General features: G+C 59.6%; 53 protein-coding genes (2 of these 53 only partly in view). 28 read left to right on the forward strand and 25 right to left on the reverse strand.

The genetic code is table 11. The features are described 5' to 3' along the window. The 9 genes from ACYZTR_RS15890 to ACYZTR_RS15930 form a co-directional block, all read right to left on the reverse strand. Nucleotides 1-1,618, reverse strand: the 5' portion of a protein-coding gene (locus tag ACYZTR_RS15890; RefSeq protein ID WP_461972337.1) for a PAS domain-containing hybrid sensor histidine kinase/response regulator. 110 nt of this gene lie to the left of the window's left edge; the window shows 1,618 of its 1,728 coding nt (coding positions 1-1,618); it begins with the start codon at nt 1,616-1,618; its stop codon lies beyond the left edge, outside the window. Continuing rightward, on the reverse strand, nt 1,602-2,765 hold the full coding sequence (gene ercA, locus ACYZTR_RS15895; protein ID WP_461972339.1) for an alcohol dehydrogenase-like regulatory protein ErcA: 1,164 nt from the start codon (nt 2,763-2,765) through the stop codon (nt 1,602-1,604). Before ercA ends, ACYZTR_RS15890 begins: the two co-directional genes overlap by 17 nt. 90 nt (nt 2,766-2,855) lie before the next feature. Next, nucleotides 2,856-3,998 (reverse strand): pyrroloquinoline quinone biosynthesis protein PqqE, encoded by a 1,143-nt coding sequence (gene pqqE / locus ACYZTR_RS15900; protein WP_461972341.1) that lies wholly within the window; start codon nt 3,996-3,998, stop codon nt 2,856-2,858. Continuing rightward, nucleotides 3,976-4,248 carry a pyrroloquinoline quinone biosynthesis peptide chaperone PqqD gene (pqqD, locus tag ACYZTR_RS15905; protein ID WP_461972343.1) on the reverse strand — a complete coding sequence of 91 codons (273 nt, stop codon included), beginning with the start codon at nt 4,246-4,248 and terminating at the stop codon, nt 3,976-3,978. The genes pqqE and pqqD overlap by 23 nt, the downstream gene beginning before the upstream one ends. After that, nucleotides 4,245-4,997: a pyrroloquinoline-quinone synthase PqqC gene (gene pqqC, locus ACYZTR_RS15910; protein ID WP_461972345.1), complete on the reverse strand. Its 753-nt coding sequence runs from the start codon at nt 4,995-4,997 to the stop codon at nt 4,245-4,247. Before pqqC ends, pqqD begins: the two co-directional genes overlap by 4 nt. Before the next feature lie 136 nt (nt 4,998-5,133). Next, the gene (pqqB, locus tag ACYZTR_RS15915) at nt 5,134-6,048 is read right to left on the reverse strand and encodes a pyrroloquinoline quinone biosynthesis protein PqqB (RefSeq protein ID WP_461972347.1); all 915 of its coding nucleotides are present in this window, start codon (nt 6,046-6,048) and stop codon (nt 5,134-5,136) included. Nucleotides 6,049-6,103: 55 nt separating this feature from the next. After that, nucleotides 6,104-6,175 (reverse strand): pyrroloquinoline quinone precursor peptide PqqA, encoded by a 72-nt coding sequence (gene pqqA / locus ACYZTR_RS15920; RefSeq protein ID WP_003253598.1) that lies wholly within the window; start codon nt 6,173-6,175, stop codon nt 6,104-6,106. 257 nt (nt 6,176-6,432) lie between these two features. Then, complete coding sequence (gene exaC / locus ACYZTR_RS15925) at nt 6,433-7,953, reverse strand: acetaldehyde dehydrogenase ExaC (RefSeq protein WP_461972349.1); 1,521 nt, start codon at nt 7,951-7,953, stop codon at nt 6,433-6,435. 238 nt (nt 7,954-8,191) lie between these two features. Beyond that, nucleotides 8,192-9,967 (reverse strand): PQQ-dependent methanol/ethanol family dehydrogenase, encoded by a 1,776-nt coding sequence (locus tag ACYZTR_RS15930; protein WP_461972351.1) that lies wholly within the window; start codon nt 9,965-9,967, stop codon nt 8,192-8,194. 293 nt (nt 9,968-10,260) lie between these two features. On the opposite strand from ACYZTR_RS15930, the gene ACYZTR_RS15935 reads away from it, so the two are divergent. Further along, on the forward strand, nt 10,261-10,569 hold the full coding sequence (locus tag ACYZTR_RS15935) for a transposase (protein WP_461972353.1): 309 nt from the start codon (nt 10,261-10,263) through the stop codon (nt 10,567-10,569). A 26-nt stretch (nt 10,570-10,595) separates the two neighbouring features. Next, nucleotides 10,596-11,402, forward strand: a complete 807-nt coding sequence (locus tag ACYZTR_RS15940; RefSeq protein WP_461979754.1) for an IS3 family transposase — start codon at nt 10,596-10,598, stop codon at nt 11,400-11,402. A gap of 67 nt (nt 11,403-11,469) precedes the next feature. Here ACYZTR_RS15940 and ACYZTR_RS15945 read toward each other — a convergent pair whose 3' ends face one another. From ACYZTR_RS15945 to pedF, 4 genes are read right to left on the reverse strand one after another with little or no spacing between them, the layout of a single operon-like run. Beyond that, nucleotides 11,470-12,408, reverse strand: a complete 939-nt coding sequence (locus ACYZTR_RS15945) for a quinoprotein relay system zinc metallohydrolase 1 (RefSeq protein WP_461972355.1) — start codon at nt 12,406-12,408, stop codon at nt 11,470-11,472. 16 nt (nt 12,409-12,424) lie between these two features. Continuing rightward, complete coding sequence (locus tag ACYZTR_RS15950; RefSeq protein ID WP_461972357.1) at nt 12,425-13,186, reverse strand: quinoprotein dehydrogenase-associated SoxYZ-like carrier; 762 nt, start codon at nt 13,184-13,186, stop codon at nt 12,425-12,427. Further along, complete coding sequence (locus ACYZTR_RS15955) at nt 13,183-14,061, reverse strand: substrate-binding periplasmic protein (protein WP_461972359.1); 879 nt, start codon at nt 14,059-14,061, stop codon at nt 13,183-13,185. Before ACYZTR_RS15955 ends, ACYZTR_RS15950 begins: the two co-directional genes overlap by 4 nt. 3 nt (nt 14,062-14,064) lie before the next feature. Beyond that, on the reverse strand, nt 14,065-14,526 hold the full coding sequence (pedF, locus tag ACYZTR_RS15960; protein ID WP_461972361.1) for a cytochrome c-550 PedF: 462 nt from the start codon (nt 14,524-14,526) through the stop codon (nt 14,065-14,067). A gap of 276 nt (nt 14,527-14,802) precedes the next feature. Between pedF and ACYZTR_RS15965 the strand changes: the two genes are divergently transcribed. From ACYZTR_RS15965 to ACYZTR_RS15990, 6 genes are all read left to right on the forward strand, one after another. Beyond that, on the forward strand, nt 14,803-15,987 hold the full coding sequence (locus tag ACYZTR_RS15965) for an ABC transporter substrate-binding protein (RefSeq protein WP_461972363.1): 1,185 nt from the start codon (nt 14,803-14,805) through the stop codon (nt 15,985-15,987). A 38-nt stretch (nt 15,988-16,025) separates the two neighbouring features. Beyond that, complete coding sequence (locus ACYZTR_RS15970; protein ID WP_461972365.1) at nt 16,026-16,985, forward strand: YVTN family beta-propeller repeat protein; 960 nt, start codon at nt 16,026-16,028, stop codon at nt 16,983-16,985. Then, nucleotides 16,982-17,713, forward strand: a complete 732-nt coding sequence (locus ACYZTR_RS15975; protein WP_461972367.1) for an ABC transporter ATP-binding protein — start codon at nt 16,982-16,984, stop codon at nt 17,711-17,713. Before ACYZTR_RS15970 ends, ACYZTR_RS15975 begins: the two co-directional genes overlap by 4 nt. After that, on the forward strand, nt 17,710-18,501 hold the full coding sequence (locus tag ACYZTR_RS15980) for an ABC transporter permease (RefSeq protein WP_461972369.1): 792 nt from the start codon (nt 17,710-17,712) through the stop codon (nt 18,499-18,501). The genes ACYZTR_RS15975 and ACYZTR_RS15980 overlap by 4 nt, the downstream gene beginning before the upstream one ends. A 231-nt stretch (nt 18,502-18,732) precedes the next feature. Beyond that, on the forward strand, nt 18,733-19,290 hold the full coding sequence (locus tag ACYZTR_RS15985) for a PQQ-dependent catabolism-associated CXXCW motif protein (RefSeq protein WP_461972371.1): 558 nt from the start codon (nt 18,733-18,735) through the stop codon (nt 19,288-19,290). Nucleotides 19,291-19,346: 56 nt separating this feature from the next. After that, a complete protein-coding gene (locus ACYZTR_RS15990) occupies nt 19,347-20,009 on the forward strand; it encodes a response regulator (RefSeq protein WP_461972373.1) in 663 nt (220 codons plus the stop codon). Nucleotides 20,010-20,056: 47 nt separating this feature from the next. On the opposite strand, the gene nahK is transcribed toward ACYZTR_RS15990, so the two are convergent. The 4 genes from nahK to ACYZTR_RS16010 all read right to left on the reverse strand — a co-directional run bounded on the left by nahK (nt 20,057) and on the right by ACYZTR_RS16010 (nt 26,138). Beyond that, on the reverse strand, nt 20,057-22,651 hold the full coding sequence (gene nahK / locus ACYZTR_RS15995; RefSeq protein WP_461979756.1) for a hybrid sensor histidine kinase/response regulator NahK/ErcS': 2,595 nt from the start codon (nt 22,649-22,651) through the stop codon (nt 20,057-20,059). Continuing rightward, nucleotides 22,620-23,783 carry a nitric oxide-sensing protein NosP gene (gene nosP, locus ACYZTR_RS16000; protein ID WP_461972375.1) on the reverse strand — a complete coding sequence of 388 codons (1,164 nt, stop codon included), beginning with the start codon at nt 23,781-23,783 and terminating at the stop codon, nt 22,620-22,622. The genes nahK and nosP overlap by 32 nt, the downstream gene beginning before the upstream one ends. A gap of 155 nt (nt 23,784-23,938) precedes the next feature. Then, a complete protein-coding gene (locus ACYZTR_RS16005) occupies nt 23,939-25,123 on the reverse strand; it encodes a porin (protein WP_461972377.1) in 1,185 nt (394 codons plus the stop codon). A 208-nt stretch (nt 25,124-25,331) separates the two neighbouring features. After that, nucleotides 25,332-26,138: a sulfite exporter TauE/SafE family protein gene (locus ACYZTR_RS16010; protein WP_461972379.1), complete on the reverse strand. Its 807-nt coding sequence runs from the start codon at nt 26,136-26,138 to the stop codon at nt 25,332-25,334. A 163-nt stretch (nt 26,139-26,301) separates the two neighbouring features. Here ACYZTR_RS16010 and ACYZTR_RS16015 point away from each other — a divergent pair, with 163 nt between their 5' ends. Further along, on the forward strand, nt 26,302-27,165 hold the full coding sequence (locus ACYZTR_RS16015) for an MBL fold metallo-hydrolase (protein WP_461972381.1): 864 nt from the start codon (nt 26,302-26,304) through the stop codon (nt 27,163-27,165). 40 nt (nt 27,166-27,205) lie between these two features. Here the strand turns inward: ACYZTR_RS16015 and bkdR are convergent, their stop codons facing one another. Then, the gene (bkdR, locus tag ACYZTR_RS16020; RefSeq protein ID WP_008005367.1) at nt 27,206-27,694 is read right to left on the reverse strand and encodes a Bkd operon transcriptional regulator BkdR; all 489 of its coding nucleotides are present in this window, start codon (nt 27,692-27,694) and stop codon (nt 27,206-27,208) included. Between the two features lie 185 nt (nt 27,695-27,879). Between bkdR and ACYZTR_RS16025 the strand changes: the two genes are divergently transcribed. From ACYZTR_RS16025 to ACYZTR_RS16045, 5 genes are all read left to right on the forward strand, one after another. Continuing rightward, on the forward strand, nt 27,880-29,115 hold the full coding sequence (locus ACYZTR_RS16025) for a thiamine pyrophosphate-dependent enzyme (protein ID WP_461972383.1): 1,236 nt from the start codon (nt 27,880-27,882) through the stop codon (nt 29,113-29,115). 1 nt (nt 29,116) lies between these two features. Beyond that, on the forward strand, nt 29,117-30,175 hold the full coding sequence (locus ACYZTR_RS16030) for an alpha-ketoacid dehydrogenase subunit beta (RefSeq protein ID WP_461972385.1): 1,059 nt from the start codon (nt 29,117-29,119) through the stop codon (nt 30,173-30,175). Then, nucleotides 30,176-31,444, forward strand: a complete 1,269-nt coding sequence (locus ACYZTR_RS16035; RefSeq protein WP_461972387.1) for a dihydrolipoamide acetyltransferase family protein — start codon at nt 30,176-30,178, stop codon at nt 31,442-31,444. It abuts the gene before it with no gap. Between the two features lie 18 nt (nt 31,445-31,462). After that, nucleotides 31,463-32,845, forward strand: a complete 1,383-nt coding sequence (gene lpdA / locus ACYZTR_RS16040; RefSeq protein ID WP_461972389.1) for a dihydrolipoyl dehydrogenase — start codon at nt 31,463-31,465, stop codon at nt 32,843-32,845. 235 nt (nt 32,846-33,080) lie between these two features. Further along, entirely contained in the window at nt 33,081-34,100 is a 1,020-nt protein-coding gene (locus ACYZTR_RS16045; protein WP_461972391.1) for a branched-chain amino acid aminotransferase, read from the forward strand. Between the two features lie 53 nt (nt 34,101-34,153). Here the strand turns inward: ACYZTR_RS16045 and ACYZTR_RS16050 are convergent, their stop codons facing one another. From ACYZTR_RS16050 to ACYZTR_RS16060, 3 genes are all read right to left on the reverse strand, one after another. Continuing rightward, on the reverse strand, nt 34,154-34,996 hold the full coding sequence (locus ACYZTR_RS16050) for a TIGR03915 family putative DNA repair protein (RefSeq protein ID WP_461972393.1): 843 nt from the start codon (nt 34,994-34,996) through the stop codon (nt 34,154-34,156). Next, a complete protein-coding gene (locus ACYZTR_RS16055; RefSeq protein ID WP_461970790.1) occupies nt 34,993-36,213 on the reverse strand; it encodes a putative DNA modification/repair radical SAM protein in 1,221 nt (406 codons plus the stop codon). Before ACYZTR_RS16055 ends, ACYZTR_RS16050 begins: the two co-directional genes overlap by 4 nt. A gap of 79 nt (nt 36,214-36,292) precedes the next feature. Further along, on the reverse strand, nt 36,293-37,192 hold the full coding sequence (locus ACYZTR_RS16060; protein ID WP_461972395.1) for a LysR substrate-binding domain-containing protein: 900 nt from the start codon (nt 37,190-37,192) through the stop codon (nt 36,293-36,295). A 105-nt stretch (nt 37,193-37,297) separates the two neighbouring features. Here ACYZTR_RS16060 and ACYZTR_RS16065 point away from each other — a divergent pair, with 105 nt between their 5' ends. Continuing rightward, on the forward strand, nt 37,298-37,906 hold the full coding sequence (locus tag ACYZTR_RS16065) for a LysE family translocator (RefSeq protein WP_461972397.1): 609 nt from the start codon (nt 37,298-37,300) through the stop codon (nt 37,904-37,906). On the opposite strand, the gene ACYZTR_RS16070 is transcribed toward ACYZTR_RS16065, so the two are convergent. Beyond that, the gene (locus tag ACYZTR_RS16070; protein ID WP_461972399.1) at nt 37,903-38,667 is read right to left on the reverse strand and encodes an ArsR/SmtB family transcription factor; all 765 of its coding nucleotides are present in this window, start codon (nt 38,665-38,667) and stop codon (nt 37,903-37,905) included. The genes ACYZTR_RS16065 and ACYZTR_RS16070 overlap by 4 nt on opposite strands. Before the next feature lie 82 nt (nt 38,668-38,749). On the opposite strand from ACYZTR_RS16070, the gene ACYZTR_RS16075 reads away from it, so the two are divergent. From ACYZTR_RS16075 to ACYZTR_RS16090, 4 genes are all read left to right on the forward strand, one after another. Further along, nucleotides 38,750-39,871, forward strand: a complete 1,122-nt coding sequence (locus ACYZTR_RS16075; RefSeq protein ID WP_461972401.1) for a cytochrome P450 — start codon at nt 38,750-38,752, stop codon at nt 39,869-39,871. 415 nt (nt 39,872-40,286) lie between these two features. After that, nucleotides 40,287-41,510 (forward strand): colicin E3/pyocin S6 family cytotoxin, encoded by a 1,224-nt coding sequence (locus ACYZTR_RS16080; protein ID WP_461972403.1) that lies wholly within the window; start codon nt 40,287-40,289, stop codon nt 41,508-41,510. Nucleotides 41,511-41,525: 15 nt separating this feature from the next. Further along, complete coding sequence (locus tag ACYZTR_RS16085; protein ID WP_461972405.1) at nt 41,526-41,765, forward strand: pyocin S6 family toxin immunity protein; 240 nt, start codon at nt 41,526-41,528, stop codon at nt 41,763-41,765. A gap of 226 nt (nt 41,766-41,991) precedes the next feature. Then, nucleotides 41,992-42,327 (forward strand): hypothetical protein, encoded by a 336-nt coding sequence (locus tag ACYZTR_RS16090; RefSeq protein WP_461972407.1) that lies wholly within the window; start codon nt 41,992-41,994, stop codon nt 42,325-42,327. 84 nt (nt 42,328-42,411) lie between these two features. Here the strand turns inward: ACYZTR_RS16090 and ACYZTR_RS16095 are convergent, their stop codons facing one another. Beyond that, on the reverse strand, nt 42,412-42,750 hold the full coding sequence (locus tag ACYZTR_RS16095) for an FKBP-type peptidyl-prolyl cis-trans isomerase (RefSeq protein WP_461972409.1): 339 nt from the start codon (nt 42,748-42,750) through the stop codon (nt 42,412-42,414). 146 nt (nt 42,751-42,896) lie between these two features. Between ACYZTR_RS16095 and ACYZTR_RS16100 the strand changes: the two genes are divergently transcribed. The 5 genes from ACYZTR_RS16100 to ACYZTR_RS16120 all read left to right on the forward strand — a co-directional run bounded on the left by ACYZTR_RS16100 (nt 42,897) and on the right by ACYZTR_RS16120 (nt 48,547). Then, nucleotides 42,897-43,961, forward strand: a complete 1,065-nt coding sequence (locus tag ACYZTR_RS16100) for a M4 family metallopeptidase (protein WP_461972411.1) — start codon at nt 42,897-42,899, stop codon at nt 43,959-43,961. Continuing rightward, nucleotides 43,958-44,281, forward strand: coding sequence for a protealysin inhibitor emfourin (locus ACYZTR_RS16105; RefSeq protein ID WP_461972413.1), 324 nt, complete (start codon nt 43,958-43,960; stop codon nt 44,279-44,281). The genes ACYZTR_RS16100 and ACYZTR_RS16105 overlap by 4 nt, the downstream gene beginning before the upstream one ends. Nucleotides 44,282-44,384: 103 nt before the next feature. Next, nucleotides 44,385-45,458: a diguanylate cyclase domain-containing protein gene (locus tag ACYZTR_RS16110; RefSeq protein ID WP_461972415.1), complete on the forward strand. Its 1,074-nt coding sequence runs from the start codon at nt 44,385-44,387 to the stop codon at nt 45,456-45,458. A 152-nt stretch (nt 45,459-45,610) separates the two neighbouring features. Further along, nucleotides 45,611-47,419: a monovalent cation:proton antiporter-2 (CPA2) family protein gene (locus ACYZTR_RS16115; protein WP_461972417.1), complete on the forward strand. Its 1,809-nt coding sequence runs from the start codon at nt 45,611-45,613 to the stop codon at nt 47,417-47,419. Nucleotides 47,420-47,449: 30 nt separating this feature from the next. Then, nucleotides 47,450-48,547 carry a DNA alkylation repair protein gene (locus tag ACYZTR_RS16120; RefSeq protein WP_461972419.1) on the forward strand — a complete coding sequence of 366 codons (1,098 nt, stop codon included), beginning with the start codon at nt 47,450-47,452 and terminating at the stop codon, nt 48,545-48,547. On the opposite strand, the gene ACYZTR_RS16125 is transcribed toward ACYZTR_RS16120, so the two are convergent. Next, the gene (locus tag ACYZTR_RS16125; protein WP_461972421.1) at nt 48,537-49,439 is read right to left on the reverse strand and encodes a LysR family transcriptional regulator; all 903 of its coding nucleotides are present in this window, start codon (nt 49,437-49,439) and stop codon (nt 48,537-48,539) included. The genes ACYZTR_RS16120 and ACYZTR_RS16125 overlap by 11 nt on opposite strands. A 120-nt stretch (nt 49,440-49,559) precedes the next feature. On the opposite strand from ACYZTR_RS16125, the gene ACYZTR_RS16130 reads away from it, so the two are divergent. The 3 genes from ACYZTR_RS16130 (at nt 49,560) to lldD (ending at nt 54,909) form a co-directional block, all read left to right on the forward strand. Next, nucleotides 49,560-51,209 carry a GMC family oxidoreductase gene (locus tag ACYZTR_RS16130; protein WP_461972423.1) on the forward strand — a complete coding sequence of 550 codons (1,650 nt, stop codon included), beginning with the start codon at nt 49,560-49,562 and terminating at the stop codon, nt 51,207-51,209. 79 nt (nt 51,210-51,288) lie between these two features. Next, a complete protein-coding gene (locus ACYZTR_RS16135) occupies nt 51,289-52,911 on the forward strand; it encodes an MFS transporter (RefSeq protein ID WP_461972425.1) in 1,623 nt (540 codons plus the stop codon). An 855-nt stretch (nt 52,912-53,766) separates the two neighbouring features. Then, nucleotides 53,767-54,909, forward strand: a complete 1,143-nt coding sequence (gene lldD, locus ACYZTR_RS16140) for an FMN-dependent L-lactate dehydrogenase LldD (RefSeq protein ID WP_461972427.1) — start codon at nt 53,767-53,769, stop codon at nt 54,907-54,909. 68 nt (nt 54,910-54,977) lie between these two features. On the opposite strand, the gene ACYZTR_RS16145 is transcribed toward lldD, so the two are convergent. Then, nucleotides 54,978-55,346: a DUF427 domain-containing protein gene (locus ACYZTR_RS16145; RefSeq protein ID WP_461972429.1), complete on the reverse strand. Its 369-nt coding sequence runs from the start codon at nt 55,344-55,346 to the stop codon at nt 54,978-54,980. Between the two features lie 409 nt (nt 55,347-55,755). On the opposite strand from ACYZTR_RS16145, the gene ACYZTR_RS16150 reads away from it, so the two are divergent. Further along, a protein-coding gene (locus ACYZTR_RS16150) for a DNA topoisomerase III (RefSeq protein WP_461972431.1) crosses the window boundary here: on the forward strand, nt 55,756-56,523 show its 5' portion. 1,182 nt of this gene lie beyond the right edge of the window; 768 of the gene's 1,950 nt are visible here — the first part of the coding sequence; its start codon is at nt 55,756-55,758; the stop codon falls past the right edge of the window.

The following is a 56,523-nucleotide window of genomic DNA, read 5'->3' on the forward strand; positions in this document are numbered from 1 at the left end:
CGGCTGTGATGATGACCGCTGGAATCGTCTGGCTGAAATGCTCACGCAAATGCCTGACAACATCACAGCCCACCACCCCATGATCGAGGTGGTAGTCCGCCAGAATCAGTTCCGGTGGTCGCCCCTGCAGGGCTGCCAGTGCGGAGAATTCATCAGTGGCCGTCACCACCTCGCAGCCCCACTGCCCGAGCAGCGCGCTCATGCTTTCGAGGATGCTCACTTCATTGTCCAGTACCAACAAACGTCGGCCCGGCAATGGATTGCCGGTGCCCGGCAGTGGCGCGGCCAGACTGATCGGTGGCGGAACCTTATGGGAAATCGGCACGTCGATGCTGAACACCGAACCGCGTCCCGGCCGTGAATGAACCTGGATTGTGTAGTTAAGGATCTTGGCGATACGCTCAACGATCGCCAGCCCCAGGCCCACACCCTTGCGGTCGGCGGCGCGCCCTACATCCAGTTGGTTGAATTCCAGGAAGATCGAATCCAGCCGGTCCGCCGCGATCCCGCGCCCGGTGTCCCAAACTTCCAGGCGCAGCATGTCACCCCGGCGTCTGGCACCCAGCAAGATGCTGCCCTCGTCAGTGTAGCGACAGGCGTTACTGAGGAAGTTGCGCAGGATCCGCGTCATCAGGCGCAAGTCTGTACTGATGGCGTAATCGCCCATGTGCACCCGCAGGTTCAACCCTGCAGCGTGTGCCACTGACTGGAACTCCGACACCAACGGCGCGAGCAATTCGTCGAGACGGTACAGCGCAATGTCCGGTTTGACCGCTGCCTGATCGAGCCGGGAAATATCCAGCAAATCGGTGAGCAAATCTTCCGCCCCTTCCAGCGCCTGGTGCGTACGCTCCACCAGCACCTGTTCGACGTCGGGCAGCTTGCGCTCGCGCAGGGTGGAGATCAGCAAGCGCGCGGCATTGAGCGGTTGCAGCAGGTCATGGCTGGCGGCGGCGAGGTATTTGTCCTTGCTGCGATTGGCGGCCTCGGCGGCGTCCCGGGCATCGCGCAATGCTTGGGCAATCTGTTTACGCTGGTTGATCTGCTGTTGCAGGTTGCGATTGGCTTCCAGCAGCTCGTCGGTGCGCGCGGTGACCCGCTGCTCCAGTTCGTCGTTGAGTTGCTGCAGGCGCTGCTGGGCGAGTTTGCGTTCGGTGATGTCGGCGACAAACCCCTCCACCAGCCCTTCCTGATCGGGCTTGAGCAACAGGTTCATCAGCACGTCGAGGCTGCTGCCATCCTTGCGCCGCAATTGGGTTTCGTACCCGTGCAGGCTGCGCTCGCGCTTGAGCATTTCAACGATGTTTTCCAGCTCTTGAGCACCACCGACAAACAGGTTGCTCGCCAGGTCGGCCAGTGAGAACAACACCTCTTGCGGGTTCTGATAGCCAAGCATCCGCGCCAGTGCCGGGTTGGCGGCACGCATGCCTTCCAAGAGGCTTGCCTGGAAGATCCCGTGGACCGCGTTTTCGAACAGCCATTTGTAGCGATTGCGCTCGGCTTCCAGCTCGTCCAGGCGCGCGGCCAGTTCCGGGTAATGACTCTTGCGCGCCGAGTGGCTGCCTAACCCCAGTAACCCCGCCAGCGCCCGTTGCTGTTCGTCAGAGGGCTTCGCCATAGACGACCTCGACATCACGCTGACTGGACTCGCGCGGGTTGGTCAGGATGCACGGGTCGTGCATGGCGTGTTGCGACAGGAACGGAATGTCTGCAGTGCTGACCCCGTGCAGTCCGAGGGTTTCGTGGAAGCCGATCGCATGTTTCAGGGCGATCAGATGCTCCACCAGGCGCCCGCTAATCTGCCGGTGATTCAAGCCACGGCAATCGATGCCGAAGGTCTCGGCGATCACCTTGAAACGTTCCGGTGCCGAGCTGTAGTTGAACGCCACCACGTGTTCCACCAGCACGGCGTTGCACAAACCGTGCGGCAGATCGAGAAAACCGCCCAGGCTGTGAGACATGGCGTGCACCGCGCCGAGGATCGCGTTGGAGAACGCCAGCCCGGCCTGCATGCTGCCGAGCATGATTTTCTCGCGCAGGGCGATGTCGTTCGGGTTGGCGATCATCTGCACCAGGTTGCCGTTGATCAGGCGCATCGCCTCCAGCGCATGGGGATCGGTCAACGGCCCGTGACCGGTAGAAACAAACGCTTCGATGGCATGCACCAACGCATCGATGCCGGTACAGGCCGACAGGAACGGGTCCATGCTCAACGTGGTTTCCGGGTCGATCAGCGACACGTCCGGGACCACCGCCTTACTGACGATGGAGAACTTCATGCGTTCTTGCTGGTTGGAGATGATCACGAATTGCGAGACATCGGCCGAGGTCCCGGCGGTGGTCGGAATCAGGATCAGCGGCGGGCTCGGGACACGGAGGGTGTCCACGCCTTCGAATTCGAGGATGCTGCGTCCATGGGCGACGACTATGCCGATGCCTTTGCCGCAATCCATCGGGCTGCCGCCACCGACGGCAACGATCACATCGCAATGATTTTCCCGGTACAGATCGGCGCCGAGCATCACTTCTTCGACCCGTGGGTTGGGCGAAACCGCGCTGTACAGGAAATACTCGATGCCTTGGGCTTGCAAACTGGCCTCGACATCGGCGACCCAACCGGCGGCAATCACACCAGGATCGCTGACCAGCAGCACCTTGCGGGCGCCAAAGGTTTTGGCGCAATTGCCGACGTTGTGCCGGCAGCCGGCACCAAAGATGATTTCAGGCGAGACGAATTTACGCAGCTGGCTGAGACTTTGGCTCATTGGAAAGCCTGTTTTTATTGTTTTGGAAGGTAACGTCCACACTAAAGCATCCGGCTGTGAATGCAATCAGACCAATAGGTAGCCTTCAGCTCAGCCTTGATAGATCAATCGCGAAGCCTTCTCGTTACGCAACGTCAGATGTTCCATGCCCAGTCCCGGTGCCTCGGCTTCCTCGCGGGCCTTGAGAATCAAACCGTGGTGCGGGGACTTGCTGCACACCGGGTCAGCGTCGGCGGCATCACCGGTCAGCATGAATGCCTGGCAGCGGCAGCCGCCCAGATCCTTGTGCTTTTCATCGCAGGAGCGGCACGGTTCTTTCATCCAGTCATCGCCACGAAAACGATTGAAACCGAAAGAATCCGTCCAGATGTGCTCGATACTGTGCTCGCGCACGTTGGGAAACTGTATCGGCAACTGTCGGGCGCTGTGGCAAGGCAACGCCGTGCCGTCCGGGGTGATGTCGAGAAACAGATTGGCCCAGCCGTTCATGCAGGTCTTGGGGCGCTCTTCGTAGTAATCCGGGGTAACGAAGATCAGCTTGCACGGGTGGCCCTGCGCTTCAAGACGCTCGCGGTATGAGTGGGTGATGCGCTCGGCACGCTGCAATTGTTCGCGGGTGGGTAACAGGCCCACGCGGTTGAGCTCGGCCCAGCCGTAGAACTGACACGTCGCCAATTCGACGAAATCAGCTTCCAGCTCCAGGCACAAGTCGATGATCTGCGCGATCTGGTCGATGTTGTGCCGATGGGTGACGAAGTTCAGCACCATCGGATAGCCCTGGGCCTTTACCGCGCGGGCCATGGCGAGTTTCTGGGCGAAGGCCTTGCGCGAACCGGCGAGCATGTTGTTCACCGCTTCGTCGGCGGCCTGGAAGCTGATCTGAATGTGGTCCAGCCCCGCGACCTTGAAATCGCGGACTTTCTGCTCGGTCAAGCCGATGCCCGAGGTGATCAGGTTGGTGTAGTAACCCATTCCCCGGGCGGCCTTGATCAGCTCGGCCAAGTCCTGGCGAACCAACGGCTCGCCGCCGGAAAAGCCCAGTTGCGCGGCGCCCATCTCCCGAGCCTCGCGGAACACCCGAATCCATTCCTCGGTGCTCAATTCCTCACCCTGCTGGGCGAAGTCCAGCGGGTTGGAACAATACGGGCATTGCAGCGGGCACCGATAGGTCAACTCCGCCAACAGCCACAGCGGCGGGCCCGGGCGCGAGTCACTCGATCCAGAATTGAGCATGGGCCACCTCCAGAAACGCCAGCACATCCTCGTCGATCCCCGGCACACCGGGGAAACTCGCGGACAGTTGATCAATGATCGCCGCGACGCTGCGCTGGCCATCCACCAGATCGAGAATCTGCCCGGCACTGATGTTGAGTTTGATCATGCCTTCGGGGTACAGCAGCACGTGGCAATCCTGACGGGGCTCCCATTGCAGGCGAAAACCCCGGCGCAGCGACGGTGATTGTTCACGGCTGATCAGGCTCACAGGGCAATCCCCCGGTGCCACACGTTTGAAGGGGTGACGGTGTGATACGGCGGGCGCTCCAGCTCGTAGGCCATGCTCATGGCGTCGAGCATGCTCCACAGTACGTCGAGCTTGAACTGCAGAATGTCCAGCATGCGTTGCTGGCCTTCGACCGTGACGTAGTGCGCCAAGGTAATGCGCAAACCATGCTCTACGTCGCGCCGCGCCTGACTCAGGCGAGTGCGGAAATAGTCGTAACCGCCGACGTCGATCCACGGGTAATGGGTCGGCCAGGCATCGAGCCGGGATTGGTGAATCTGTGGCGCAAACAGCTCGGTCAGCGAACTGCTGGCGGCTTCTTGCCAACAGGCGCGACGGGCAAAGTTGACGTAGGCATCCACGGCGAAACGCACACCCGGCAGCACTAATTCCTGTGAGAGGATTTGCTCGCGCTCCAGCCCCACCGCTTCGCCCAGCCGCAGCCAGGCTTCGATGCCGCCTTCGGTGCCGGGTGCGCCGTCGTGATCGTGGATCCGTTGCAGCCATTCCCGGCGCACTTCGCGGTCTGGACAGTTGGCGAGAATCGCTGCGTCCTTCAGGGGGATGTTTACCTGGTAATAGAAGCGATTGGCGACCCAGCCTTGAATCTGCTCGCGACTGGAGCGCCCGGCGTACATGGCTTGGTGGAATGGATGGTGGATGTGGTAATAGGCGCCTTTGGCGCGCAGGGCTTGCTCGAATTCGGCGGGGGACATCGGGGTGTTGGTCATTGCGGTTCTCCGGGAACAACCGTTAGATTCTGCGGTGTCAGGTCTGGCGCCTTCGCGAGCAAGCCCGCTCCCACAAGGGATCTGCGGTGTAAACAAAACCCTGTGGGAGCGGGCTTGCCCGCGAAGAGGCCATGAGCTACAGCACAATACTCATGCCGTCATAGGCCACTTCAATCCCGCGCCGCTCCAGCAGCGCCCGCTCGGCCGAGTCTTCATCGAGGATCGGGTTAGTGTTGTTGATGTGGATCAGCACCTTGCGCTGGCGGGTGAAGCCTTCAAGGATGTCGAGCATGCCGCCAGGGCCGCTTTGCGACAGGTGACCCATTTCACTGCCCAGGTTCTGACCGACTTCGCAGATTCGCATCTCGTCGTCGCGCCACAAGGTGCCGTCCAGCAACAGGCAATCGGCGCGTTGCATCCAGCTCAGGACTTCGTCGTCGATTTGACCCAGGCCTGGCGCATAGAACAGTGAGGCGCCGGTGCGTCGGTCTTCTACAAACAGCCCGATGGTGTCGCCCGGCTGCGGATTGCCGCGATTGGGCGAGTACGGCGGTGCGTTGCTCACCAAGGGGATCGCACGAAATTGCAGGTGTTCGCAGGCCGCGATGCTGAACGGCTCGCGGTCCAGTCCGACCGGTTGCCACTGCAACCCGCCGTTCCAATGCTTGAGCATGGTGAACAAGGGGAAGCCGCTGCTCAGGTCTTCATGGACGCGTTCGGTGCACCAGACCGAATGCGGGCAGCCTTCGCGCAGACTCAACAGGCCAGTGCAATGGTCGATCTGGCTGTCCATCAGGACGACGCCGACGATCGCGGTATCACGCACCCGGCGCGCCGGTTGCAGCGGCGCGAAACTCTCGAGTTGCGCGCGAATGTCCGGTGAAGCATTGCACAGCACCCAATCCACACCGTTGTCGCTCAGGGCAATCGATGACTGTGTGCGCCGTTGCGCCCGTAGGCTGCCATTGCGCATCGCGGCGCACTGGCGGCAGTTGCAATTCCATTGCGGAAAACCACCGCCAGCGGCGGATCCGAGAACGCGAATGTGCATGGGCAATGCTCCAGAAGGCAGGCCCGGCCAACGCAACAGCTGGCCGGGTGAACAGTCAGCGGTTGGCGAAATACATCGTCACTTCGAAGCCAATGCGCAGATCGGTAAACGCGGGTTTAGTCCACATGGGTCAATCCTCTTCTTGTGCCGGACGATTCCGGTAAAGCCATTAATGCACGGGGTGCCAGGCACCCGAATGCTACTTTCGAACGAGGTGGCGGCGTGCATTGGTAGGGGGTGTGCAGCGATCTTCAGAAACACACAAAACCAATGTGGGAGCGAGCTTGCTCGCGATGAGGGCAGTACAGTCAACATTGATGTTGGCTGTCAGACCGCTATCGCGAGCAAGCTCGCTCCCACAGGTTTTTCAGTGTTCTTAAAAGGTTAGAAGAACCCCATCGGATTGATGTCGTAGCTCACCAGCAGGTTTTTGGTCTGCTGATAGTGGTCGAGCATCATCTTGTGGTTTTCACGGCCGACACCGGATTTCTTGTAGCCACCGAACGCGGCGTGGGCCGGGTACAGGTGATAGCAGTTGGTCCAGACACGCCCGGCCTTGATCGCCCGGCCCATGCGGTAAGCGCGGTTGATGTCGCGGGTCCACAGACCGGCGCCGAGGCCGAACTCGCTGTCGTTGGCAATCGCCAGGGCTTCGGCTTCGTCCTTGAAGGTGGTGATACCCACCACCGGGCCGAAGATTTCTTCCTGGAACACGCGCATTTTGTTGTGGCCCTTGAGCAGGGTCGGCTGAATGTAATAACCCGTCGACAAGTCGCCCTCAAGACGCTCGGCCGCGCCGCCGGTGAGCAGTTCGGCGCCCTCCTCCTGAGCAATTTTCAGGTACGAGAGGATCTTGTCGTATTGCTGTTCGGACGCCTGGGCGCCGACCATGGTTTCGGTGTCCAGCGGGTCGCCGCGCTTGATCTTGACGATTTTCTTCATCACCACTTTCATGAAGTCGTCGTAGATCGATTCCTGAACCAGGGCCCGGGACGGACAGGTGCAGACTTCACCCTGATTGAAGAACGCCAGCACCAAACCTTCGGCGGCCTTCTCGATGAACTGTGGCTCGGCTTGCATGATGTCTTCGAAGAAGATGTTTGGCGACTTGCCGCCCAGTTCGACAGTGCTCGGAATGATGTTCTCGGCCGCGCATTTCATGATGTGCGCGCCAATCGGGGTGGAACCGGTGAAGGCGATCTTGGCGATGCGCTTGCTGGTGGCCAGCGCCTCACCCGCTTCGCGACCGAAACCCTGGACGATGTTCAGCACACCGGCCGGCAGCAAATCGGCGATCAGTTCGGCGAAGACCATGATCGACAGCGGCGTTTGTTCGGCAGGCTTGAGCACCACGCAGTTGCCGGCGGCCAGGGCCGGGGCGAGTTTCCAGGCGGCCATCAGCAGTGGGAAGTTCCAAGGAATGATCTGCCCGACCACGCCCAATGGCTCGTGGAAGTGATAGGCGGTGGTCAGCTCGTTGATCTCGGCGGCGCCGCCCTCTTGAGCGCGGATGCACCCGGCGAAGTAACGGAAATGGTCGGCGGCCAGCGGCACGTCAGCGTTCAGGGTCTCGCGCACGGCCTTGCCGTTGTCCCAGGTTTCGCTGACGGCGAGGATTTCGAGGTTTTGCTCGATGCGGTCGGCAATTTTCAGCAGCACCAGGGAGCGGTCCTGCGCCGAGGTCTTGCCCCAGGCATCGGCGGCGGCATGGGCGGCATCGAGGGCTTTTTCGATGTCGGCGGCGCTGGACCGAGGGAACTCGGCGATCACTTCACCGTTGACCGGCGAGGTGTTGGTGAAATATTCGCCATTGACCGGGCCGACGAACTCACCGCCGATGAAGTTGCCGTAGCGCGCTTTGAACGTAACGACGGCGCCGGGTGTTCCAGGTTGTGCGTAGATCATGGTGGCCTCTGTCTGGGTCGATGCCTGTCGGGCAAACAGGCGATGAACCGATAGTAGAGAGCCCCGCGCGTCAAACGAATGCGCCGTTGGCAGGAGGACTCTCGTTATTTGGTAGTAGGTGATCGTTCCACGCTCTGCGTGGGAATGCAGCCAGGGACGCTCTGCGTCCCAAGAGCCGAACGCGGAGCGTCCGATGAGGCATTCCTTTGCTGCGCGTGGGAACGATCAGTGGCAGCGATCAGTGCTTGGCGACCAGGTCTTTCGGCAATTTGAAGGTCCAGAGCATCCCGCCCTGGTTGAAGTCCTTGATGCGCTTGGCCACTTCGCCGCCCCACAGCGGAACAGCACCACCCCAGCCGGAGAGGACCGAGACGTACTGCTCGCCGTCCATTTCCCAGGTCACAGGCGAGCCGAGTACGCCGGAGCCAGTCTGGAATTCCCAGACTTTCTCGCCGGTCTTGGCGTTGAATGCCTGCAGGAAACCTTCCGGCGTACCCGTGAACACCAGGTTGCCTTTGGTGGTCAGCACTCCGCCCCACAGCGGTGCGAAGTTCTTGTGGCGCCAGACTTCCTTGCCGGTTTTCGGGTCAATGGCGCGCAGCACGCCGATGTAGTCTTCATTCAACGGTTTGATGGTGAAACCGGCGCCGAGGAACGCCGCGCCTTTCTTGTAGGCGATGCCTTCGTTCCAGATGTCCATGCCCCACTCGTTGGACGGCACGTAGAACAGCCCCGTGTCCTTGTTGTAAGCCATCGGCATCCAGTTTTTCGCGCCGAGGAATGCCGGGGCTACGAACACCGAACTGCCTTTGGCTTCGATGCCCGGTGCGCCAGGACGGCTGGCTTCGTTATAGATCGGCCTGCCCTCTTTATCCAGGCCAGTGGCCCAGGTGATTTTGTCCACGAACGGGAAGCCGCGAATGAACTTGCCGTTGGTGCGGTCCAGCACGTAGAAGAAACCGTTACGGTCAGCGGTCGCGGCGGCTTTGATCTCTTTGCCGCCTTCGGTGTAGTTGAACGAGACCAGCTCGTTCACACCGTCATAGTCCCAGCCGTCGTGAGGCGTGCTCTGGAAGTGCCATTTGATGGTGCCGTCATCCGGGTTCAGCGCCAAACGCGACGACGAGTAGAGGTTGTCGCCAGGACGCAGGTGCGAGTTCCACGGCGCCGGGTTGCCGGTGCCGAACAGCAACAGATTGGTTTCCGGGTCGTAGTAACCGCCGAGCCAAGGGGCGGCGCCGCCGGTTTTCCACAGATCGCCAGGCCAGGTCTTGCCGGCTTCGCCGCCGGAGATGCCGTTCTCTACCGCCTTGCCGTCCTTGTAGACGTAGCCCATGTGGCCTTCGACGGTTGGCCGGCTCCACAGCAGGTTGCCGTTTTTCGGGTCGTAGGCTTCGATTTTGCCGACCACGCCGAACTCGCCACCGGCCACACCGGTAATCAGTTTGCCGTTGATCACCAATGGCGCGGCGCTGATCGAATAGCCTTCCTTGTGGTCGGCGACTTTCTTGCTCCAGACGACTTTGCCGGTGTCCTTGTTCAGGGCCACGAGCTTGGCGTCGAGGGTGCCGAAGAACACCAGGTCGCCATACAGCGCGACACCACGGTTGATCACGTCGCAGCAGGGACGGATGTCATCGGGCAGTCGCGCATCGTATTGCCAGAGTTTTTTGCCGGTGCGCGCATCCACCGCAAACACCCGCGAGTAGGAACCGGTCATGTACATGACGCCGTCCTTGATCATCGGCTGTGCTTGCTGACCGCGTTGTTTTTCACCGCCGAAGGAGAATGCCCAGACCGGCCGCAAGTCTTTCACGTTGTTGACGTTGAGGGTATCCAGCGGGCTGTAGCGTTGACCCTGGACGCCCAGACCGTTGGTGACGATCTGCTCCGGGTTCTTGGGGTCCTGGAGAATGTCTTGATCGGTGACGCCGGCCAATGCCGAGCCAGACAACAGCATGGCACTGAGCAACACACTCAAGACGAAGGGTTGGCGACGTGCGGGTTGGGTCATGACGGCTACCTCTGCGGTTTTTGTTATACCCGGGAAATTTTCCCGGTCTGGTGCAGATTCTTGAGCGCCGCCGCCCTTGGAACAATTGCCCGCAGTACTGAGATTGCTAGTTCCTTAGTACCGGGTCGGGAGATGAACACCGATCCCTGTGGGAGCGAGCTTGCTCGCGATGAGGCCAACACATTCAACATTGATGTCGACTGTCAGACCGCTATCGCGAGCAAGCTGATCTGGCCTAATGAATTTGGACACATCAATAGGGCGCTATGATGGCGCCCAAATCTGAGGTGTGCATGATGATGCGAAAATCCTATTCCAATGAGTTCAAACTCAAAGCTGCAAGCATGGTGCTCGATGAGGATCAGCCGATTCCCGAGATCTGTGCCAGCTTGGATATCGGCCCAACAGCCTTGCGCCGCTGGGTCGAGCAGGTGCGAAAAGAGCGCGCCGGATCGACGCTTGCCGGTACCAAGGCGATCACCGTCGACCAGAAGCAAATCCAGGAACTTAAAGCCCTGCTCAGGCAGAAAGACCGGGATATCGAAATCCTAAAAAAGGCCAGTGCTCTCCTGCTTTTGGACTCCAAAGATCATTCCCTCTGATCAGTGAGCTGGGCGAGCAGTACGGCATTACAAACTGCTGCCGCGTGTTTGAAGTCAACCGCAGCAGCTATTACGCCTGGCGTCAGCGCCAAGGTAAAACCAACCCGGAGCGCGAAGCGCTCAAGGTTGTTTTGATTAAATACCACAAGGCATCAAGAGGCTCGGCAGGTGCACGAACCCTCTCCGAAGACCTGCGGGGCGACGGCCATCAGGTGGGCCGCTACATGGCCCGCGGTTTGATGAAGGAAGCTGGGATCGCTAGCCGTCAGCGTAGACCTCACAAATACAAGTCATCGGGCGTTGAGTCGCTGGTGGCTGAGCATGAGTTGGAGCGTGAGTTTTACGTAGCTGATATCAACAAGGTTTGGTGCGCGGATATCACCTATATCCAGCTGGGCAAGCGCTGGCTCTACTTCTCAGTCGTTCTGGATCTGTTTGCGCGACGTGTTGTGGGCTGGTCGTTTTCACTGGTCGCAGACGCGACGCTGGCGCGCGAATCACTGCGAATGGCCGTCGAATTGAGAGGACGACCTAAAGGTGTACTGTTTCATTCTGACCAGGGATGTCAGTACACCAGCCATAAATTCAGGGACGAACTGATGGCGCACGAGCTTAGGCAGAGCATGAGTCGAAAAGGCCAATGCTGGGATAACGCCCCGATGGAGCGTTTTTTTGGAAGTTTGAAGTCAGAATGGGTACCTGAAAATGGGTACAACTCAGAACACGAAGCCCGAGTTGATATAAACCGCTATGTGGCGCGCTACAACAACGTCAGGCGCCATAGTTACAACGGTTACCACTCACCTGTAGCAGCGGAAAAGTTGGCGGCGTGAGAACCGAAAAAAATGTCCAAAATTACTGGACCAGTTCAAGCTCGCTCCCACATTGGTTCTGCGTGCATCACTTTTCCGCGGTGGAATCGACACGGGTCATTTGTGCGCGCTCGTAGCGCGGGTACAAGTGGCTGACGCTGCGGATCAGCTCGTAACGACTCAGGCTGATGCCAGCGAAACGGTCGGGGATGGGGCTGCGGATCATCTCGGCCATGTCACTGCCGTTGGCGGCGCCGTCGCGCATGAGTTGATCGAGCCAGGTGAGGTAGTCGCGCATCTGTTCGAACGGCTGTTGATCCGTGGCCACCGGGCCGTGGCCGGGAACGATCAGCGTCCAGGGCAAGCCTTGAAGTGTGGCAATGTCCGCCAGCCACACCGACAGCCCCGGACTGTTGGGCGTGGTCAGCGCCCGTTGATAAAACACCAGATCCCCGGCAAACAACACGCCGGTTTTCTGGTCGAGAATAGCCAGATCCGCGCCAGTGTGCCCACCCAGGCCCAGCAGACGAAAATCGTGATCCCCAAAACTTCGCACGCCGGGCGTCAGCGTTTCGGCCGGCAACACCACTTCGGTGCCGCGCATCCAGTCACCCACCAGTCGATACAGGTTCTCGGCCATGGCATCGCCCTGCTGATGCAACAGCTCGGTGGTGCCGGCCAGCGCGCCGATCGGCACGTCACTGAAGGCCTGGTTGCCGAGCACATGATCAGGATGATGATGGGTCAGCAGCACCTCAATCACCGGTTTATCGGTGGTCGCGGCAATCGCCTTGCGCATCGCTTCGCCGTAGCGTTTCGACGGCCCGGTATCGATCACCACCACGCCGCGCTCGGTGACGATGAACGCGGTATTGACGATGTTGCCGCCGTTGGCCTTGGCAAAATTGTCAGTGCTGCCTTCCAGCAGCCAGGTGTCTTCGGCGATCTGTCGGGGCTTGAGTGAATACTCGAGCTCGGCCAGGGCCGGCAGGCTCAGGCTCATGAACAACAGCAGTATCCAGCGCATCACGCGCTCCTTTGAGTCAGGGTATGGCCGCATCGAATTGATTGCCGCTGTTGTCCCGCAGTAACAGGCGCGTCTGCCCTGCTCCTTCGATGTCGAAGGCCAGGTTGGGGTTTTCACTGACGGCGGGAAACAGCTCAAGACGGGCCAGCAGCTGATCGTTCTGATCCCGCAGTTCGGCATGGTTGATGAAGAACTCCGGGATGCCGCTGACCATGCCGTTATCCATCGGATGTGCCACCTGCAGCCGCACACGACTGAATTCGCCACGGGGATAACGACCGCCCAGCACTTCGCCGAGGTGGTCTTCCCAGCCCGGCTGAGTACGCACCACACTCGGCGCCGTGCAACCGCCGCCCGCCGCATCAATCAGGGTCGAGCCGACATGCCACAACCCGTCACGGGTCAGCACCGCCGCACGCAACGGCGTGGCTTGCTCGATGCGGATGCGGATCGACAGCCAGGGCAGTACGCGATCGATCGGCTGGAAATCGACGATTTTTGGCAAGGGGTTGAGTTCGGCCCAGGCAAGGATTTTCACCACCTCGCCCTTGAACGCTCGGGCGTCGATTTCCAGCGGCACCTGCCGGGCGTCTTCGGCGAACGGCGGCGCCAGCAGCTTGACCCGGTCGTCGAACACGAACGGCGCATCGCCGAGCATCTGCTTGTGATAGAAGGCCCACATCACCGACGGCACCGGGTCTTTACCCGGATCGATGTCCACGGCGTACGCGGCGATGGGTAACCAACAGGCCAACAGACAACCCACTCGCCAGTTCACTGTTGATACATCTCGGGCACGTCATAGCGCAGGCCGTAATGACCATAAATGGTTTTGACTGCGCCCTCGCGAATCAAGGTTTCCAGCGCCTCTTCCACTGCATAGGCCAACTGACGGTTGCTTTCATGCACCGCCATGCCGATCTCCCAGAGCTGCTTACCCATGTTCGGGTAGGCGTTTTCCGCCAGCGCCACTTGCGGGTCCGCCGCTTCATGCACTTGCCAGTCAATCTCGCCGCGCATGGCCATCACCGCGTCGACTTCACCGGCCTTCATGGCCGCGAAAGCCTGCGACACACCAGGGTAGTGATGGGTTTTGCCAGCGAGCATGCCGCTGAATACCGAGGTCAGGTAGAACGACGGCACACTGTCGACTTCGACGCCGATCGGGTGGTGCTCGAACACGGCGACGCTGCCCACCTTATCCAGTCGGCGACGGTCGAAGGCGACCTGCCATTGTTCGTTCTGGTACGGCCCGAACATCACCACATGACCGTTTTCCAACTCACCCAGTTCATTGCGCTTCTGCGCGTAATAGCGATCGTACGGCACGCGCATCATCAGGTCGGCCAGTTGCAGATCGTGCAACTGACTGGCACGCCAGATGTAATCGCGCAGGTCGTCATCGAGCTTCTCGCCGGCGGGTGCCCACATCAACCTCAGGCGCACGCCGAGGGCCTTGGCCAGCGCCTCGGCGAGTTCGACATCAACGCCACGGGCTTGGTCGGCGTCTTGAAAACTGTAGGGGGCGAAGTCCTTGTAGACCGCCACTTTCAGCTCCCCGGCGGCGATCATTTCGTCATAGGTTCGGACCTGCGCCTGCACTGCCTGGCAGCACAGCAACACAGCGCTGATCAACACGGCGAGCAGGCGCATGGATTACTCCTCGATGTGAACGCTGTCCAGGTAGGTGCGCACCGCCCACAAAGCTTCCTGGCTCAGGTAGTCGGCCATCTTCGGCATGTAGACCCGACCCTCACGTACGGCGCCGTGGCGCACGCGTTCAACGAACCATTCATCACCCGCTTCGGCGACATCGAGCAGGCGCAAATCGGGGGCGATGCCACCGGATTTGGCTTCCAGGCCATGACAGGCCGCACAGTTCTGGTTGTAGGCCGAAGAGCCGATTTCCACGGCTTTATCGTGCTCCGGGGAGGTGCGATACGGGTTCACCGCTGCCCACCCATCGCCATCAACCTGTACGCCAGAGTCCTTGATCGGGGTCAGGCCCGGGGTGGCGACAGCCTGAGGTACCACGTTGCCGTGGGCCCAGACGGAACCTGCGCTGATAAAACCGGCTAGCAGTCCGGCAACGAGTAAGGCGTTGCGTTTTGTTGTCATTGTTATGCCCTCTTGATTGCACGCAAAACCTCTGTGAAGAGGCTATGGCAACCATCTTAGGAAGGGCTTCGCGCAAGCCCCATGCTGCTTTGGTGGCCGCCGTCTAGTCCCTTGGTAGTAGGGCTTGTGGTGCACATCCAAATACAGCCGCGGATCGCTAAAACCGCGCCGCCCCGGACGAGTTACTACCTTGGTACTGGCTCACTGGTACTTTCTGCATATTTCCTTCTGCCTCGCAGGCTTCCTATGCTGGGGCTTCCAGTAATGGAGTGCCCTATGCGCCAGCTTGCCCCTTACGCCCTGATCTACCTGTTGGCGATTGCCTGCGCCGCCGGGGTGGCGACCCAGAGCCAGGCCGCCGACGCGCCGTTGCAGGTGCAGATTGGCTACCTGGGCTATCGCCCCGACCCGGGCCCGTTGCTGTCGAACGTCATTCCCGAGCCAGTCGATGCCGGGCTGCGTGGCGCCGAACTGGCGATCACTGACAGCAACAGCACCGGGCGTTTCCTCAACCAGAGCTACAGCCTGGTCAGCGCCAACGTCGACACTCCGGATGCCCTGGTCGAAGCGGCCAAGGCCCAGCATGAACAAGGTCTACGCCTGTTTGTGGTGAACGCACCGGCGCAGAGCCTGCGCCGGCTCAGCGCGGTATTACCCGACAGCTTGCTGTTCAATGCCGGCAGTCCCGATGACAGCCTGCGCAGCTCCGATTGCCTGCCGAACGTTCTTCACAGCCTGCCGAGTCGGGCGATGCTCGCCGATGCGCTGGCGCAGTTTCTGATGGTACGCAAATGGCAACGGGCGCTGCTGATCGTCGGCCCGACCCCGGACGATCAAGCCTATGCCGCCGCCCTGCGCCGCGCCGCCAAACGCTTCGGGTTGAAACTGGTCGCGGAAAAAGCCTGGAGTTTCGACAACGATCAGCGTCGCAGCGCCCAGGCCGACATGCCGTTGTTCACCCAGACCGCCGAGTACGACGTGGTGCTGGTGGCGGATGAGCGCGGTGATTTCGGCGAATACGTGCCCTACCAGACCTGGTACCCACGGCCGGTCGCCGGCACTCAGGGCCTGACCCCGGTGGGCTGGCACAAAACCGTGGAAACCTACGGCGCCGCCCAGTTGCAGAAACGCTTCGAGGCCCTGGCCGGGCGCTGGATGAATGACCGCGATTTCGCCGCCTGGATCGCCGTGCGCAGCATCGCCAGTGCGGTGAGCACGTTGCGTCAGACCGATCCGATGGCGATCCGTACGCTTGAAACCAGCGATCAATTGCCGCTGGACGGTTTCAAGGGCCGCAAGCTCAGCTATCGGTCGTGGAACGGCCAGTTGCGCCAACCCATTCCCATCGTCCAGCCCCGCGCGCTGGTCAGCACTTCGCCGCAGGACGGTTTTCTACACCCCTTTAACGAAATGGACAGCCTGGGCTACGACAAGCCCGAGGTCAGCTGCCGCTTTCCCTGATCCCCCTCCACAACAACGACAACAAAAAGGAATTCGCCATGCGTCGCACCTTGCTCTCTTGCACCCTGCTGCTTGCCGCCGGGCACGCCGCGGCCACCACCGCCTGGGTCTCCAACGAAAAGGACAACAGCCTGAGCCTGATCGACCTGCAGACCCTGCAAGTCATAGACACTTTGCCCGTCGGCCAGCGCCCACGCGGTTTGCTGCTGTCCCACGACAATAAGCTGCTGTACATCTGCGCCAGTGACTCGGACCGGGTCCAGGTGATGGACGTCGCCACGCGCAAGATCATCAAGGAGCTGCCCTCGGGCAAAGATCCTGAGCAGTTCGCCCTGCACCCCAACAATCGCTGGCTGTACGTTTCCAACGAAGACGATGCGCTGGTGACGGTGATCGACACCGAAACCTCCAAGGTGCTGAGCCAGATCAACGTCGGCGTCGAACCCGAAGGCATGGCCGTCAGCCCCGACGGCAAGTGGGCGGTGAACACCAGCGAAACCACCAACATGCTGCACTGGATCGACACCAGCACCCAGACCCTGGCCGACAACACCCTGGTGGATCAGCGGCCGCGCTTCGTCGAATTCACGCCCGATGGCTCGAAGCTCTGGGCCTCGGCGGAAATCGGCGGCACGGTAACGATTCTCGACGTCGCCACCCGCAAGATCCTCAAGACCCTGACCTTCCAGATCAAGGGCGTGCACCCGGATAAGGTTCAACCGGTGGGTATCAAACTCAGCGCCGACGGCAAGTACGGTTTCGTCGCCCTCGGCCCGGCCAATCATGTGGCGGTAATCGACGCCAAGACCTTCGAGATTCTTGATTATCTGTTGGTCGGGCGACGGGTCTGGCAGATGTCGTTCACCCCCGATCAACGGCAATTGCTGGCCACCAACGGTGTTAGCGGCGACGTGTCGGTGATCGATGTCGACAGCCTCAAGGTCACCCAATCGATCAAGGTCGGGCGCTATCCGTGGGGCGTGGTGGTGACCCCATGAACGCACTGGAAGTCAGCGACCTGAGTTTCGCCTATGGCGCGCGCGCGGCGTTGCGCCAGGTGAATTTCAGCTTGGCACCCGGGCGTTTCGCAGCGTTGCTCGGGCCGAACGGCGCGGGCAAATCGACGCTGATCGCCCTGCTAACCCGTCTTTACGATGTTCAGCGCGGTGACATCCGCGTCGGCGGTTGTTCGCTGCGTAACGCGGCGCGCCCGGCGCTCAAGCAACTGGGTGTGGTGTTTCAGCAAAGCACGTTGGACTTGGACCTCAGCGTCGAGCAAAACCTGCGTTACCACGCCGCGCTGCATGGGATGTCCCGGCGTCAGACCGGAATCCGGGTCGACGCCGAACTGGCCCGCCAGTCCCTGACCGAACGCCGCCGCGAGCGGGTCCGCGAACTCAATGGCGGTCACCGTCGCCGGGTGGAAATCGCCCGCGCCTTGCTGCATGAACCGCGTCTGCTGCTGCTCGACGAGGCGAGCGTCGGCCTCGACCCGGCCAGCCGGCTGGCGCTCAATCAGCACATCCGCAGCCTGTGCCGCGAGCAGAACATCAGCGTGCTCTGGACCACCCATTTGCTGGATGAGGTGCAGCCCAGCGACGACTTGCTGATTCTTCATCAAGGCCGGCTCGTGGCCAGCGGGCAGGCGGATGCCTTGAGCCAGGAACATGGCGGCGATCTCGGGTCGGCCTTCACCCGCCTGACAACATCAGGAGTCGCCCAATGAACGCCTACTGGCAATGTTTCAGCGGCATCGTCCTGCGTGAATGGCTGCGCTTTGTGTTGCAGCGCACGCGGTTTCTGAGTGCGCTGGTGCGGCCGTTGCTGTGGTTGTTGGTGTTCGCCGCCGGTTTTCGCGCCGCACTCGGGATCGCGATCATCGAGCCCTATGACACCTACATTCCCTATGAGGTCTACATCATCCCCGGGCTGGCCTGCATGATCCTGTTGTTCAACGGCATGCAAGGTTCGCTGTCCATGGTCTATGACCGGGAAATGGGCAGCATGCGCGTGCTGCTGACCAGCCCCCTGCCCCGAACCTTTCTGTTGTGCAGCAAGTTGTTGGCCACCTCGCTGATCTCGCTGTTGCAGGTCTATGCCTTCCTGGCGATTGCCTGGGTGTACGGTGTGCAACCACCGGCCATGGGCTTGTTGATTGCACTACCGGCGTTGCTGCTGGTGGCATTGATGCTCAGCGCTCTGGGCTTGTTGCTGTCCAACGCCATCCGTCAGCTGGAAAACTTTGCAGGGGTGATGAATTTCGTGATCTTCCCGCTGTTTTTCCTGTCGTCGGCACTGTACCCACTGTGGAAAATGCGCGAGTCCAGCGAGTGGCTGTACGGGTTGTGCGCGTTGAACCCATTCACCCATGCGGTGGAGCTGGTGCGGTTCGCCCTGTATGAACGCTTCAATCCGTTGGCATTAGCGGTGTGTGTGGGGCTCACACTGGTATTCGCTCTGCTCGCCGTGCTCACCTTCAACCCGCAACACGCCGCCCTGCGCAAATCCAACTGACTACCCCATCCCGATCGTTCCCACGCGCAGCAAAGGAATGCCTCAACGGACGCTCCGCGTTCGGCTCTGGATGGGACGCAGAGCGCCCCGGGCTGCATTCCCACGCAGAGCGTGGGAACGATCAATTCGTGTGAAATTACTACTTTAGTACTGCTTTACCTGTCTATCGTCGCATTCCCAACGCACCGAGACTGGCATGTAATGGGTTCATAACTATAAGGATTGAACCCCATGCCGCGTGCCCGACGTCGCCTGCTGCGCCCTTCTCTCGCTGCGCTATCGCTGAGCCTGTTGCTGGGCGTCGCGCAGGCCGAGACACCGCTGTTCTCAGCCGACGGCTATCGCATTGGCCTCTACCGCAGCCCGACCCCGAATCAAGTACAGGGAGCAGGTATCATCGATACCGCGGCTCTGCAAATCCTGCTGACCCAGACGCCGCGTCCGTTGCTGATCGACGTCTACCGCCGGCAATGGCTGCAAGGACGTTTCATCGAGGACCAGCCCCACGAAAACCTGCCCGGCAGCCATTGGCTGGCCAATACCGGCGACGGTGACCTGACGCCCGACTGGCAGGACTATTTTGTGCGTAAGCTGAACACATTGACCGATGGCGATCTCGCGCAGCCGCTGGTCTTCTACTGCCGCTCCGATTGCTGGCTGAGTTGGAACGCCGTGAAACGCGCCGCCGCCATGGGCTATAAGACGTTGTACTGGTATCGCGACGGCCTGGACGCCTGGCAGGCAGCCAACTTGCCCGTAACGCCGGCCCAGCCCGAGCCCTTTCCCTGACCTTTACGCGTGCGCGTTGTTGCCACACCCTAATCAAAATAATGAGGTGAAAGGCTATGTACAAAATTCTGATTGCCGACGATCACCCGCTGTTTCGCGAAGCCATTCATAACGTCATCAGCGATGGTTTTCCGGGCAGCGAGGTGATGGAAACCGCCGACCTGGACAGCGCCCTGGTGCTGACTCAGGAACACGACGACCTGGACCTGATCCTGCTCGACCTGAACATGCCCGGCATGCATGGCCTCAATGGCCTGATCAACCTGCGCAACGAGGCGCCGACCATTCCGGTGGTGATCGTCTCGGCCGAACAGGACAAACAAGTCGTGCTGCAGGCCATCACCTATGGCGCGGTGGGTTTCATCACCAAATCCTCGCCACGGGTGCAGATGACCGAGGCCATCCAGCAGATTCTCAACGGCAATGTCTACTTGCCACCGGACATCATCCGCACGCAAAAATGCGGTTCAAGGCGCATGCACGATGCCCCGAGCTTTCCGCCGGAATTGCTCCAGGCCTTGACCCGCAAGCAATTGCTGGTGCTCGAACGCATGACCAAGGGCGAGTCGAACAAACAGATCGCCTACACCCTGGAAATCGCCGAAACCACGGTCAAGGCCCACGTCTCGGCGATCCTGCGCAAACTCAATGTGCACAATCGGGTGCAGGCAATTTTGAGTGCAGGGGACATTGATTTCGGGTCGTATTTGCGGCGCTGAGGTTTGTCATGATCGTTCCCACGCAGAGCGTGGGAACGATCCTGGGCTCAAGGCCTGCCGAGCAAGTGACTCATCGCGGTCTTGAGCTTCATCGGCCGCACCGGTTTGTGCATCAGGGTGTGGCCCAATTCGCGAATCTGCTGTTTGAGTTCATTGCTGTAATTGGCGGTGATCATCATCGCCGGAATGGCCGAGCCGCGACGGGCGTTGATCCGGGCAACGGCATCAACGCCGTTCTGATCGTCATTCAGGTGGTAGTCGGCGATCAGCAAGTCTGCTTCTTCGTGATAGTTGTCCACTTGTCGCGCCAGGTCCTCCTCGGACAGCGCCGTGACCACCAGACACCCCCACCCTTCAAGCAGCGTGCGCATGCCGGCGCAAATGGCCGCGTCGTTATCCAGCACCCACACCCGCGCCCCACGCAGACGTTCAAGCATCGGTTCACTCATCAGCAGGCTTGGCAGCGTTTTGGGTGCCGTAGCACTCAAAGGCACTTCGACGGAGAACATCGAGCCCTTGCCCGGCCACGAACGCACGTGAATGCGGTGACCGAGAATCCCGGCAATCTTCTCCACGATCGCCAGCCCCAAACCTAACCCGCGATCCTGATCCGGACGCTGCACGTCACCGCGCTTGAACTCTTGAAAAATCTCTTCCAGGCGGTTTTCGGCAATGCCCATGCCGCTGTCCCAGACCTCGATCGACAGGCGCTGGTGATGACGCCGGCAACCGAGCACCACACGACCGCTGTAGGTGTAGCGAATGGCGTTGCTCAGCAAGTTGCGCAGGATCCGCGCCAGCAACTGAATGTCGCTGCGCACCAGAGCGGAACACGGGATGAAATGCAGCTCCAGGCCTTCACTGCGGGCCACCTGGGTGTACTCGGCCGCGAGGTTTTCCAGCAATTCGCTCAGGGCAAACGGCGCAATGTCGGCCTTGATCACCCCGGCATCCAGTTTGGAGATGTCCACTAAAGTGCCCAGCAGGTTTTCCACGTCTTCCAGGGAGTTGCTGACGTTACGCACCAAAATCGCATTGGCCACCGGTTCGCGTCGTTCCAGCAAAGCGCTGGTAAACAGCCGCGCGGCATTGAGCGGTTGCAGCAAGTCGTGACTGACGGCGGCAAGAAACTTGGTCTTTGACAGGTTGGCCTGCTCGGCCTCGAGTTTGGCTTCGCGCAGGCGAGACTCCGCTCGCCGACGCTCGTCGATCTCGCGCAGCAATTGGTCGTTGAGCGTCGTCAGTTCCGCCGTCCGCTCGCGCACCCGCAATTCAAGGTTCTGATAGGCCTGGTGCAGCGCCTCGGCGGTGCGGCGGCGCTCGGTGATGTCGCGGATCAACACGAAAATCCCCACCACTTCTCCGGTGGCAAGGCGATTAGGCACATAGGAGCGCAGCATGTAGCGCTCCTGGTTGTTGATGTTGGTTTCGGCAAACTCGAACGTCACGCTCTCACCGGCCAACGCCCGAGCCACATAGGCTTCCAGACGCTGGTAATGCTGTTCGCTGTGGACTTCGCGCAGGCTCTGCCCAAGCATCACGCCCCGAGGCCAGCAGTACCATTCTTCATACACCTTGTTGGTGAACTCGTAGACCAGGTCGGCATTCAGGTAGGCAATCAGCGCCGGCACATGGTCGGTGATCAGACGAATCCAGCGCTCGCTTTCGCTCAGCGCTTCGGCGTGTTGGTAGCGTTCGGTGATGTCGGTGAAGGTGTTGACGAAACCGCCGGTGGGCAACGGATGGGTGCGGATTTCCAGCACCCGGCCATCGTAGAGACGCTGCTCGCATTCCTGCACGTGCCGCCCGTTTAGATCACGACTGGCCGGCGTCAGCAAGTGCAACTCGCTGTCGGCGATCACCTCGGCGAACTGCCGATGGGCCGCCACCGGCGCCAGGCCGCTCAACTCGAGGAAGCGTCGGTTCCACAGTTCCAGAATGCCCTCGGCGTTGACCATCGCCACCCCTTGAGAAAGGTTGTCGACCGCCCGTTGCAACAGATGTGATTTCTGCGCCACCGCCTGCTCGCGGCGCATGGTTTCGCTGAGTTTGACGTCGGTAATGTCGGTGAACAGGATCACCCGTCCGCCCTCTTGGGTCGGTCGTTCGCTGACTTGCAACCAGCGACCGTCCTGCAGGCGATACAGCAGATTTTCGTCGGCATGCCCGCGCGGTTCTTCGGTGAACAGCCCGGTGGCGGACATCAGCCGCTTGACCTCGGCCAGGCGCATGCCGGCGTTGATCCGCACCCGGCTTTTACCCCAGAAAGCCTTGAAGCGACTATTGAACAGCACGATCCGCTGGTCCGCATCGAACAGCACAAACGCATCGGAAATGCTCTCGATGGCATCGATCAAATGCTGATGCGCGGTTTCCGCGCGCAGGCGTGCTTCGCTGAGCAAGTGATTGCCTGACTTGAGTTCAGCCATGGCCTGGTTCAAGGCGTCGGTGCGTTCACGCACCTGTTCGGCCAGCACCACCGAATGCTGGAACGCCGCGTAGGGGTCGTTGCCGCGAGTGATGCCGGATTCGATCCGCTCGATCAGCGCGCCATTGATGCGCTGCAGTTTGTGGTTGTCGCGCTGCAGGCCGGCGATCTGTGCCTGAAGCTCAGCGATGCCCAGGGGACCGGCCTCGGGCAATGGCAACCCCGGTGAAGGTCTGGTTGATGTGCATGCCATTGAACTGTTCTCCGTAGGTGTTGAAACCCATCACCCGTTGGTCACGCAAAAAAGCCCCTATCTGCTCCAGTCTGCCGCCGTCTTCCAGCTCCAGACGCCTGAGAAAGCAGTCGCAGCCAATGGTCAGCAGCAGATCGCCGAGGCGCTCCTGCAACCCTTCGAACAGCGTTTGCAGATTCGGCAGCATCGGGCCTGGCGTCATGACCGTGAGAACGATGCCGTTTTCCACCGCGCAGTAGAAACTCAGGCTCAGGTCCGGATGAACCTGCTGGATCGCCCGCACGTAATACTGATCGTTGATCCGTACGGCCAATGGGTGCGCGGCGAAGATCCGATGATCGAGCTCCGCTACCGGCACACCGATGTGCCGGGCGTACTCCTCGGCGGCCGGCTCGGCATTGAGTTCAAAGACCCGGCGCGAGGCGCTGTCGGCGCCGGTGACCACTAGTTTTTCCGCCCTCGGCAAGATGTGGTGAGTGGTGAACACCTCGAAATCCAGCCAGGTGTTGACCAGCACCACCACCGCCGCGCCGCTGTGGAACTCGCCATTGAAATAGACGTGGGTGTGGGTCAGGTAATTGTCGTCGCCGGCCGAACCGCCAAAATGCGGGATGTCACCCAGCGCCGCACTCAGGGCCGCGAGGACCATTTCTTCACGGCTGGACAAACCATCGAGCAGGGTCAGCGCAAAGCTGTTGCCCTTGATCGGCGCCTGGGTGTTGCTGCGACAGCCACTGACCAGTCGCTCGACCATTTGCTGGGCGTCGATCAGGCTGAAGCGCTCCATCTCGGAGATCAGTTCGGCGTCGATGGAAAAATGCCGATGGTCGAAGCCCACCGCGGTCACGCAGTTGCGACCGTAGCCCAACGGCGTGATTTCCCCGGCGCTGGTGCAACCCACCAGGCGAATGCCACCGAAGCTTTGTTGCAAGGCCAGGCCCAGCGCCTGCAAGTCGTACTCGGCGGAACAGAAGAACAGCACAAACCCCAGATGCGGGTGCAACAACTGCCGCGCCAACGCCTGGGCAACCTCCTGGGCATCGGTGGCCTGGGACATTGCACTGACCACACCTTCGTTCTGGACCTGCTGCATTGTCGCCTCCCGCAGGTGCGCATGTATGAGGCCCGAGTGTACGAAGCCTGAGGGTCGCGACGTATGCTACTTGGGTAGCGGGTAGCCGCTTCAATGGGATGAGAGCGGTGGCGACCCTCGCCGCGATGCGCGCAGCCGGAGTCGCCACCGAAGGGTTACCAGGTCAGCACCGCCCCCACCGCAAAGGTGTCGGTGTCTTCGTTCTGGTCGCTGGTGTCGTGGCCGTTGATTGCGAACTGGTTGTACTCGGCCACTAGCTTTAGGTTGTCGTTGACATCATGGAACAACGCAATGCCGCGCGTTTCGTAGTCCGCGCCGCTGCCGACCACGCCATTGCCGTCGTCGTTGGTCTTGCCATAAGACAAGGCCAGTCGGTTCTTGCCCCGTTTGTAGGAGCCCTGCAGCAGATAACCGTCACTGTCGACGTTGCGCAGGGTCGGTTCGCCGGCGTTGTTGGTGAAGAACGGATTGATGCCCTTGGCCTGGAAGCCGGAGCCGGTAAGAGACAGCCCACCCATCTTCGCTTGCACACCGTAGCCGACGCCTTTGGAGGTGACAGACTGGACAGTGGAATCGGTATTGTCCGAAGTCTGGTAGCTGCCGTTGACCCAGCTGTAGATCTTCGCCCCGGCAACGTCAAACTGATAGGTGATCTCGCTCTCGGTGCGCGGGTTCTCCTGATAGGCCTTGCCCAATGGACTGCTGTCGTTGGTGTCCACCGGGTCCATGATCCCCACCGCGACCCGCAAGCCCTCCATCACCGGCGTGCGATAGGTAATCTGCGACGTAGGGAATGGGTACGGATAACCCGTGCCGATGTTGCCGAACGACACCCCGCCACCGTCCACCAGCCCCAGGGAATCGCTGACCTGGCCGTAACCGGCGAGCATTTCATCCAGCAGGATGTTGGAACGGGCGAACAGGCCAAAGTCCTTGCCGATCAACACCTCACCCCACTCAGGATTAGCCACGGTGCCGTAGAACTGCCGCACATCGATGGCGGTGTCGGTGCCATTGGTCTCGCTGTCGTTGATGGTCACCCAGAACGAAGTCCGGGCACCGAGCTTGAGGTCATCGATCTGCTTGCTCATGTTGAAGCCCAGGTAGTTGGGCAAAAAGCCCATTTTCACACGCGCCTGTTTGCGGTCGAACTGGTCGCCGGCACGGTCCACATCGCTGTTCACATAGAAGGCGTTAATGTAGCCATCGGTGGAAAACGTGGTCTGGTCTTTGTCGTACAGCATGATCTCGGCTTCGGCCATCGCGCTCAAACCGAGGGTCGACAGGCTGGCGATGAAAACAAGCAAGAAACGATGCTGGATGTTCTTATTGTTGTGCATGACGCGCTCCGCAGCGGGGGACTGGATGTCGGAGGCGATTATCGAAAGCTGACCGGCGACGTCATACGCTGCCTTGGAGGCGGTTTTGAAGTGCTTTGGAGTGGCAGGTTTAGCGCGGCAAGTTCGGTGTAAGACCGCCCGTCGGCAGGCCCGGAACTTAGGGTGTACGCCTGTGGAACGGACTGGCGTCCGCAAGAACCGGTACTTGCTAGACGCCTGCTCTAAACAGCATGTAAGCGGCCACTACGACACAGATGCTGGCGAAGCCAATCTGCAATCCCCGGGCCGGTACTCGCGCGCAAAGCCTACGGCCAATGATCATGCCAACGATGCTCGCGACGATAAATGCCACGCCCACACCGTCGATTCGCACCCCGGCATGAAAGGCGCCGATCACGCCGATAGCGGAAATAAGGCTGATCACCATCAAGGAGGTGGCGACGATTCCACGCATCTGCACATCGGTCAGCTGCTTGAACGCCGGAACGATCAAGAAGCCACCGCCCACCCCGAGCAACCCGGAGACAACCCCGGTCACTGCGCCCAGTGCGGCAAGGGTCGCGGTGCATTTGGCGGTCCAGGAAAAGCGCCCGGTCTGCTGATCGAGCATGCAGTTCTTCTGGCCCCAGTTGGCGTGGCCGTGGTCGTTTGGACCTTCTTCCTGGCGCTCAAGACGCAGCATCCGCCAGGCCACCATGACCATCAGCAGACTGAACAGAATCATCAGAATTTTTTCCGGCAACTGATGGGCGAAGTAGATGCCGACCGGCGAAAAAATCGCCCCCAGCAATGCGATCAGCATCGCGGCGCGATAGCGCACCAGTCCATGGCGCAAACCATCAATGGCCCCGACAGCCGCGGCACTGCCCACCGCAAACAGAGCGACCGGCGCGGCCTGGGTCATGGTCAAACCCAACCCCAGCACCAAGGCCGGGACCGCAAGAATGCCGCCACCGGCGCCGGTCAATCCCAGGACCAGTCCCATCACCACCCCAAAAAAACTTGCCAACACCATAAAACGCTCGTGATCCGCAGAATAAAGCCGGGAATGCCCGGTATCGATGACAGACAGGATAGAGCCCGAACGGATTTTTTTCTTACTTTGAATAGACCCGGGGCTGGTCAGCGCAGGGAAAATGAATCTACCCTCAACACTTGTTCAGAATGAAACGGCCACCATGCCTGCCTTGATTGAAGCCTTCCTCGACCCTGCCTCGTCGACCTACAGTTACGTGATTTACGAGCACGCCAGGGGTCAGTGCGCGATCATCGACCCGGTGCTGGATTACGACGCCGCCGCCGGGCGAACCACGACCACCCAGGCTGACCGGGTGATCGCCTTCGTGCGCGAACACCACTTGCAGGTGCAATGGTTGCTGGAAACCCATGCCCATGCCGATCACCTGTCCGCTGCGATTTACTTGCGTCGGGAATTGGGTGGAAAGATCGCGATTGGTCAGTCGATCAGCAAGGTTCAAGGGGTGTTCAAAAGCCTATTCAACCTCGAGCCGGAATTTCGTATCGACGGTTCGCAATTCGACCATCTGTTTGCGCCGGACGAATCGTTCATGATCGGCAACCTCAAGGCCACGGCCCTGCATGTTCCCGGGCACACGCCAGCGGATATGGCCTATCTGATCGACAGCGATGTGATTCTGGTGGGCGATACATTGTTCATGCCGGACGTGGGCACCGCTCGTTGTGATTTTCCCGGCGGCAACGCCAACCAGATGTTCGCCTCGATTCGCAAACTGCTGGCCTTTCCTGCCAGTGTGCGACTTTATGTCTGCCACGATTACCCGCCCGAGGGGCGCGAACCTCAGTGCCAGACCACGGTGGGTGAACAGCGCAAAAGCAACATTCACGTGCATGACGGCATTGATGAAGCGACGTTCGTCGCCATGCGCACCCAGCGTGATGCAGGGTTGGGCATGCCAAACCTGTTGCTGCCGGCGATTCAGGTGAATGTGCGGGCGGGGAATTTACCGCCGGCCGAGGACAATGGCGTGGTGTACCTGAAGATTCCGATCAACAAACTCTAAACCAAACACGTAACCCGTAACCCGTAGCAGTGGGTTGCGTTTAGTTGTTGAGGGTCAGGCCGTTGGCGGGTAATGGCAGCGCGGTCTTATAGCGCACCTGCTTGAGCGCAAAGCTCGAACGGATGTTCGCGACCCCGGGCACCTTGGTCAAAAAGTCCATCATGAAGCGCTCAAGCGACTGAATGGTCGGCACCAGCACCCGGATCAAATAGTCCGGGTCGCCGGCCATCAAGTAGCACTCCATCACTTCCGGGCGATCCGAGATCGCCTCTTCAAAATGCTGCAGCGCCTCCTCCACCTGTTTCTCCAGGCTCACATGAATGAACACATTCACGTGCAGCCCCAACAGATCGGCATCCAACAGTGTCACTTGCTCGCGAATCAACCCCAATTCTTCCATCGCCTTGACCCGGTTGAAGCACGGCGTCGGCGACAGATTGACCGAGCGTGCAAGGTCGGCGTTGGTGATGCGGGCGTTCTCCTGAAGGCTGTTCAAAATGCCGATATCGGTACGGTCCAGTTTGCGCATGAGACAAAACCACCTGTTTTTTGTGTTTATGCAGATTTTTTATCCTCAAATGATCCTAAGCGCAACGAAACAGAGAGAAATATTCTTCTTGGCCGGGACTATGATTGTTGTAGGACAAGATTTCTTCCACAGAAGAATGACAGTCAGCTCACTACAAAAAATTCACAAGATCGAGCGTAGAAGCCATGAACCAAGCGTACGAACCGCTGCGTCTGCACGTTCCCGAACCTTCGGGCCGCCCCGGCTGCAAAACCGACTTCTCCTACCTGCGTCTCACCGACGCAGGCACGGCGCGCAAACCCCCAATTGACGTTGAACCCGCCGACACGGCCGACCTGGCCAAGGGCCTGATTCGCGTGCTCGACCACGAGGGCAATGCCCTCGGTCCATGGGCCGAAGGTGTACCGGTCGAGATCCTGCGTAAAGGCATGCGCGCCATGCTCAAGACGCGGATCTTCGACAACCGCATGGTGGTCGCCCAGCGTCAGAAAAAAATGTCGTTCTACATGCAAAGTCTTGGCGAAGAAGCCATCGGCAGCGCCCAGGCCTTGGCCTTGAACATCGACGACATGTGCTTCCCCACTTACCGTCAGCAAAGCATCTTGATGGCGCGTGAAGTGCCGCTGGTGGACCTGATCTGCCAATTGCTGTCCAACGAGCGCGATCCGCTCAAGGGCCGTCAGCTGCCGATCATGTATTCGGTCAAAGACTTCGGCTTCTTCACTATTTCCGGCAACCTCGCCACCCAATTCGTACAAGGCGTGGGCTGGGGCATGGCCTCGGCGATCAAGGGCGACACCAAAATCGCCTCGGCCTGGATCGGCGACGGTGCCACCGCTGAATCCGACTTCCACACCGCCCTCACCTTCGCCCACGTTTACCGTGCGCCGGTGATCCTCAACGTGGTCAACAACCAGTGGGCAATCTCCACTTTCCAGGCGATTGCCGGTGGGGAAGCCACCACGTTTGCCGGACGTGGCGTCGGTTGCGGCATTGCCTCCCTGCGGGTCGATGGCAACGATTTCGTCGCGGTCTACGCCGCCTCTGCCTGGGCTGCTGAACGCGCCCGCCGCAACCTCGGCCCGACCATGATTGAATGGGTCACCTACCGTGCCGGCCCGCACTCAACGTCCGACGATCCGTCAAAATACCGTCCCGCCGACGACTGGAGCTACTTCCCGTTGGGCGACCCGATTGCGCGCCTCAAGCAGCACCTGGTGAAAGTCGGTCAGTGGTCCGAAGAGGAACACGTCGCCGTCAGCGCCGAGCTGGAAGCCGAAGTGATCGCCGCGCAGAAAGAAGCCGAACAGTACGGCACCCTCGCCGGCGGCCAGATTCCAAGCGCCGCGACCATGTTCGAAGACGTCTACAAAGAGATGCCGGAGCACTTGAAGCGCCAGCGTCAAGAGTTGGGGATCTGACATGAACGATCACAACAATAAAATCGAGTTGGAAACCGCCATGACCACCACCACCATGACCATGATCCAGGCCCTGCGCTCGGCCATGGATGTGATGCTTGAGCGCGACGACAACGTCGTGGTGTTCGGCCAGGACGTCGGTTACTTCGGCGGCGTGTTCCGTTGCACCGAAGGCCTGCAATCCAAGTACGGCACCTCCCGTGTGTTCGATGCGCCGATTTCCGAAAGCGGCATCGTCGGCGTCGCAGTGGGCATGGGCGCTTACGGGCTGCGACCAGTGGCCGAGATCCAGTTCGCCGATTACGTTTACCCGGCGTCGGACCAGATCATTTCCGAAGCCGCTCGTCTGCGTTATCGCTCGGCCGGCGAGTTCACCGCGCCGATGACCCTGCGCATGCCTTGCGGCGGCGGCATCTACGGTGGCCAGACCCACAGCCAGAGCATCGAGGCGATGTTCACCCAGGTCTGCGGTTTGCGTACGGTCATGCCATCCAACCCTTACGATGCCAAAGGCTTGTTGATCGCCTCCATCGAAAACGATGACCCGGTGATCTTCCTCGAGCCAAAACGCCTGTACAACGGCCCGTTCGACGGTCACCACGATCGCCCGGTAACCCCGTGGTCGAAACACCCGGCCGCGCAAGTGCCGGACGGTTACTACACCGTGCCGCTGGACGTTGCCGCCATCGCGCGTCCCGGCAAGGACGTGACCATCCTGACTTACGGCACCACGGTTTATGTGTCGCAAGTCGCGGCTGAAGAAACCGGGATCGACGCTGAAGTCATCGACCTGCGCAGCCTGTGGCCCCTGGACCTGGAGACCATCGTCAAGTCAGTGAAGAAAACCGGCCGTTGCGTGATCGTTCACGAAGCGACCCGTACTTGCGGTTTCGGCGCCGAACTCGTCGCCCTGGTGCAAGAGCACTGCTTCCACTACCTGGAAGCGCCTATCGAGCGCGTCACTGGTTGGGACACTCCCTACCCGCACGCACAAGAGTGGGCGTATTTCCCTGGCCCGACCCGAGTGGGCGCGGCTTTGCATCGGGTTATGGAGGTCTAAATGGGCACGCACGTTATTAAAATGCCGGACATTGGTGAAGGCATTGCAGAAGTTGAATTGTCGGTATGGCACGTCAAAGTCGGCGACATGGTCGTCGAAGATCAGGTACTGGCTGATGTCATGACTGACAAGGCGATGGTCGACATTCCGTCACCGGTTCACGGCAAGGTGATCGCGCTGGGCGGTGTGCCGGGCGAAGTCATGGCCGTCGGCAGCATCCTGATCAGCATTGAAGTCGAAGGCGCGGGCAACGTTAAAGAGTCCGCTCAACCGGCAGCCGTTAAAGAAGCGGCGGTTGCGGCGCCAAAAGTTGAAGCCGTTGTGGAAAGCAAACCGGCTGCGGCGCCTCGTCCGGCTGCCGTGTGCCAAGGTCCGATGGTCGCTCGCGAGGCCGATGAGCGCCCGCTGGCCTCCCCGGCCGTGCGCAAACATGCGCTGGACCTCGGTATCCAGTTGCGTCTGGTCCGTGGTACCGGCCCTGCCGGTCGCGTTCTGCACGAAGACCTCGACGCTTATCTGGCCCAGGGTCAGCAGCCGCAATCGACCGTAGCCGCCGCTTACGCCCAGCGTAACGACGAAGAACAAATCCCGGTCATCGGCATGCGTCGCAAGATCGCCCAGCGCATGCAGGACGCCACTCAGCGCGCCGCTCACTTCAGTTATGTCGAAGAAATCGACGTTACCGCCGTGGAAGAACTGCGCGCGCACCTGAACGAAAAACACGGCGCGACCCGTGGCAAGTTGACCTTGCTGCCATTCCTGGTCCGCGCGCTGGTCGTCGCCCTGCGCGATTTCCCGCAGATCAACGCCCGTTACGACGACGAAGCCCAGGTCATCACCCGCCTCGGCGCGGTGCACGTGGGCATCGCCACGCAAGCCGACATCGGTTTGATGGTGCCGGTGGTGCGTCACGCCGAAGCCCGCAGCTTGTGGGACAACGCTCAGGAAATTTCTCGCCTCGCTAGCGCTGCCCGTAATGGCAAGGCCAGTCGCGATGAACTGTCTGGCTCGAGCATCACCCTGACCAGCCTCGGCGCCTTGGGCGGGATTGTCAGCACGCCGGTACTGAATCTGCCGGAAGTGGCGATCGTCGGCGTCAACAAAATCGTCGAACGCCCGATGGTGGTGAAAGGCCAGATCGTGATCCGCAAGATGATGAACCTCTCCAGCTCCTTCGATCACCGCGTGGTCGATGGCATGGACGCGGCGCAATTCATCCAGGCCATTCGCGGCTTGCTCGAACAACCCGCCACGCTGTTTGTGGAATAAGCATTTGTGGAGCAAGGCATGCAAACTCTGAACACCACGCTGCTGATCATCGGCGGCGGCCCTGGCGGTTATGTGACCGCGATTCGTGCCGGTCAGCTGGGCATCTCGACCATTCTGGTGGAAGGCGAATCACTGGGCGGTACGTGCCTGAACATCGGCTGCATTCCGTCGAAGGCGTTGATTCACGTTGCTGAACAGTTCCACCAGACGCAGCACCACAGCCAGCACTCGGCGCTGGGCATCAGCGTGTCGGCGCCGACCCTGGACATCGGCAAAAGCATCGAGTGGAAGGACGGCATCGTTGATCGCCTGACCACCGGCGTTTCGGCGCTGATGAAGAAGCACAAGATCCAGGTCATAAAAGGCTGGGCGAAAGTCATCGACGGCAAGACCGTCGACGTCGGCGACACGCGCATTCAGTGCGAGCACCTGGTGCTGGCCACCGGGTCGAAAAGTGTGAACCTGCCGATGCTGCCTATTGGTGGGCCGATCATCTCCTCCACTGAAGCGTTGGCACCGACGTCCGTGCCGCAACGGTTGATCGTGGTCGGTGGTGGTTACATCGGTCTGGAGCTGGGGATTGCCTATCGCAAGCTCGGCGCCGAGGTCAGCGTGGTTGAGGCTCAGGATCGTATCCTGCCTGCCTACGACGCTGAACTCACGCAGCCGGTGCATGACGAACTGAAAAAACTTGGTGTGACGCTTTACTTGAAACACAGCGTCCAAGGCTTTGATTCTTCTAGCAATAAACTGCAAGTACTTGACCCGAACGGCGAAACCTTGAACCTGGAAACCGATCAGGTACTGGTGGCCGTCGGTCGCAAACCGAACACCCAGGGCTGGAACCTTGACGCGCTGAACCTGGACATGAACGGCTCGGCGATCAAGATCGACAACCGCTGCCAGACCAGCATGCGCAACGTGTATGCCATCGGCGACCTGTGCGGCGAACCGATGCTCGCCCACCGGGCCATGGCTCAGGGAGAAATGGTTGCCGAACTGATCAGCGGTAAATCCCGCGAGTTCAACCCAACTGCGATTGCCGCCGTGTGCTTTACCGACCCGGAACTGGTGGTGGTCGGCAAGACCCCGGACGACGTCAAGGCTGCTGGCCTGGACTGCATCGTGTCGAGTTTCCCGTTCGCGGCCAATGGCCGGGCGATGACCCTGGAGTCCAAAAGCGGCTTCGTGCGGGTCGTGGCGCGGCGTGACAATCATGTGATTGTCGGCTGGCAGGCAGTCGGGGTGGGCGTGTCGGAGTTGTCGACCGCGTTCGGTCAGAGCCTGGAAATGGGCGCCCGGCTGGAAGACATCGCCGGCACCATCCACGCGCATCCGACGCTGGGTGAGGCGGTGCAGGAAGCGGCGTTGCGTGCCCTCGGTCACGCGTTGCACTTGTAAAACCGGACGCATGATCGTTCCCACGCTCCGCGTGGGAATGCCTCAACGGACGCTCCGCGTCCGCTTTAGGGACGCAAAGCGTCTCGGGCTGCATTCCCACGCAGAGCGTGGGAACGATCAACGGAACGCATTCCGGGCTGCGAAATAGCAGCGGAATGAAGTATTGTTGTCCCCATCCAGAAAAACGTCAGAAGCCTTGAACCGTTTCGGCGGTCGTTAAGTGATAGAGGGTGTCATGGGTAACGAAAGCATCAATTGGGACAAGTTGGGTTTTGACTACATCAAGACAGACAAGCGCTATCTGTCGCACTGGCGTAATGGCGAGTGGGACAAAGGCACCCTGACCGAAGACAATGTGCTACACATCAGCGAAGGCTCCACTGCCCTTCACTATGGCCAGCAATGCTTCGAAGGCCTGAAGGCCTATCGTTGCAAGGACGGTTCGATCAATCTGTTCCGCCCGGATCAGAACGCCGCACGCATGCAACGCAGCTGTGCGCGCCTGCTGATGCCGTTCGTGGAAACCGAGCAGTTCATCGAAGCCTGTAAAGAAGTAGTCCGCGCCAACGAGCGTTTCATCCCGCCTTACGGCACCGGCGGCGCGCTGTACCTGCGTCCGTTCGTGATCGGCGTGGGTGACAACATCGGCGTGCGTACCGCGCCCGAGTTCATCTTCTCGATCTTCTGCATCCCGGTCGGCGCCTACTTCAAGGGCGGCCTGACCCCGCACAAGTTCCTGATCTCCAGCTACGACCGCGCCGCCCCACAAGGCACAGGTGCGGCCAAGGTCGGTGGCAACTACGCGGCCAGCCTGATGCCAGGTTCCCAGGCCAAGAAAGCCCTTTTCGCCGACTGCATCTACCTGGACCCGATGACCCACACGAAAATCGAAGAAGTCGGTTCGGCCAACTTCTTCGGGATCACCCACGACAACAAGTTCGTCACCCCGAACTCGCCGTCGGTACTGCCGGGTATTACTCGTCTGTCGTTGATCGAGCTGGCAAAATCGCGTCTGGGCCTGGAAGTGGTCGAAGGTGACGTGTTCATCGACAAGCTGTCCGACTTCAAGGAAGCCGGCGCTTGCGGTACTGCCGCGGTGATCACACCGATCGGCGGCATCAGCTACAACGACAAACTGCACGTGTTCCACAGTGAGACCGAAGTCGGCCCGGTCACCCAGAAGCTCTACAAAGAGCTGACCGGTGTACAGACTGGTGACGTCGAGGCACCAGCGGGTTGGATCGTCAAGGTTTGATCTGACGTCCGCTGCAATGAAGCCCTCCATCGCATTGGCGATGGGGGGCTTTTTTATGAGCCTTGGCTACGTTCGCCCTCTCCCAGTGCAATGCGCTTGCCGCCCCTGCCCTTGATGCCGCTGGCCTGACCGTCCTGTTGCTTGCCGGTCCGTGCCTGAGTGATCAACCCCGGAATCAACGCGCCTTCAGGCAGGTTTTTCCAGAACCGCGCCGGCAAATGCCCCTGCATGACTTTCGGGTTCAACCGCGCCGGATTAAAGATGTGGCTGTAGTAGGTCAACCACATCTCGCCGTGCGGGTCGTCGACATTTCGCGCCAGCTGCTGCCATTCAACCGGGCATTGCCGTTGGTGAAGCAACTGCTCGCCATCGTAGTACACCCCGTCTCGAGGCGTGGCGATCAGCCAACGGTGACGGCCCATTCGGCCGATAAAGTGTTCACTGGCGCTGTACAGGATGTCATGGGCCGGTTCATACCAGGCAACGTATTGCGGACCCTCATTTTCGGGCATCGCGACAAACCGGACGAACGCATGTAAATGATGAGATTCACGTTGTATCTGTTTGATTCGTCTCTGGAATTCACTGCCGAGTTTGTCACCCGCGAGCATTGCCGTACGATCGCCGTGACTAACCCTCCATAGCACCTCGTACAACAGACTCCAACGCTGATTACCTCGATAACGGGCAGCTCGTTCAAGGGTGTCCAACAGCGCTCTGGGAACTCGTGCCTGATACGGCCCCTGCGTTTCGGGCAGTACATCGTCACTGCCGAACAGGTCTGCCACACCTTCACTGGCCCAGCCCACCAAACTGGGATCGACCTCATGACTGAGCAACCAACGCGCCTGCTGACGCCAGGTGTCGAACAGGTCGTCGCAATCCAGATTAATCATCCCCACAACCCCATTTGCTGCGGTTGCGGACGGTCGCGCAGTTGCTGATACAGCAGATGACTGGTGACCTCGGCCTGCTGCGGGTGGTAATCACTGGTGATGAAGAACGGCTTGGCCTTGGCCAGTACGCAGCGCATCCGTGCCAGATCCTCATAACGAATGCGTCGCTGCTGACGCAGTTCCACCAGACGCTCGGTGGTCCGAAGGCCGATGCCGGGAATACGGGCGATTAACGACGCCTCGGCGCGATTGAGATCCAGTGGGAAGACTTCACGATTTTCCAGTGCCCAAGCCAGTTTCGGGTCGATGTCGAGCGCGAGATGTCCCGGCCCCTGGAACAGTTCGCCCGCCGTGAAGCCGTAGCTGCGCAGTAAGAAGTCAGCTTGGTACAGGCGGTGCTCGCGCATCAGCGGCGGCGCGGCCAGCGGCACGCTCTTCGGGCTATTGGGGATCGGACTGAACGCGGAGTAATAGACCCGACGCAAACGGAAGTTGCCGTAGAGCGCTTGGGCACTGTGAAGAATGGTGCTGTCGTCGGTGTCATCGGCGCCAACGATCATCTGCGTGCTCTGCCCGGCCGGGGCGAATTTCGGCGCGCGCGGTTCATTGAGCACCGTTTGCTCGCCGGTGTAGATCGTCTGCATCGCTTGCTTGATCGAGCCCAGGTGTTTTTCCGGGGCCAGTGTTTGCAAACTTGCGTCGGTGGGCAACTCGATGTTGACGCTCAAGCGATCGGCATAACGCCCCGCTTCCTCGATCAGCGCAGGGTCCGCTTCGGGAATGGTCTTGAGGTGGATGTAACCCCGAAACTCGTGGTCTTCGCGCAACAGCTTGGCCACGCGAATCAGCTGCTCCATGGTGTAATCCGCCGACCGAATGATCCCGGAGCTGAGAAACAGCCCGCTGACGCAGTTGCGCCGGTAGAAATCCATGGTCAGCGTCACCACTTCTTCCGGCGTGAAGCGTGCGCGGGGCACGTCGCTGGAGCGTCTATTAACGCAGTATTGACAGTCGTAGAGACAGAAGTTGGTCAGCAGAATCTTCAGCAATGAAACGCAACGTCCGTCCGGTGTGTAGCTGTGGCAGATGCCCATGCCATCGGTCGAACCCAACCCGCTCTTGCCCTCGGAGCTACGCTTCGGCGCGCCGCTACTGGCGCATGAGGCGTCGTACTTGGCGGCGTCGGCGAGAATGCTGAGCTTGTCGATGAGTTCCATGGGGCACGCCTATACTGTGTGGATATACAGTACAGAGTCAGAGCCCCCTGTTCAAGTCAGCATCGAACCCTTTGTCGGGTCACAGCACCAGAGCCGCATCCTGAGCAATCCGGGCAAACAACCATTCCACAAACACCCGCGTCTGCGCCGTCACTTCCGGCGCAACCCCGTAGTAATAACGCGGCAGCAACATGCGCAACTCGGGCAACGGGCAGATCAGGCTTCCGCTCGAGAGGTGGGTGCCCAGCAAAGAGGTCGGGCACAAGGCAATGCCCTCTCCATCCACGGCAGCTTCAAGCACCCGGTGCATGTGATCAAACTGCCGGGTGACCTGAGTGGCTGATTGGGTTTGACCAAAGTGCATGGCCCAATTGTGCCAGTCTTCGCGACGCGCCTTGGCGGTCAATAACGTGTGCCGGCTCAGGGACGTGAGGTCTTCAAGGGCCTGGCGCTCGATCAACGAGGGTGCCGCGACCAGTAACAGTTCGTCTTCGAAGAGGGCTCGCGCTTCAATCGCCGGCGCCCAGTCGTCACGACCACGGCGAATGACGATGTCGAACCCGTCGCGTGCATGATCGGGTGCCTGGGTTTGGGTGATCACCTGCGGATTGATGTCCGGGTGCTGCGCAATGAAATCCTCCAGCCTGGACGTCAGCCAAAGCATGGCAAAGGACGGACGGACATTGATCTTCACGGTTGGCAGCGAGGCATGTTGTTTGAGCGCAGCGGCAGCATTGGCGATCTGCGACAACCCGGCACTGACTTGCTCATAAAAGCGCTGGCCGACCGGGGTCAGCACCGATTGACGGATACGCCGCTCGAACAGCAGCACGCCCAGGTGCTCTTCAAGCAATTTGACGTGCCGGCTGATGGCACTGTGACTGACATGCAGCTCTTCGGCCGCCAGGCTGAAACTCTGATGACGAGCAGCAACAGCGAAGGCGCGAACAGCATTAAGCGGGGGAAGTTGATTAATCATGCGTCTAATTTAGTCACATATGCGGCGCAATTAAAGCGTTTGTCATGCCCTCCTCGTCACGCCAATCTGCCCGCATGCAGCCAGCGCCACCTGACGGAGCAAGACATGAACAACTATGGACTCTTTCTACTTTTCGCCACCCTGACCATTTTGAGCCCGGGACCTGGCGTAGTCCTGACCCTGTCCAACGCTGTGCGTCACGGCTGGACGGGCGCAGTGCCGGGAATTCTGGGGATCGCGTCGGGGGCGTTTGTCGTCGCCGCCATCAGCGCCACCAGTGTCGGCCTGATCCTCAGCACCTCCGCCAACGCCTTCACCGCGTTGAAATACGCAGGGGCCGCCTATTTGTTGTACCTGGGTTACAAAAGCTGGCGCTCGGATCGTTTCAGCACGCTGCTTGAAATGCGCCCCTCAAGCCCGGGTTATCGCTTCCTTGAAGCGGCTTCGATTCAGTTTTTGAACCCCAAAGCGGTGTTTTTCTTTCTGGCGGTGTTCCCGCAATTCATCGACACCTCGGCGCACTTCTCCACACAGTTCTTCAAGCTCGTCGCCTCCTACGGCGTACTGGTGATCCTGGTGCATGGCAGTTATGCCTTGCTCGCCAATGCCGCCAAAGGCTGGTTGTCGAGCCCGAAGGGTTCCTGGCTGGCGGCGAAAGTCTCGGGCGTGACCTTCGCCGGTTTCGGCGTGCTGATGGCCTCGGCCAGTCGCTAAGGCGCAGAACTGGCGATCGCGCGACGCCTGGTTTCGGTGGACGTGGGCTGTGCTGTCGATACCTGAATCGGCAGTTCAACGGCGAACCGGCTGCTGAGTTCCTTGCGCCCTGTCGCCGTCAACGCCAGCGCGCGGCTGTCCAGGTCCTGAGTCACCCATTTGCGCTTGATCGCCATTTGCAACAGCGCCGCCCCCAACGAGCCGCCCAGATGCGGCCGGCGCATGCTCCAGTCCAGGCATGGGCAGGCGAAGCGGCGGCGCAGCGTATTCAGATCCTTGACCTCGATACCCAATCCTTCGAACAACGCCTCACCGCTGGCGCTCAGCTGATAGACCTGTTCATCGGTTTCCAGCAACCACCCCGCTTCGATCATCCGGTCATGCAGCAGCACCGCCAACGTGCCGGCCATGTGGTCGTAGCAGGTGCGGGCAAATTGCAGGCGATCCGGGGTACGCGGGTTGAAGGTCGGCGCGGCGTTCTGGCCGATCACCATCAACGCTTCCAGCGCCTGGGCGACGCGATTGTCCGCCAACCTGTAATAGCGATGGCGGCCCTGAACATGCAATCGCACCAGCGCCAGTTCCTTGAGTTTGGCCAGGTGCGCGCTGGCGGTGGAGGCGCTGACTTCGGCAATCGCCGCCAACTCGGTGCTGGTGCGGGCGTGGCCGTCCATCAGCGAACAGAGGATTTTCGTCCGGGCCGGTTCCGCGATAGCCGCGGCCACTTGAGAGATGCCGATGTCGTGCTGTTCTACGTTCATATTTCGCTCCCGGACGAATCAAGGGCCTTTCGGACTGGAGATAGTAGCAACACTTTTCCGACCTCGAACAAGGCTGCGACCCATGGACCCGATCATCGCTGCGACTCATGCCGACCCTTATCCCTATTACGCGCAACTGCGCGCGGAGGGCGGGCTGGTTTTTCACCAAGGACTGAACGTGTGGGTGGCGAGCAGCGCCCGTGCCGTTGCGGCCGTGCTGGCGCATCCAGACTGTCATGTCCGGCCGGCCCACGAGCCGGTGCCCAAGGCGATTGTTGGCGGCATGGCTGGACGGGTCTTTGGTCAGTTGATGCGGATGAATGAGGGCGAACGGCAACGTTGCCCGAGGTCGGCGATTCAACCAGGATTGGCGTTGATTGATGTTGATGAAGTCAATTCGCTGGTTGGCGCTCGCCTGCTCACACCGGGCGCCGATGGGTTGTACAACGCGATGTTCCGCGGGCCGGTTTGCGTGGTAGCTGCATTGCTCGGGTTTTCCCCTGCGCAGGGCCGCGCCATTGGCGAGCTGAGCGCCGACTTCGTGGCCTGTTTGTCGCCCCTCAGCGACCAGGTGCAATTGGACGCGGCACAGGCTGCTGCCGAACAGTTGAGCGGCTATTTCATTGAACTGCTGGATGACCCGAGCCACCAGAGCGCCCTGCTCACCGGGATCCGCCAGCGCTTCGCGGCAACCTTTGACGACTCTGAAACGTTGACTGCCAACCTGATCGGCCTGTTCTCCCAGACCTATGAAGCCACCGCCGGGCTGATCGGCAATGCGCTGTTGGCGTTGATTCGAAACCCGTCGTTGCGCAGCGAATCGACATGCGTTGAAGACTTGATTGCAGAAGTTCAGCGCTTCGATCCGTCGGTGCAGAACACCCGCCGGTTTGTCGCTGCGCCTTGTGAGATCGATGGTGTAAGCCTCAATTCGGGCGATGTGATTCTGGTGCTGTTGGCTTCGGCTAATCGTGATCCGCAGTTCAATGACCATCCAGACGTATTTCTTCTGTATCGTCCAGACAGGCGCAGTTTCACTTTCGGTGCGGGGCGGCATCAGTGTCCGGGGCAGATTCTGGCCCTGAGCATTGCCAGCGCTACGTTGATTGAAATTCTAGCGATGAAACCTGCTTTGGATCGCCTGACCTGGCACTACAGGCCTTCGCTGAACGGGCGGATTCCGCTCTTTAGCGATTTGCCGTAGATCGTGCCATCGTTCTTGCGGGCAAGTCGGATCGTCTCACGCTCTGCGTGGGAACGATCAAACGAACGGTGGGTGTGCTATCTAGGGAAACAACCTTGTGGAAAAGCCTCACAACCAATATGGACTATCCATACAGTATTGGCGCCACTGCGATGGAAGACGTTTTGATTGATAACAAGGTCTTTGTACTGGGGATTCCTAAGCACGTGGAGATGCTCCAGCACTATTGCCGCCCCCTCTCTGCTTACATAGATGGCGGTTCATTCCGTTTCAGATCCGCGCATAGCAACAAGCTGAGCTATAGCGAGGAGCGCCATTTGTAACAACGGTCAGAGTTTCAGATCAGTCCTACATCTATCAAATGCTCTTTTATGTAGCGTCCACATCGCTTTCAAAAGATGAAACAAGGACGCTCATGGCTCGCCACACAGACATACCTCGGGTCCAAAACCCACCGTCCGGCGACGGGCACCACGTCACCAGCCGCTACATGAACGCCACCGAACTGGCAGAGCGGGACGCCAGGCAAAAAACATATGACGACATGTTGGTCCGACAACAGGCATATGAAGACCGTTTCATCAGGCAACCTCAACAACAGGAACCTCCCGGCTCCAGGGGTTGCGTGTTCGCCAAAAGCTGCAACCTCCCCGACGGCGTAATCAATCACGACAACCCAGCCAGATTTGTCCCTATCGAGAAACTGGCCGATTACGGAAAATTCTCCCTGCTGGGTGGTCGCGAAAAGGATGCAGCGGGAAACATCCCTTTAAAAAAAATCAGTGGTAACGCGTTACCTGCTGCATTGGGAACGCTTCTCTTAGGTGGGGTCGGTGCTGCTGGCACCGGCACAAGTGCGGCTGGTGGTGCAGGCGTAGTAACGGGAGGTGCTGCTGCAGGCGCATTGGTGGGAATGGTTGCACTACTCTGGCCGTCGAATCTGGGGGACAGTTCCCTGTACACCGAAGAACAGCTCAAGTCGATCAAGGAAGGCCGAACACGTGTCCGACTGCATGTAGAACAGCAGGCCGATGGCACCTTGAAGGGATACGGATACAACACCCAGAAGCGCAGCGATTGGGAAATGATTCCTGTAGTGCAGTTCGTAGTTCAAGGCACTCAGCAAGTGGCTGACTTCGGCAATGGGACAACGCTGATATGGACGCCAGCCGTTGACCCGTCCCGCACTTCGGAAATCCCACCGCTGGAAGGTACCCCCCAAGCCCCGCACATCTGGATTTATCCGCCTACCGAACAGGCAGATAACATCATCGTTAACCCGATTTACCCGCCGGAGTACAAGGACTTCATTCTTGTTTTCCCGGCTGATTCCGGTGTGCAGCCGCTGTATGTTGTAATTTCAAGATCTGCTGTCGGCGGTGATATAAAGTACCACCGGCCGCCGATGGCATTACCTGCATTTCCAGATGCCTTTCCTGTTAAATCAAAAAGCAGTGTTCAGGGCGGCGGCGGGAAACGTAGTCGGTGGAAAGACCGAAAAGGGCGAATATATGAATGGGACAGCAAGACAGGCGCGATAGAGATTTACGACAAGCAAGGTAAGCATCTTGGCGAGTTCAACCATGAAACGGGTGAACAGATAGACCCCGCAAAACCCGGCAGAACCACCGAGAAATAAATTAAGAGGTTATTTATGTTTTTATGGATTAGTGGATTTTTAAAAGGTGATGGCGAGGATGACTCCTTAAAATACGAACTTACAGTTCGACCTGAGTTTGAGGACGCGATAATTAGTTGTCTGGGCTGGAAAAGTCTTAATGAAAGCGCGGATGGGGAATGGCTACTGACCGGTGAGCAAGTCCAACAAATCGCCAAAGCTCTCAATGAGCAGTTACCGACTGAATTGGACCTCTTCATAGGGGTGCGGGAGTAGGTACAACTGAGATGGAAGCTGGATTATTTGTGATCAGCTTCCAGCCTGGATTGAACCAATTAATTGTAGCGAGGGCGCTTGCCCCTCTGATTACGCAGCAGTCGTGATTCGGACAAATGCGGTTTGTCTGAAATATCTCGTGCGCCAAAATGCGCCGGCAGCAGACTTGCGCTTGCCGCCCATCTGCATGCCCATGAGACAAGGGCAATATTCTGGGAGTAAAAAAGTGAGCCTTCTCTACCAAGATCCATCAATGAGCCACGATGAAGCGACGAAGCTTCTTGCCAGCGGCGTGGATACGAATGTTATCGCGGGGTTGGTTTCTATCGGTCTGAATGAAGGAAACAGAACCTGGGCTCAGAACACTTGCCTTAAGTTCCTCGCAAGTGAGTCTGAAACGGTTGCAGCATCCGCCGTCACTGCTCTTGGTCATATAGCTCGCAGGCATAGCGAACTGGATCGGGAAACGGTCCTTGCGGCACTCGAAACCGTGAAGAAAAAATTTCCTTCCTTGGAAGGAATTATTGCGGACACGCTTGACGATATTGACGCATTCACCTGACCCGCCGGGAGCTCGAACACAGGGCATTGTGGTGAGGAGCGCTTGCCCCCTCGCCACAAATGATCATTTCAGCTCACACACCAATCAATCATCGCGCGTCAGCACTTCCAGCAATTCAATCTCGAAGATCAGGTTCGAATTCGGCGTGATCCTGCCCATGGTCCGCTCGCCATAAGCCAGATGCGCTGGCACCAGCAACTTGCGCTTGCCGCCAACCAGCATGCCCAAAATCCCCTGGTCCCAACCCTTGATCACCCGCCCCGTGCCAATCACGCACTGAAAAGGTTTACCCCGGCTGTAGGAAGAATCGAATTCAGTCCCGTCTTCCAGCCAGCCGCGGTATTGGGTGGTGATCAGCGCGCCTTTGACGGCGGCTTTGCCGTCGCCCGGTTCAAGGTCGATGATTTGCAACTCGTTGTTCATGGTTCTTACTCGCTCACGATCGCCCGGTGGTTTGGGCGCGGACGGAGGTTTTCCCAGAAACTGGCGCTGAAGGCAATCCACGGAACCGAAAGACCGTCATCCGGCTCACATGAATAACGACTTCGTATTCAGGAAAGGATGCTCTGATGACCGACTCATCACCGCTGTACAGTTTCATCCCACCCTACATCCTCAACCGAATCATCGCTCACGGTTCCGACCGTCAGCGCTCCAGCGCGCAGACCACGCTGATCCATGTCCGCCGTCTGCGGCACAATCCCGGCCCGCCATCGCGCCCTCCCGCCCAAGCGATCCTGCCGCAGCCCGGCCAACCCGGCGTGGCACAGCGCAGCATTCACGATGCCCAGGGCAAAATGCTCCTGCCTGGCATGCCCGTGCGGCTTGAGGGCCAGGCGGCAACTGGCGATCCGGCGGTCGATGAAGCCTACGACGCGTTGGGTGCCAGCTATGATTTCTTCTGGAAGGTGCTGGGTCGCAACTCCATCGACAACAAAGGTTTTGCCCTGTTCGGCAGCGTGCATTACGGCCAGGATTACGAGAACGCGTTCTGGAACGGCGCGCAAATGGTCTTCGGTGACGGCGATGGCGAAATCTTCGAGCGCTTCACCCGCTCTCTGGATGTGATCGGTCACGAATTGACGCACGGTGTGATCGAAAGCGAAGCCGGCCTGGTGTACGCCAACCAGTCCGGGGCGCTGAACGAATCGCTGTCCGACGTGTTCGGTGTGCTGATCAAACAACATGTATTGGGCCAGACCGCCGAAGAGGCTGACTGGTTGATCGGCGCCGACTTGCTGACGCCGCGCATCAAAGGCATCGGTTTGCGCTCTATGGCTCATCCGGGCACGGCCTATGACGACCCGTTGCTCGGCAAGGATCCGCAACCGGATCACATGCGCAAGTTCGTCATCACCCAGGAAGACAACGGTGGTGTGCACATCAATTCCGGCATACCCAATCGGGCGTTTTATCTGGCGGCCAAGGCGCTAGGCGGGTTTGCCTGGGAGAAAACCGGGCACATCTGGTACGACACGCTGTGCGACAAGCGCCTGAGCAGTGAAGCGCCATTCAGTGCCTTCGCTGATCTGACCGTCGAGCATGCCCGACAGCGTTTTGGCACCGATGCAGCTCAGGCGGTGCGACATGCCTGGTCTGAAGTGGGTGTCGACCCGACTCAGGAGAAACCATGAAAACTCTGCCAACACTCGGTGCTGATGCTGTGGTACGTCTCTCCCGCCAGGGCGGTGTGGCGGCGATACAGGCTTTGACTCGCCCTCGTCGAATCGACTTCGCGCAATATGACATCGATCAGCGCACGCGCATTTGTTCATTGCTCGAAGGCTGCCTGCCACTCGCAGACGCAACCTCGGGTCGAGGTGATCAGCGTTTCTTTGAAATTGAAGTGCACTTTCGCAGCGGCGAACAGGACGATCGGATGGTAATGAAAGTGCCTGAAGATCAGGCGCCTGGGGAATTGGTGCATCTGTGGGACAAAGGTGAAGTGCTATAAACGTGCCGCCCCTCGCATTAGAGGCTGATCATTAAGGGTCGTGTGAACTAACATAAGCACACCTTTCCCGATACGGCTGATGCGCCCCGATGGCAACCCCTGAATGAATGAGGTCTGGACCAGCGCAACCATCGGCTCAGTGATGCTTGCCCTGATCATCGCGTTGATCTGTCGCGAGCGCTCGCTGCAAAAGCAGCTGGCCAAGTATCGCGTGCTGATCACCAGCCTGACTGACGGACAAAATATCCATCAGGACGGTGACGCCGAACGCTTCAAACGCAGCCAATACTTCGCTCGCATCGGTACTTGGGACTGGGATGTCGACACCGACAAGCTCTATTGGTCGGACGCGATCTATGGCATGTTCGGCTTCAAGATCGACGAAGTAACGCCCTCCTACGCGCTGTTTTGCTCATGTGTCCACCCGGACGATAGGGCCAAGGTCCGAGCCGGGGAGTTGCGCTGCCTGGAAACCGGCGAAAACCATGACGAGGAATACCGGGTCATCTGGCCCGACGGCACCCTTCGCTGGTTGCGCGAGACGGGCAATGTGGTCAAGAACGACCACGATGCAACCATCAAAATGATGGGCGTGGTACGCGATATCACTGAGGAAAAAGCCTCCGCCAGCTACCTGCAACACTTGGCCCACTTCGACCCGCTGACCGGTCTGCCCAATCGCCTGGTGCTCGAAGAGCGCCTGTCCGAAGCGCTGGAACAGGCCCGCATAAGCGCCACGAGGGTTGCGCTGGTGTTTGTCGATCTCAATGGTTTCAAGGCAATCAATGACCATTACGGCCATGCGGCCGGTGACCGGGTACTGATCACCACCGCCACCCGACTGAAGCGAATCTTGCGTTCAACCGATACCGTCGCCCGGATCGGTGGTGACGAATTTGTGGTCATCCTGCAAGGCCTGCCCCAGGGCAACAGCCTGCAGGACGAAGCCCGCAGCATCTGCCAGAAAATCTTCGTCGAGCTGTCGCCACCGGTGACCATCGGCAATGACCAACGACACATCGGCACCAGCCTGGGGGTCGCGGTGTTCCCGGACCATGCGCCGAGCATGGACCGGCTGATTCATATAGCGGATCTGGCGATGTATGAGGCGAAGCGCAGTGGGAATAATCAGTATCGGTTGGGCACTGAAAGCCCGGTGCGCGCTCACAGCGAATAGCCTTTCGGCGGCCTAACGCTCTACCGGCGTGATATCCACGATCGTCCCGTTGGTGATCATCACCATCATGTACTTGTCATTGCATTGGCTGACGCATGCTTCTCAAGCCTTTATCCTGAGAGCCCCCGCCGTACCGATTTCTGGAGTTAGCCATGCCCCATGAAGGCAACCTGTTGCAAGCCGCTGTCGTGTTTCTGCTCGCGGCGGTGCTCACCGTTCCCTTGGCCAAGCGCCTGCAACTGGGGGCGGTGCTGGGTTATCTGTTTGCAGGGGTGATCATCGGGCCATCGGTGCTGGGCTTGATTGGCAATCCGCAAAGTGTCAGCCACATTTCCGAACTGGGGGTGGTGTTGCTGCTGTTCATCATTGGTCTTGAACTGTCGCCGCGACGTTTGTGGGTAATGCGCAAATCGGTGTTTGGCGTAGGTCTGGCGCAGGTGCTGCTGACGGGATCGTTGATTGGAGTGCTGGCGCTGTTCGTGTTCGGCCAGCCGTTGAACAGCGCGATCGTATTGGGCTTGGGCCTGGCACTGTCGTCCACCGCATTTGGTTTGCAAAGCCTGGCCGAACGCAAGGAACTGACCAGCCCTCACGGGCGGTTGGCATTCGCGATTCTGTTGTTCCAGGACATCGCCGCCATCCCGTTGATCGCGATGGTGCCGTTGCTGGCGGGCGGCGATCACACCACCAGTACTGCCGAAGACCTCAATCACGGTTTGCGCGTGCTGGGCAGCATCGCGGTGGTGGTGATCGGTGGGCGATATCTGCTGCGACCGGTGTTCCGGGTGGTGGCCAAGACCGGGTTGCCGGAAGTCTCCACCGCCACCGCGTTGCTGGTGGTTATCGGCACGGCGTGGTTGATGGACCTCGTCGGCGTGTCCATGGCGTTGGGGGCGTTCCTCGCCGGGTTGCTGCTGGCGGACTCCGAATACCGCCACGAACTGGAAGCGCAAATCGAGCCGTTCAAGGGATTGCTGCTGGGGCTGTTTTTTATCAGTGTCGGCATGGGCGCCAACCTGAGTCTGCTACTGAACGCGCCGATCACCGTGCTGGGCCTGACCCTGTTGCTGATCGCAATCAAATTGCCGCTGCTGTTTGTCGTCGGTCGGCTGGCGGGTGGTCTGCGCAAAGTCAGTGCCATTCGCCTCGGCATCGTGCTGGCCGCCGGTGGTGAGTTTGCCTTTGTAGTGTTCAAGATTGGCCGCGATGAGGGACTGTTCGAGCCGCGCCTGTACGACTTGCTGGTGCTGACAATCACGTTGTCCATGGCGGTGACGCCGCTGCTATTGCTGTTGTGCGCGCGCCTGGTCAACCCCAAGGTTCAACCGGTGGTGGTGCCGGAGAAATTCCGCGAGATCGATACCGACACGCCGCGCGTGGTGATCGCCGGCATGGGCCGTATGGGGCAGATCGTTGCGCGGATTTTGCGCGCGCAAAACATCAAGTTCGTCGCCCTCGATACTTCGGTGGAAACCATCGAACTGTCGCGCAGCTTCGGCGGCGTACCGGTGTTCTACGGCGACCCGATGCGCCCGGAGATCCTCAGTGCGGCCAAGGTCGAGCAGGCAGAGTACTTTGTCATCGCCACCGACGACCCGGACACCAACATCAAGACCGCCGAGCGGGTGCACAAACTCTATCCGCACATCAAAATCATCGCCCGGGCCCGTAACCGTCAGCATGTGCATCGGCTGGTGGACCTTGGCGCCGAGGCCATTCGGGAAACCTATTATTCGAGCCTGGAAATGAGCCGGCGCACGTTGGTGGGGTTGGGCCTGACCCAGGCTCAGGCGGATGCGCGGATCAAACGCTTCAAGCATCACGACGAACAAGTGCTGGAAACCCAGCATGCGATTTATGACGACGCGGCGAAGGTGTTGCAGACCGCGCAAGAAGCCCGGACGGAACTGGCACGGTTGTTTGAGGCGGATCAGTTGGAAGAAGAATCAGGCAAGGCGTAAGTGATTGTTAACTGACATAAGGAACTCACCATGGCTGACCAACCCTCCCCCGCCCTAAAAGAAATCTTCAACGCCGAGCGCCTTGAACACATCGCCACCGAGGTGACGGCGGTCTATCCCGAGTTCAACGCCAAAGCCTTCCTGAAAATGGCCAACGACGGGCTTGCGCAATTATCGATCATGCAGCGCATGGCCCGGGTCAGCGAGTGCCTGCACGCGGTGCTGCCGTTGAGTTATGAAGAGACGCTTGAGGTGTTGCGCGCCCTCGCTCCGCGCCTGAACAGCGGCTTCGTCAGCATCTCGTTGCCGCATTACGTCGCGACGTATGGCGGACATGCATTCGAGCAATCGATGGAAGCGCTGAAATACTTCACCACCTTCGGCTCATCGGAGTTTGCGATCCGCTATTTCCTGCGCAGCAACATCGAACGTTCACTGGCGGTCATGCACGATTGGTCCCTGGACGAAAACGAACACGTCCGGCGCCTGGCCAGCGAAGGTTGCCGGCCGCGCCTGCCATGGTCGTTTCGACTGGAACACGTGCAAGCTGACCCGACACTGGCCGCCGAGATCCTGAACAACCTTAAGGCCGACGACAGCCTCTACGTACGCAAGTCCGTGGCCAACCACCTCAACGACATTACCAAGGACCATCCCGAATGGGTGCTGGACCTGATCGAACGTTGGTCGCTGGACAACAAACACACGGCGTGGATCGCCAAACACGCTCTGCGCAGCCTGATCAAACAGGGCAACCGGCGAGCGTTGACGATCATTGGCGCGGGCGGCAAGCCTGAGTTCGAGATCATCGATGTGAAGGTGGAACCAGCGGTGATTCGCCTGGGTGAAAAAATCACCCTGTCCTTTGGCGTCAAATCCAGGGTCGAGGACAGTCAGCGATTGGTGATCGACTACGCCATCGATTACGTCAAAGCCAACGGCAGCACGTCGGCGAAGGTGTTCAAGCTCAAAGCGCTGACGCTTTCCGGCAAGGCTACCGAGACCGTTGCCCGGGGTCAGCACATCAAGGAACTCACCACCCGCCGACATTACGCGGGCAAGCACGCCGTGCACATTCTGGTGAACGGCGAGCTTCTGGCCAGCAGCGCATTCGAAATCATCCCGTAACGGGGTTCGACCCCAACAACAATCCCTGCTCACGCTCACACAACTCCACCACGTAATCCCACAACACTCGCAACCGCACGGATTTGTGCAACTCGCGCCGCGTGCTGATCCAATAGCTGCGCTGGATGCTTTCATCCGGCAACAACGGCACCAATTCGGGGTCAGCGCTGGCCATGTAGCACGGCAACACGGCGATGCCCAGGCCTGAGCGCGCAGCCTGTTGCTGGGCAATGACGCTGGTGCTGTGGAAGACCACTTGCGGGTTGCGGCAGAAGCTATTGAGGAACATCAGCTCCTGGCTGAACAGCAAGTCATCGACGTAGCCGATCCAGGCGTGGCGACCGAGGTCCTCGCGGCTGCGCAGTGGCGGCGAGCGGTCGAGGTAGCCCTGGCTGGCATACAACGCCAGGCGATAGTCAGTGAGTTTACGGGTGACCAGCATGTCGGCGGACGGGCGCTCCAGGTGGATGCTGATCTCGGCTTCACGGTTGAGAATGCTGACGAAGCGCGGCACCGCCACCAGTTCCACTTCCAGCCCCGGATAACGTTCGAACAGAGCGTTCATGCGGCTGGCGAGGAACATGATGCCCAACCCCTCAGTCACCCCGACACGGATTTTACCTAACGGTGCGCTCGACTGAGTGATTTCCTCCTGAGCCAGCAGTGCGACGTTTTCCATGGCTTCGGCGTGTTTGAGCAGCGCTTCGCCGGCCGGGGTGAGCTCATAGCCCTGGGCATGCTGGACAAACAGCGCGGTGCCGAGGCTTTTTTCGATAGCCTCGATGTGCCGAGCCACGGTGGCGTGAGTGGTGTTCAAACGGCGGGCAGCGGTCAGCAGACGCCCGCTACGCTGCAACTCGAGAAAAAACCGCAAGTCATTCCAGTCGAACATGAGTCGTCCTTGAAGCGAGGTGTTTAAAAACGCACAGCGGCTGCGCAAAAACTAACATTCTTTTGACGAAAGCTAACAACTAGGATGACCGACAACAAGAACAACAACATAAGGTCACGCATGCAGACTTCTCTGGATGAATACGACTACATCGTGGTCGGGGCCGGGCCGGCCGGTTGTTTGCTGGCCAATCGATTGTCGGCCAACCCGCAACATCGCGTGTTGTTGCTGGAAGCCGGCGGCCGCGATAACTATGCATGGATTCACATTCCCGTGGGTTACCTGTTCTGCATCGGCAACCCGCGCACCGACTGGTGCTTCAAGACCGAAGCACAAACCGGCCTGCAAGGTCGGGCCCTGAGTTATCCGCGTGGCAAAGTGCTCGGCGGCTGTTCATCGATCAACGGCATGATCTACATGCGCGGCCAAGCGGGCGACTACGACGGCTGGGCAGCCCAAGGCAATCCCGGCTGGAGCTGGAACGACGTGCTGCCGTTGTTCAAAAAAAGCGAAAACCACTTTGCCGGCGAATCGAAATTTCACGGTGCTGCCGGGGAATGGCGGATCGAGCGCCAGCGCCTGTCGTGGCCGATTCTGGATGCCTTCCGCAGCTCTGCCGCGCAAAGCGGCATCGCCAGCATCGATGACTTCAACCAGGGCGACAATGAAGGCTGCGGCTATTTTCAGGTCAATCAGAAAGCCGGTATTCGCTGGAACGCGGCCAAGGCGTTTCTCAAACCGATCCGCAACCGCCCCAATCTCACCGTGCTGACCGACGTCGAAGTGGATCGCGTGCTGCTGGAAAATGGTCGTGCCTCAGCAGTCAGCGCGTGTTGGCAAGGTCAGGCGAAATCCTTCAAGGCGCGTAAAGAGATCGTGCTGTGCGCCGGTTCCGTCGGCTCTCCCAGCATCCTGCAACGTTCCGGAATCGGTCCTCGCCCGCTGCTGCAACGACTGGGCATCGGCGTTGCCCATGAACTGCCCGGCGTAGGTGGCAACCTGCAGGATCACCTGCAACTGCGCCTGATCTACACACTGGAAAACACCCGCACGCTGAATCAAATCGCCGGCAGCCTGTGGGGCAAGATGGGCATGGGCCTGCGTTACCTGTATGACCGCAGCGGCCCGTTGTCCATGGCGCCCAGCCAACTCGGCGCCTTCGCACGATCAGGACCGGAGCAGACGTCGGCGAATCTCGAGTACCACGTTCAGCCACTGTCGCTGGAGCGTTTCGGCGAACCATTGCATGCCTTCCCGGCCTTCACGGCGTCGGTGTGCGATCTGCGCCCGCAAAGCCGTGGTCGCATAGAGATTCGCTCCACCGATCCGCAGGAAGCACCGCTGATTCAGCCCAATTACTTGAGCCATCCGGAGGACTTGCGGGTTGCAGCGGATGCCATTCGCCTGACCCGCCGCATCGTCGCCGCACCGGCCCTGCAAGCGTTCAAACCGGTTGAATATCTGCCCGGAGACAGCTTGCAAAGCGAAGAAGAATTGCACGACGCCGCCGCCCGCATCGGTACAACGATTTTCCACCCGGTCGGCACCTGCCGCATGGGCAACGACGCAGACGCCGTGGTCGATGCGCAACTTAAAGTCCATGGTATCCCCGGCCTGCGCATCGCCGACGCCTCGATCATGCCGCGCATCACCTCGGGCAACACGTGTTCGCCTACGCTGATGATTGCCGAAAAAGCCGCGCAACTGATCCTGGACACACCCACAATGAGTTTTGCACCCGACGAAAAAGCACTGACCGCAGTCTCTTGAACAAAGGAATAGCGGCGCCAGCCCAAAGACCGGCGCCGACAGTGGAACAAAAAAAACAATCACTGTGAGGGATACCGATATGTCAGAACATGTTCAGCCTCTGGAAGCCGTACGCAGCGCGGGCACCAGCCGCGAGACCCAGAAAGTTATCTTCGCGTCGTCGCTTGGGACAGTCTTCGAGTGGTACGACTTTTTCCTCTACGGCGCACTCGCCGCGGTGATCAGCAAACAGTTTTTCGCCGGGGTCAACGACACCACGGCGTTCATCTTTGCGCTGATGGCCTTCGCCGCAGGCTTCATCGTGCGACCGTTCGGCGCACTGGTGTTCGGACGGCTAGGGGACATGATCGGGCGTAAATACACCTTCCTCGCCACCATCATTCTCATGGGGGTGGCGACTTTCTGCGTCGGATTGCTCCCGACCTACGCGAGTATCGGCATCGCCGCGCCGATCATTCTTGTGGTGCTGCGCATGCTTCAGGGCCTGGCCCTGGGCGGTGAATACGGCGGCGCTGCCACTTACGTGGCCGAACATGCGCCGATGGGTAAACGCGGCTTCCACACCAGCTGGATTCAGTCCACCGCAACCCTCGGGTTGCTGCTGTCGTTGCTGGTGGTGCTCGGTTGCCGCTACTTCACCGGCGACCAGTTCGAAGTCTGGGGCTGGCGGATTCCGTTTCTGTTTTCGATCATTCTGCTGGGCATCTCGACTTGGATTCGCATGAGCCTGCACGAGTCGCCTGCATTCGTGAAAATGAAAGAGGAAGGCAAGCTCTGCAAGTCGCCATTGCGCGATTCTTTCGGCAAATGGGAAAACCTTAAAGTCGTACTGATCGCCCTGTTCAGCATCAACGCCGGGCAAGCCGTGACCTTCTATGCGGCGCAGTTCTACGTGCTGTTCTTCCTTACCCAGTTCCTGAAAATGGACCCGGCCGTGGCCAACAGCCTGCTGATCGTCAGCGTGATCATCGGTGCACCGTTCTTCATTTTCTTCGGCTGGCTGTCGGATAAAGTCGGACGCAAACCGGTGCTGATGATCGGCCTGCTGCTGGCCACCGCGCTGTACTTCCCGATCTTCAAGTCAATCGCCCACTACGCCAACCCGGCCATCGACCTGGCCAGCCGTCAGGCACCGATCACCGTACTGGCTGACCCGGCCACCTGCACTTTCCAGTTCGACCCGGTGGGCAAGGCGAAATTTGATAGCCCTTGCGACAAGGTCAAAACTTTCCTGGTGAAACAGGGCCTTCCTTACAAGAGCGAAGCTCTACCTGCCGGCAGCGGTGTGCAGGTGAGCGTCGGTGAAGTGAAACTCGATGGTTACGATGAAGCGGCCCTGCGTGGCGCCGTTACCCTGGCTGGGTATCCGTCACAAGCCGACACCCAGTTGATCAACAAACCGATGATCGTGGCGCTGATGGTCGCGCTGATCATCATCTCGGCCATGTGCTACGGCCCGCTGGCAGCGCTGATGGTCGAACTGTTCCCGACCCGCATCCGCTACACCTCGATGTCCCTGCCGTACCACATTGGTAACGGGTGGTTCGGCGGTTTCCTGCCGACGGTGTCGTTTGCCTTGGTGGTGTACACCGGGGACATCTTCTACGGGCTGTGGTACCCGGTGGTGATTACCGGGGTGAGCCTGGTGATCGGGATGATCTGTTTGCGTGAGACCAAGAACGTGGACCTGGATACCAACTGACAGCACGGTCAAAAAAACGCCCCGCAATGCGGGGAATGCTGGTCACTTAAGGTTGGGGGGGCATATCCGTTTTTGCGGTCACGGCGGCTTAGGGTTCCACCCTTACGGCGGGTCACTTTGGAAAAGAACCCCAAAGTAACCAAAGGGTTCTTGCCCCTTTCGTTCGGTGCCTCGCCTAGGCTCGGCATGCCCTCACTCCGGTCCTGCTCCGTGGGCCCGCCGCCATCGGCCATCCATGGCCGGGGGCGGCTAACCCGGCATCCATGCCGGGTTGCCCACTGCGCAGAACCTGCGCTCTGCCTCTCGAGGGGGCGTGTACCGCAAACGCCAAAGCGAGGCGGCCTACCGGCCGGCCTGGCTTTAAGTGAACGCATTTCCCTGTAGGAGCTGTCGAGCGAAGCGAGGCTGTGATCTTTTGATCTTGCTGTTGCTTTGGCTTTGGCTTTGGCTTTGGCTTTTGATCTGCCCCGTCGGAAGGCCAAGTGGAGGTTCTGCGCAGTGGGCACCGCGGCAAGGATGCCGCGGTAGCCGCCCCCGGCCATGGATGGCCGATGGCGGCGGGCCCACGGAGCAGGACCGGAGCGAGGGCATGCCGAGCCTGGGCGAGGCACCGTACGTCAGGGGCAAGAGCGTTTGGTTACTTGGCGCTTTTCCAAGTGACCCGCTGTAAAAGCGGAACCATAAGTGGCCGTTACCGCAGCAACGGATATGTACACGATCAAAACCCGGTCGGCTCTCAGGCCGTCATCCATTTTCTTAAGTGAACAGCATTACCACAATGCGCGGGGTTTTCGTCAATCTCCGACCCGACGCTCGACGCAACCATCGCCCCGCCACTCACCAGACCGAGGCCTCATGATCATTTCATCCGCATCTGACTATCGTGAGGCAGCACGCCGAAAACTCCCGCGTTTTTTGTTTGATTACATTGATGGCGGGGCTTATGCAGAGCACACGCTGCGGGCCAACAGTGCTGACCTGACGGGCATCAGCCTTCGTCAGCGCATTCTGAAAAACGTCGAAACCTTGAGCCTTGAAACCACCCTCTTCGACCAACGACTTTCAATGCCGATCATATTGGCCCCGGTAGGACTGACGGGCATGTTCGCCCGTCGTGGTGAAGTGCAGGCTGTAAAAGCGGCGGAAAATAAAGGCATCCCGCTTTGCCTATCAACGGTATCGGTGTGCTCGATCGAAGAGGTCTCGGCTCAAACCCGACAACCCATCTGGTTTCAACTGTATGTGTTGAAAGACAGAGGCTTCATGAAAAACGCACTAGAACGCGCGAAGGCCGCCGGGGTGCAGAACCTCGTGTTTACCGTGGACATGCCCACGCCCGGCGCCCGGTACAGGGACGCACACTCGGGCATGTCAGGCCCTTTTGCGGCATCGCGGCGAATGCTTCAGGCCATGACCAAACCCGACTGGGCATTCAACGTCGGTGTCATGGGGCGTCCACACGACCTGGGCAATATCTCGAAGTACCTTGGTAAAGCCGTGACACTCGAAGACTACATGGGCTGGTTGGCCAATAACTTCGACCCTTCGATCAGTTGGAGTGATCTGGAGTGGATTCGTGATTTCTGGAAAGGCCCAATGATCATCAAAGGCATTCTCGATCCTCAGGACGCCAGAGACGCGGTCAGCTTTGGTGCGGATGGCATTGTCGTGTCGAACCACGGTGGGAGGCAGCTGGACGGCGCACTTTCCACCACCAGGGCATTGCCGCCCATCATGCAAGCCATCGGTAATGATCTGACGGTGCTGGTCGACTCGGGCATCCGCTCGGGGCTTGATGTCGTACGGATGTTGGCGCTGGGAGCAAAAGGCGTATTGCTGGGGCGTTCCATGGCCTACGCATTGGCGGCCGATGGTCAACGCGGGGTGGAGAATATGCTGGATATCTTCGCCAAGGAAATGCGCGTGGCCATGACCTTGACCGGGGTGACCTCGATTAGTCAGATTGATCAATCCACGCTGGTGGAGGCTGTTCGATGAGTTGAACAGCTGACCTTAAAACGCCGCGCCAATGCGCGGCGTTTTCGTTGATGCCTGGGAAGCGACCCTCACTCGAAGTTTTCAATAATCTCGAACTGTACTTGATCGGGATAGAACGCCACGCAATTTTTAATCTGCTCCACCGACACTTTAGGGTTTTCATAACTCCACACCGCGTTAGCGCCTTCATGCCCCGGGATTTGCAGGCTGAAATAGCTGGCATCGCCCTTGTAGGGGCAATAGCTCGTGTGATCGGTGCGGGCAAAGTACTTTTCATCGATGTCCTCGCGCGGTACGTAATACACCGGAGGATAGTTGGCCTCGAGCAACACCCGCGCCCGTGCGGAGGCGGCCACCTGAATACCGTGAAACTTTACAAGCAGGCAGCCCGGCTGCTCTGCGATGGTGATGACAGGACTAGGACCGGAGGTTTTCATCAGATTCTCCTGGGTTATCGGGAGCGCCCACGCTCCTGTGGCGAGGGGGCTTGCCCCCGAATGGGCTGCGCAGCAGCCCCAAAACCTGCGACCGCGATTAAATAGGTATACCTCATGTTTCCCTGCCGCGACTGCTTCACAGCCGAACGGGCGGTGCGGCGTTCCGACAAACCCCCTCGCCACAAAAAAGCCATCAGCGGGAGTTGAACCATGGCCCCGGGGGAACGCGTCAGCGGCATGTGCGCCGCCACCAACTCAATAAACTACCGCCGCTTCGGCGGCACCTGCCGCCCGGAAGCTTAGAGCAGATTGAACTGGTCATCTGTATATCCATACAGATAAAGGTTGCTCCAATCTCATTCCCTGCGCATTCTGTTCACCTCTTCAAACCGACTGAACGAGGGTGGTTATGCGGCTGTACCTCTGTGAAAAACCTTCCCAGGCCAAAGACATTGCGACCGTCCTCGGCGCCAAACGTCGCGGCGACGGCTGCTGGCTGGGAACGGACGTCACGGTGACCTGGTGCATCGGCCATCTGCTGGAAACCGCGCCGCCGGACGCCTATGACGCGCGTTACAAGCGTTGGGTACTGGCGGATCTGCCGATCATTCCAGAGAAATGGAAGATGATGGTTAAACCGCGTACTGCCGGCCAGTACAAGGCGGTCAAACGCTTGCTCGGCGAGGCCGATGAACTGGTGATTGCCACCGACGCCGACCGTGAGGGTGAGATGATTGCCCGGGAATTAGTGGAGCATTGCCGTTATCGAGGGCCGATCCAGCGGCTATGGCTGTCGGCGCTGGACGATACGTCGATCCGCAAGGCATTGGCAGCCCTGAAGCCGGGGGCCGAAACCTTTAGTCTTTATCATTCGGCCCTCGGGCGCTCGCGGGCCGACTGGCTGATCGGGATGAACATGAGTCGGCTGTTCACGCTGTTGGGGCGTCAGTCCGGTTATCAGGGCGTATTGCCGGTCGGTCGGGTGCAAACGCCAACCCTGCGCCTGGTGGTGGATCGCGACCGCAGCATTGCCGATTTCGTGCCGGTCGCCTATTGGGCCATCGATGTGCAACTGCTGCACGACGGTACCGCGTTCACCGCCCAGTGGCGCGCGGCCTCCGAGGTGTGCGACGATCAGGATCGCTGCCTGAATCAAGCCTTGGCGCAGCAAGCAGCG

This window comes from Pseudomonas sp. Hz4, from assembly GCF_054898165.1.

What these genes read in the sequence shown, in the direction of transcription:
- ercA (WP_461972339.1), bottom strand. Translation starts at nt 2,765, where the DNA reads ATGAGCCAAAGTCTCAGCCAGCTGCGTAAATTCGTCTCGCCTGAAATC.
- pqqE (WP_461972341.1), bottom strand. Translation starts at nt 3,998, where the DNA reads ATGCTCAATTCTGGATCGAGTGACTCGCGCCCGGGCCCGCCGCTGTGG.
- pqqC (WP_461972345.1), bottom strand. Translation starts at nt 4,997, where the DNA reads ATGACCAACACCCCGATGTCCCCCGCCGAATTCGAGCAAGCCCTGCGC.
- pqqB (WP_461972347.1), bottom strand. Translation starts at nt 6,048, where the DNA reads ATGCACATTCGCGTTCTCGGATCCGCCGCTGGCGGTGGTTTTCCGCAA.
- exaC (WP_461972349.1), bottom strand. Translation starts at nt 7,953, where the DNA reads ATGATCTACGCACAACCTGGAACACCCGGCGCCGTCGTTACGTTCAAA.
- ACYZTR_RS15930 (WP_461972351.1), bottom strand. Translation starts at nt 9,967, where the DNA reads ATGACCCAACCCGCACGTCGCCAACCCTTCGTCTTGAGTGTGTTGCTC.
- ACYZTR_RS15935 (WP_461972353.1), top strand. Translation starts at nt 10,261, where the DNA reads ATGATGATGCGAAAATCCTATTCCAATGAGTTCAAACTCAAAGCTGCA.
- ACYZTR_RS15945 (WP_461972355.1), bottom strand. Translation starts at nt 12,408, where the DNA reads ATGCGCTGGATACTGCTGTTGTTCATGAGCCTGAGCCTGCCGGCCCTG.
- ACYZTR_RS15955 (WP_461972359.1), bottom strand. Translation starts at nt 14,061, where the DNA reads ATGCGCCTGCTCGCCGTGTTGATCAGCGCTGTGTTGCTGTGCTGCCAG.
- pedF (WP_461972361.1), bottom strand. Translation starts at nt 14,526, where the DNA reads ATGACAACAAAACGCAACGCCTTACTCGTTGCCGGACTGCTAGCCGGT.
- ACYZTR_RS15965 (WP_461972363.1), top strand. Translation starts at nt 14,803, where the DNA reads ATGCGCCAGCTTGCCCCTTACGCCCTGATCTACCTGTTGGCGATTGCC.
- ACYZTR_RS15970 (WP_461972365.1), top strand. Translation starts at nt 16,026, where the DNA reads ATGCGTCGCACCTTGCTCTCTTGCACCCTGCTGCTTGCCGCCGGGCAC.
- ACYZTR_RS15975 (WP_461972367.1), top strand. Translation starts at nt 16,982, where the DNA reads ATGAACGCACTGGAAGTCAGCGACCTGAGTTTCGCCTATGGCGCGCGC.
- ACYZTR_RS15980 (WP_461972369.1), top strand. Translation starts at nt 17,710, where the DNA reads ATGAACGCCTACTGGCAATGTTTCAGCGGCATCGTCCTGCGTGAATGG.
- ACYZTR_RS15985 (WP_461972371.1), top strand. Translation starts at nt 18,733, where the DNA reads ATGCCGCGTGCCCGACGTCGCCTGCTGCGCCCTTCTCTCGCTGCGCTA.
- ACYZTR_RS15990 (WP_461972373.1), top strand. Translation starts at nt 19,347, where the DNA reads ATGTACAAAATTCTGATTGCCGACGATCACCCGCTGTTTCGCGAAGCC.
- nosP (WP_461972375.1), bottom strand. Translation starts at nt 23,783, where the DNA reads ATGCAGCAGGTCCAGAACGAAGGTGTGGTCAGTGCAATGTCCCAGGCC.
- ACYZTR_RS16005 (WP_461972377.1), bottom strand. Translation starts at nt 25,123, where the DNA reads ATGCACAACAATAAGAACATCCAGCATCGTTTCTTGCTTGTTTTCATC.
- ACYZTR_RS16010 (WP_461972379.1), bottom strand. Translation starts at nt 26,138, where the DNA reads ATGGTGTTGGCAAGTTTTTTTGGGGTGGTGATGGGACTGGTCCTGGGA.
- ACYZTR_RS16015 (WP_461972381.1), top strand. Translation starts at nt 26,302, where the DNA reads ATGCCTGCCTTGATTGAAGCCTTCCTCGACCCTGCCTCGTCGACCTAC.
- bkdR (WP_008005367.1), bottom strand. Translation starts at nt 27,694, where the DNA reads ATGCGCAAACTGGACCGTACCGATATCGGCATTTTGAACAGCCTTCAG.
- ACYZTR_RS16025 (WP_461972383.1), top strand. Translation starts at nt 27,880, where the DNA reads ATGAACCAAGCGTACGAACCGCTGCGTCTGCACGTTCCCGAACCTTCG.
- ACYZTR_RS16030 (WP_461972385.1), top strand. Translation starts at nt 29,117, where the DNA reads ATGAACGATCACAACAATAAAATCGAGTTGGAAACCGCCATGACCACC.
- ACYZTR_RS16035 (WP_461972387.1), top strand. Translation starts at nt 30,176, where the DNA reads ATGGGCACGCACGTTATTAAAATGCCGGACATTGGTGAAGGCATTGCA.
- lpdA (WP_461972389.1), top strand. Translation starts at nt 31,463, where the DNA reads ATGCAAACTCTGAACACCACGCTGCTGATCATCGGCGGCGGCCCTGGC.
- ACYZTR_RS16045 (WP_461972391.1), top strand. Translation starts at nt 33,081, where the DNA reads ATGGGTAACGAAAGCATCAATTGGGACAAGTTGGGTTTTGACTACATC.
- ACYZTR_RS16050 (WP_461972393.1), bottom strand. Translation starts at nt 34,996, where the DNA reads ATGATTAATCTGGATTGCGACGACCTGTTCGACACCTGGCGTCAGCAG.
- ACYZTR_RS16055 (WP_461970790.1), bottom strand. Translation starts at nt 36,213, where the DNA reads ATGGAACTCATCGACAAGCTCAGCATTCTCGCCGACGCCGCCAAGTAC.
- ACYZTR_RS16060 (WP_461972395.1), bottom strand. Translation starts at nt 37,192, where the DNA reads ATGATTAATCAACTTCCCCCGCTTAATGCTGTTCGCGCCTTCGCTGTT.
- ACYZTR_RS16065 (WP_461972397.1), top strand. Translation starts at nt 37,298, where the DNA reads ATGAACAACTATGGACTCTTTCTACTTTTCGCCACCCTGACCATTTTG.
- ACYZTR_RS16070 (WP_461972399.1), bottom strand. Translation starts at nt 38,667, where the DNA reads ATGAACGTAGAACAGCACGACATCGGCATCTCTCAAGTGGCCGCGGCT.
- ACYZTR_RS16075 (WP_461972401.1), top strand. Translation starts at nt 38,750, where the DNA reads ATGGACCCGATCATCGCTGCGACTCATGCCGACCCTTATCCCTATTAC.
- ACYZTR_RS16080 (WP_461972403.1), top strand. Translation starts at nt 40,287, where the DNA reads ATGGCTCGCCACACAGACATACCTCGGGTCCAAAACCCACCGTCCGGC.
- ACYZTR_RS16085 (WP_461972405.1), top strand. Translation starts at nt 41,526, where the DNA reads ATGTTTTTATGGATTAGTGGATTTTTAAAAGGTGATGGCGAGGATGAC.
- ACYZTR_RS16095 (WP_461972409.1), bottom strand. Translation starts at nt 42,750, where the DNA reads ATGAACAACGAGTTGCAAATCATCGACCTTGAACCGGGCGACGGCAAA.
- ACYZTR_RS16100 (WP_461972411.1), top strand. Translation starts at nt 42,897, where the DNA reads ATGACCGACTCATCACCGCTGTACAGTTTCATCCCACCCTACATCCTC.
- ACYZTR_RS16105 (WP_461972413.1), top strand. Translation starts at nt 43,958, where the DNA reads ATGAAAACTCTGCCAACACTCGGTGCTGATGCTGTGGTACGTCTCTCC.
- ACYZTR_RS16110 (WP_461972415.1), top strand. Translation starts at nt 44,385, where the DNA reads ATGAATGAGGTCTGGACCAGCGCAACCATCGGCTCAGTGATGCTTGCC.
- ACYZTR_RS16115 (WP_461972417.1), top strand. Translation starts at nt 45,611, where the DNA reads ATGCCCCATGAAGGCAACCTGTTGCAAGCCGCTGTCGTGTTTCTGCTC.
- ACYZTR_RS16120 (WP_461972419.1), top strand. Translation starts at nt 47,450, where the DNA reads ATGGCTGACCAACCCTCCCCCGCCCTAAAAGAAATCTTCAACGCCGAG.
- ACYZTR_RS16125 (WP_461972421.1), bottom strand. Translation starts at nt 49,439, where the DNA reads ATGTTCGACTGGAATGACTTGCGGTTTTTTCTCGAGTTGCAGCGTAGC.
- ACYZTR_RS16130 (WP_461972423.1), top strand. Translation starts at nt 49,560, where the DNA reads ATGCAGACTTCTCTGGATGAATACGACTACATCGTGGTCGGGGCCGGG.
- ACYZTR_RS16135 (WP_461972425.1), top strand. Translation starts at nt 51,289, where the DNA reads ATGTCAGAACATGTTCAGCCTCTGGAAGCCGTACGCAGCGCGGGCACC.
- lldD (WP_461972427.1), top strand. Translation starts at nt 53,767, where the DNA reads ATGATCATTTCATCCGCATCTGACTATCGTGAGGCAGCACGCCGAAAA.
- ACYZTR_RS16145 (WP_461972429.1), bottom strand. Translation starts at nt 55,346, where the DNA reads ATGAAAACCTCCGGTCCTAGTCCTGTCATCACCATCGCAGAGCAGCCG.